The 43,980-nt window shown below is 40.7% G+C and carries 42 protein-coding genes and 2 riboswitches; of the genes, 9 read left to right on the plus strand and 33 right to left on the minus strand.

What is annotated here, in order from left to right:
* Positions 1-48: 48 nt before the first annotated feature.
* Entirely contained in the window at positions 49-930 is an 882-nt protein-coding gene (locus A3O17_RS05305; RefSeq protein ID WP_064207872.1) for an ROK family protein, read from the minus strand.
* Positions 931-1,089: 159 nt separating this feature from the next.
* Here A3O17_RS05305 and A3O17_RS05310 point away from each other — a divergent pair, with 159 nt between their 5' ends.
* Positions 1,090-1,479: a VOC family protein gene (locus A3O17_RS05310; RefSeq protein ID WP_064213135.1), complete on the plus strand. Its 390-nt coding sequence runs from the start codon at positions 1,090-1,092 to the stop codon at positions 1,477-1,479.
* Positions 1,480-1,512: 33 nt separating this feature from the next.
* Here the strand turns inward: A3O17_RS05310 and A3O17_RS05315 are convergent, their stop codons facing one another.
* The 8 genes from A3O17_RS05315 to A3O17_RS05350 form a co-directional block, all read right to left on the minus strand.
* Positions 1,513-2,268 (minus strand): 3-oxoacyl-ACP reductase, encoded by a 756-nt coding sequence (locus A3O17_RS05315; protein WP_064213134.1) that lies wholly within the window; start codon positions 2,266-2,268, stop codon positions 1,513-1,515.
* Entirely contained in the window at positions 2,268-2,492 is a 225-nt protein-coding gene (locus tag A3O17_RS05320; protein ID WP_064213133.1) for a DUF2829 domain-containing protein, read from the minus strand. The genes A3O17_RS05315 and A3O17_RS05320 overlap by 1 nt, the downstream gene beginning before the upstream one ends.
* Before the next feature lie 12 nt (positions 2,493-2,504).
* Positions 2,505-2,999 carry a QueT transporter family protein gene (locus A3O17_RS05325; protein WP_064213132.1) on the minus strand — a complete coding sequence of 165 codons (495 nt, stop codon included), beginning with the start codon at positions 2,997-2,999 and terminating at the stop codon, positions 2,505-2,507.
* 11 nt (positions 3,000-3,010) lie between these two features.
* Positions 3,011-3,055: riboswitch (PreQ1 riboswitch) on the minus strand.
* A 56-nt stretch (positions 3,056-3,111) separates the two neighbouring features.
* Entirely contained in the window at positions 3,112-3,969 is an 858-nt protein-coding gene (locus A3O17_RS05330) for a DegV family protein (RefSeq protein WP_064213131.1), read from the minus strand.
* A 59-nt stretch (positions 3,970-4,028) separates the two neighbouring features.
* Positions 4,029-4,388: a fluoride efflux transporter CrcB gene (gene crcB / locus A3O17_RS05335; RefSeq protein WP_064207876.1), complete on the minus strand. Its 360-nt coding sequence runs from the start codon at positions 4,386-4,388 to the stop codon at positions 4,029-4,031.
* Positions 4,388-4,777 (minus strand): fluoride efflux transporter FluC, encoded by a 390-nt coding sequence (locus tag A3O17_RS05340; protein ID WP_064213130.1) that lies wholly within the window; start codon positions 4,775-4,777, stop codon positions 4,388-4,390. The genes crcB and A3O17_RS05340 overlap by 1 nt, the downstream gene beginning before the upstream one ends.
* A gap of 16 nt (positions 4,778-4,793) precedes the next feature.
* Complete coding sequence (locus A3O17_RS05345) at positions 4,794-5,120, minus strand: thioredoxin family protein (RefSeq protein ID WP_064207878.1); 327 nt, start codon at positions 5,118-5,120, stop codon at positions 4,794-4,796.
* Between the two features lie 94 nt (positions 5,121-5,214).
* The gene (locus tag A3O17_RS05350; protein ID WP_064213129.1) at positions 5,215-7,602 is read right to left on the minus strand and encodes an LPXTG cell wall anchor domain-containing protein; all 2,388 of its coding nucleotides are present in this window, start codon (positions 7,600-7,602) and stop codon (positions 5,215-5,217) included.
* Positions 7,603-7,803: 201 nt separating this feature from the next.
* On the opposite strand from A3O17_RS05350, the gene A3O17_RS07930 reads away from it, so the two are divergent.
* On the plus strand, positions 7,804-7,956 hold the full coding sequence (locus tag A3O17_RS07930; RefSeq protein ID WP_164477235.1) for a hypothetical protein: 153 nt from the start codon (positions 7,804-7,806) through the stop codon (positions 7,954-7,956).
* Positions 7,957-7,993: 37 nt separating this feature from the next.
* Here the strand turns inward: A3O17_RS07930 and A3O17_RS05355 are convergent, their stop codons facing one another.
* The 13 genes from A3O17_RS05355 to rsmG all read right to left on the minus strand — a co-directional run bounded on the left by A3O17_RS05355 (position 7,994) and on the right by rsmG (position 20,884).
* Positions 7,994-8,689: a sortase gene (locus A3O17_RS05355; RefSeq protein ID WP_064208232.1), complete on the minus strand. Its 696-nt coding sequence runs from the start codon at positions 8,687-8,689 to the stop codon at positions 7,994-7,996.
* A gap of 30 nt (positions 8,690-8,719) precedes the next feature.
* The gene (locus A3O17_RS05360; protein WP_064213128.1) at positions 8,720-11,368 is read right to left on the minus strand and encodes a YfhO family protein; all 2,649 of its coding nucleotides are present in this window, start codon (positions 11,366-11,368) and stop codon (positions 8,720-8,722) included.
* 213 nt (positions 11,369-11,581) lie between these two features.
* Entirely contained in the window at positions 11,582-12,907 is a 1,326-nt protein-coding gene (locus A3O17_RS05365) for a C1 family peptidase (RefSeq protein WP_064213127.1), read from the minus strand.
* 108 nt (positions 12,908-13,015) lie between these two features.
* Positions 13,016-13,612 carry a L,D-transpeptidase gene (locus A3O17_RS05370; protein ID WP_404802650.1) on the minus strand — a complete coding sequence of 199 codons (597 nt, stop codon included), beginning with the start codon at positions 13,610-13,612 and terminating at the stop codon, positions 13,016-13,018.
* A 204-nt stretch (positions 13,613-13,816) separates the two neighbouring features.
* A complete protein-coding gene (locus A3O17_RS05375; RefSeq protein ID WP_064208235.1) occupies positions 13,817-14,779 on the minus strand; it encodes a ribose-phosphate diphosphokinase in 963 nt (320 codons plus the stop codon).
* Between the two features lie 172 nt (positions 14,780-14,951).
* Entirely contained in the window at positions 14,952-15,152 is a 201-nt protein-coding gene (locus A3O17_RS05380; protein ID WP_057907160.1) for a helix-turn-helix domain-containing protein, read from the minus strand.
* Between the two features lie 352 nt (positions 15,153-15,504).
* Complete coding sequence (locus tag A3O17_RS05385) at positions 15,505-16,224, minus strand: DUF1129 family protein (RefSeq protein ID WP_064208236.1); 720 nt, start codon at positions 16,222-16,224, stop codon at positions 15,505-15,507.
* 43 nt (positions 16,225-16,267) lie between these two features.
* Positions 16,268-17,377 (minus strand): redox-regulated ATPase YchF, encoded by a 1,110-nt coding sequence (ychF, locus tag A3O17_RS05390; protein WP_057827012.1) that lies wholly within the window; start codon positions 17,375-17,377, stop codon positions 16,268-16,270.
* 14 nt (positions 17,378-17,391) lie between these two features.
* Complete coding sequence (locus A3O17_RS05395) at positions 17,392-17,580, minus strand: DUF951 domain-containing protein (protein WP_057827013.1); 189 nt, start codon at positions 17,578-17,580, stop codon at positions 17,392-17,394.
* Between the two features lie 31 nt (positions 17,581-17,611).
* Positions 17,612-18,484 carry a ParB/RepB/Spo0J family partition protein gene (locus A3O17_RS05400; protein WP_064208237.1) on the minus strand — a complete coding sequence of 291 codons (873 nt, stop codon included), beginning with the start codon at positions 18,482-18,484 and terminating at the stop codon, positions 17,612-17,614.
* Entirely contained in the window at positions 18,474-19,241 is a 768-nt protein-coding gene (locus A3O17_RS05405; RefSeq protein WP_057827015.1) for a ParA family protein, read from the minus strand. Before A3O17_RS05405 ends, A3O17_RS05400 begins: the two co-directional genes overlap by 11 nt.
* 18 nt (positions 19,242-19,259) lie before the next feature.
* Entirely contained in the window at positions 19,260-20,138 is an 879-nt protein-coding gene (noc, locus tag A3O17_RS05410) for a nucleoid occlusion protein (RefSeq protein ID WP_064208238.1), read from the minus strand.
* A 20-nt stretch (positions 20,139-20,158) separates the two neighbouring features.
* A complete protein-coding gene (gene rsmG, locus A3O17_RS05415) occupies positions 20,159-20,884 on the minus strand; it encodes a 16S rRNA (guanine(527)-N(7))-methyltransferase RsmG (protein WP_064208239.1) in 726 nt (241 codons plus the stop codon).
* Between the two features lie 188 nt (positions 20,885-21,072).
* Between rsmG and A3O17_RS05420 the strand changes: the two genes are divergently transcribed.
* The 5 genes from A3O17_RS05420 (at position 21,073) to A3O17_RS05440 (ending at position 25,366) form a co-directional block, all read left to right on the plus strand.
* The gene (locus A3O17_RS05420) at positions 21,073-21,762 is read left to right on the plus strand and encodes an alpha/beta hydrolase family protein (protein WP_064208240.1); all 690 of its coding nucleotides are present in this window, start codon (positions 21,073-21,075) and stop codon (positions 21,760-21,762) included.
* Between the two features lie 426 nt (positions 21,763-22,188).
* Positions 22,189-23,079 carry a metal ABC transporter solute-binding protein, Zn/Mn family gene (locus A3O17_RS05425; RefSeq protein WP_064213126.1) on the plus strand — a complete coding sequence of 297 codons (891 nt, stop codon included), beginning with the start codon at positions 22,189-22,191 and terminating at the stop codon, positions 23,077-23,079.
* Positions 23,080-23,085: 6 nt separating this feature from the next.
* Positions 23,086-23,748: a metal ABC transporter ATP-binding protein gene (locus tag A3O17_RS05430; protein ID WP_064208242.1), complete on the plus strand. Its 663-nt coding sequence runs from the start codon at positions 23,086-23,088 to the stop codon at positions 23,746-23,748.
* Positions 23,748-24,548, plus strand: coding sequence for a metal ABC transporter permease (locus A3O17_RS05435; RefSeq protein ID WP_064213125.1), 801 nt, complete (start codon positions 23,748-23,750; stop codon positions 24,546-24,548). The genes A3O17_RS05430 and A3O17_RS05435 overlap by 1 nt, the downstream gene beginning before the upstream one ends.
* Positions 24,549-24,678: 130 nt before the next feature.
* Positions 24,679-24,770: riboswitch (THF riboswitch) on the plus strand.
* A gap of 53 nt (positions 24,771-24,823) precedes the next feature.
* Positions 24,824-25,366: a folate family ECF transporter S component gene (locus tag A3O17_RS05440; RefSeq protein ID WP_057827022.1), complete on the plus strand. Its 543-nt coding sequence runs from the start codon at positions 24,824-24,826 to the stop codon at positions 25,364-25,366.
* 29 nt (positions 25,367-25,395) lie between these two features.
* Here A3O17_RS05440 and A3O17_RS05445 read toward each other — a convergent pair whose 3' ends face one another.
* Both A3O17_RS05445 and A3O17_RS05450 read right to left on the minus strand, forming a co-directional pair.
* Positions 25,396-26,607 (minus strand): multidrug efflux MFS transporter, encoded by a 1,212-nt coding sequence (locus A3O17_RS05445; protein WP_064213124.1) that lies wholly within the window; start codon positions 26,605-26,607, stop codon positions 25,396-25,398.
* Positions 26,608-26,706: 99 nt separating this feature from the next.
* Complete coding sequence (locus tag A3O17_RS05450) at positions 26,707-27,291, minus strand: uracil-DNA glycosylase family protein (protein WP_064213123.1); 585 nt, start codon at positions 27,289-27,291, stop codon at positions 26,707-26,709.
* Positions 27,292-27,523: 232 nt separating this feature from the next.
* Between A3O17_RS05450 and A3O17_RS05455 the strand changes: the two genes are divergently transcribed.
* On the plus strand, positions 27,524-29,164 hold the full coding sequence (locus A3O17_RS05455; protein WP_064208247.1) for a C40 family peptidase: 1,641 nt from the start codon (positions 27,524-27,526) through the stop codon (positions 29,162-29,164).
* Between the two features lie 614 nt (positions 29,165-29,778).
* Here the strand turns inward: A3O17_RS05455 and A3O17_RS05460 are convergent.
* The 7 genes from A3O17_RS05460 to uidA all read right to left on the minus strand — a co-directional run bounded on the left by A3O17_RS05460 (position 29,779) and on the right by uidA (position 38,717).
* Positions 29,779-31,566, minus strand: coding sequence for an alpha amylase N-terminal ig-like domain-containing protein (locus A3O17_RS05460; RefSeq protein WP_064213122.1), 1,788 nt, complete (start codon positions 31,564-31,566; stop codon positions 29,779-29,781).
* Between the two features lie 17 nt (positions 31,567-31,583).
* On the minus strand, positions 31,584-33,149 hold the full coding sequence (locus A3O17_RS05465) for a bifunctional metallophosphatase/5'-nucleotidase (RefSeq protein WP_064208249.1): 1,566 nt from the start codon (positions 33,147-33,149) through the stop codon (positions 31,584-31,586).
* Positions 33,150-33,400: 251 nt separating this feature from the next.
* Positions 33,401-34,186 carry a phosphonate ABC transporter, permease protein PhnE gene (gene phnE / locus A3O17_RS05470; RefSeq protein WP_064213121.1) on the minus strand — a complete coding sequence of 262 codons (786 nt, stop codon included), beginning with the start codon at positions 34,184-34,186 and terminating at the stop codon, positions 33,401-33,403.
* Positions 34,187-34,975, minus strand: a complete 789-nt coding sequence (phnE, locus tag A3O17_RS05475) for a phosphonate ABC transporter, permease protein PhnE (RefSeq protein ID WP_064213120.1) — start codon at positions 34,973-34,975, stop codon at positions 34,187-34,189.
* Positions 34,968-35,732: a phosphonate ABC transporter ATP-binding protein gene (phnC, locus tag A3O17_RS05480; protein ID WP_057827030.1), complete on the minus strand. Its 765-nt coding sequence runs from the start codon at positions 35,730-35,732 to the stop codon at positions 34,968-34,970. The genes phnE (A3O17_RS05475) and phnC overlap by 8 nt, the downstream gene beginning before the upstream one ends.
* Before the next feature lie 23 nt (positions 35,733-35,755).
* On the minus strand, positions 35,756-36,682 hold the full coding sequence (locus A3O17_RS05485) for a phosphate/phosphite/phosphonate ABC transporter substrate-binding protein (protein WP_064208252.1): 927 nt from the start codon (positions 36,680-36,682) through the stop codon (positions 35,756-35,758).
* A 268-nt stretch (positions 36,683-36,950) separates the two neighbouring features.
* Positions 36,951-38,717 (minus strand): beta-glucuronidase, encoded by a 1,767-nt coding sequence (uidA, locus tag A3O17_RS05490; RefSeq protein ID WP_064213119.1) that lies wholly within the window; start codon positions 38,715-38,717, stop codon positions 36,951-36,953.
* A 200-nt stretch (positions 38,718-38,917) separates the two neighbouring features.
* Here uidA and A3O17_RS05495 point away from each other — a divergent pair, with 200 nt between their 5' ends.
* Positions 38,918-39,898 (plus strand): stealth family protein, encoded by a 981-nt coding sequence (locus tag A3O17_RS05495; RefSeq protein WP_191979381.1) that lies wholly within the window; start codon positions 38,918-38,920, stop codon positions 39,896-39,898.
* A gap of 397 nt (positions 39,899-40,295) precedes the next feature.
* Here the strand turns inward: A3O17_RS05495 and A3O17_RS05500 are convergent, their stop codons facing one another.
* Together A3O17_RS05500 and A3O17_RS07800 are read right to left on the minus strand one after the other, a co-directional pair.
* Positions 40,296-42,956, minus strand: a complete 2,661-nt coding sequence (locus A3O17_RS05500; protein WP_064213117.1) for a YfhO family protein — start codon at positions 42,954-42,956, stop codon at positions 40,296-40,298.
* A 746-nt stretch (positions 42,957-43,702) separates the two neighbouring features.
* On the minus strand, positions 43,703-43,980 hold a 278-nt coding region (locus A3O17_RS07800), incomplete at its 5' end, for a transposase (RefSeq protein ID WP_155729653.1).

The following is a 43,980-nucleotide window of genomic DNA, read 5'->3' on the forward strand; positions in this document are numbered from 1 at the left end:
AACTTTTGTCTTGCACTTCAAAAAATCAGTTCGTTTTTTATTTGTAAGCTATTTATTTGCTTTTTCGGCTTCTTCTTGTGCTAAAAGTAAGCATCCGGTGATTCCAGCATCGTCGCCTAATGCACAGTGAACGATGTATTTATCCAAGTCAGGTGTCTTTAAGTAGCCGTTCATTTGCTTCTTAAATGATTCCCGCATCATTGGGAAGAGTTGTTCTTGCTTTGAAACTCCGCCACCAAAAATAATCATTTCTGGTGAAAGAACAACCGTCAAGTCCATGCAGGCTTGAGCAAGGTAATATGCTTCAATTTCCCAGTCATGGTCATCCTTTGGGATTTCATATGCTTTCACACCGTGGTGCCGGGCTTCAACTGCTGGGCCAGCTGTTAATCCTTCAAGGCAATCCTTGTGATATGGGCAATGACCTTCGTACTTGTCATCCGGGTGACGCCGCATGATCATGTGGCCCATTTCAGGATGACCAAAGCCTTCAAGTAATTTGCCGTTAACGACGCCACCGCCGCCAACGCCAGTTCCGACAGTTAAGTAAACGCAACTGTCTAAGCCCTTAGCTGCCCCGCGCTTTAATTCGCCGTATGCCGCAACGTTAACGTCCGTTGTCCATGCGTATGGAACGTCGAACCGTTTCTTCATTTCGCCAAGGAAATCATAGTTTGCCCAGCCTTCCTTAGGCGTTGTTGTAATGTAACCATATGTATCTGAATTGCGGTTAACATCGATTGGGCCAAATGAACCAACTCCAATTGCATCACATGGGTTTTCTTCAAAAAACTTGAAAACTTCACTCATTGTTTCAGCTGGAACCGTTGTTGGAATTTTAACCCGCTTTAAAACGTTTAAATTTTCATCGCTGACAGCACAAACAAACTTTGTTCCGCCGGCTTCAATTGCACCATATCTCTTTGCCATATGCTTTCTCCTTATTTGTTATATTCACATTTATGATTATAAAACAAAAGCGTTTTAAAATAAACGCTTTCAAAATTATTAACCAATTTTTTAACGAATCAAGTTGCATTGTGTATAATATTATGTGTTTAATTATTTGTTCTAGAAAGGAGCACCCATATGCGTGTTCGGCGTCTTGACCATATCGTTTTAACTGTCAGCAATATTCCGCAAGCAACGCGGTTTTATCACGAAGTCTTCGACATGCCTGTCATTGAAGATCAAACCGATGAAAATGTCACTACATTACGGTGCGGTCATCAGTTGATTCGGCTTCAAAAGAACGACCGGCCAACCGAATTAAAAGCTGATCATCCAACGATTGGAGCGGCTGATTTGTGCATCGTTGTCGGCGATGACATTAATGATGTTGAAAACCACCTTAAAAGTTACTTTGTAAACATCGTTGAAGGTCCTGAAAAGAAGATGGGGTCTGAAGGCGAAATGACTTCAATTTACATTACCGACCCGGATAACAATTTAATTGAAATTGCTTCATATAAAAAATAAAGTGGCTGTTCCTGGAAATCCCAGGCAGTCACTTTATTTTTCTAACCAACCGCCATCGATTGGAACCGCTGTTCCATGAATGTAATCAGCTCGCGGACTTGCCAAAAACATGGTCAATGCAGCCACTTCTTCTGGTTGAGCCCAACGCTTTGCTGGGGTTTGATCAGCAACCCATTTAGCCATCTTGCCATCGTCTTCCTCAAAGTCCTTGGCATTCATTGGGGTTTCAATTGCCCCGGGCGCAATACAATTTGCCCGAATTCCTTTCGCTGCGTAGTCATAATCCAATTGCTTTGTATAACCGATAATTCCAAATTTCGCAGCTGTATATGCTGCTCCGCCACCACCGGCAACCATGCCAGCAATCGATGCCATGTTGACGATCGTTCCATGACCGTTTTCAAGCATCTGTGGTAAGATCAGGTTCGTGATTCTGAAAATACTCTTCAAATTTGTATCAAAAATTTTGTCCCACTGATCTTCGGTCGTCTCTAAAGTCGGGGCATAGCCGTCAAGAATCCCGGCCGTATTGATCAAAATATCAATTTGGTTATTTTCGATAATCGGATTCAACCAGGCCTCAATTTCTTGCGGATCGCTCACATCGCATTTCGTAAAGTTAAAGTTTCCGTGATCATTCAACTCATATACCTGACCGCCATTTTGAATGTCAGCTCCGAAAACCTTGGCCCCGGCATCCAAAAAAGCCTTGGCCTGTTCAAAGCCGATTCCAGATGAAACCCCCGTAATAACAACGACCTTTCCTTCAAATTCCGGATATAAATTCATTAGTCAACCAACTTCCAATCTTCAGCTAAAACATCGCATGAGGTCGGCATAAATTGCGATAATGCCGGTTCTTCCTTTGTCCGAATCATCAAATATGGATTGATTGCTTCACCGTTTAAAGTATCATCGTTAACTACGAAAATGTATTCTTCCGAACCGCCCCAACCTGTCCGAACGGCCTTTTTACCTTTTTTTAATTCTGGTAAAACTTCTTCAAATGTCATCTTGATCCTCCATTACTTTGTTAAATCAATTCGTTTACTTAAAATTCCAAAAATTACTGCACCAATCACCATTGAAATGAATTCACCGACTGCAACCGCTAAGTACGTTGGCCAAAACGGAAGGTGATTTACGAAATGCAATTCTAGCGCAACCGTCCAGGTCATCAACGTACATACAACCACTGCAATTGCGAGCTTACCGGCCGTTGATTTGACCCGCCGGCTTAAAAAATAACTCAAACTTGTCATTAAAAGGGTCCCCAGGGAACCAAAGACAATATCAACAATTCCAAGCGGTGAATTAAGATTGGCGATTGCGCATCCAATCGTTAATGCCCAAATATAACGTTTATTAAAAACGGCAAGGTTATTAAAAATTTCAGATAACCGAATTTGCATTGCGCCATAACTAATTGGCGACAACCCAAGCGTTAACGCTGCGTACAGTGCCGCAACGATGCCGGCCTTAGTTAAACTAACTAAGGACTGTTTTTTTTGATTATTCACAGGTATCAAACCTCTTTCTAGTTTTTTTAAGTGGGATTTTCGCGAACCACTCATGTTTTAGTATAAGAAAAATCAGAAACGATGACAAATTCACCATCCCTGATCCTTAAACTTAACCCCAACTGATGACGATCCCATCCGTTCCGATATGGGCAATCATCGAAAGGTTCATTTCATATAATTTAATTTGGGCAGCCGGAAATGTGCGGTTGATTGCCTTGATCAACCGTGAAATCACTTGATCGTTATGTCGGGTTCGAATTGCGGTGATTGTAATTTGAAGTTGCCCTGCCATTTCTTGATACGCCGGCATGATCATCCGCCGAATCGTCCGGGAAAGTTTGCTATGCTGCAAATAAGCACTTTGAACTTCAAGCTGTCCCTGCGTATTAAAGCGCATCAACGTTTGCGGGCGAAAAATCGTTTTCTGAATCGGAAAGACTCCATTCTTAACGTATCCAGTAGTCGAAATATGCCGCAGATTCTTTAAAATCATCACGGTCCGATAACTATTCCGAACCTCTTTCAAAATCGGTTCAATTGCATTCCAGTCTTTTCCTTGCCCAACCAACTTTGCCGCTAATACCGCTAAATTTCCTTCTGCAACTCCCATTGAATACGAATCAACCAGATGAATGTTGATTTGATCATGGCGTTGTTGATATGAGCGCAAGTTATTTCCTAGGCCGCTAATATCATTATCCAGGTAAACCCAGATAACATCCGTATAACTCTTATCGATCAGTTCATTCAAAAATTCATCAATCGCTGTCACTGACACCTGACCGCACATTAAAAACGAATTCTTTTCACGAAGCATTGCCTTAACCTGTTGTCGATCATAGTCATACTTTTCATAATATCGCTTGCCGTTTAACAATAACGGTAACGACAACGTTTTAATTGCTAATTTATGCTTGATTTGAGGAGCAATAATCGCCGCGCTATCTGTCAGAATCGCAGTTTTCATTTCTTACCATCCAATTCATTAATCCTTCAATTCTAAACATCACTAACTATCTTACCATATTAACCCATCAAATGCTGGCCAAGCATAAACCCGAAAAACGCAAAGCTAATTCCAATCACATAACTTAATATTCCGTATAACAACGCCATTTTATAGTTATGATCGTCCAGTAACGCAAACAATTCCGTATTAAACGTTGAAAAGGTTGTGTAGCCGCCTAAAAAGCCAGTTCCAAGGATTGCATACGGGAATGTCTTGAGTTTGATTCCAACAACGAATCCTAAAACAAGGGCTCCTGAAACATTTAAAAAGAACGTTGCTAATGGAAATGAGCCCTTAACGTGTTTTTTGATCAAATTCGTTAAAAAATACCGAACACATGCCCCGGCGCTTGCGCCTAAACCTAACATCCAAATCATTAAAATTCACCCTTTTCCTTCTTAACAAGCCGGCTTGCTAAAACATAGCCGAGAGTTACCCATAAAAAGCCGCCTAGAATACTAATACTTAAATAAACCATCGCATGAATTAAATGATGGGCGTTCACCAGTTTCATAAAATCAACTGTAAATGAAGAAAAGGTCGTAAATGCCCCAATAAAGCCGGTCCCTAATCCGACATTCAGCCATCCAGCAAGCAAGTCGCGTTCAATTACATAATACGTCAGAAAGGCTAACAAAAAGCATCCTGCCAAATTAGCAACGATTGTTCCACTGCTTTGCCAAATTTTTCCTAAATAATATCTGCTGATTCCGCCAAAAAAGGCAAAAAAAGCAACGCTCAAATAGTTTTTTACCTTGTCGCTCATTTTAAAACTCTTCCTTTTAATTTAGATATTGATCGATTTTTTGACGAAGATAATCTTCAAATGGTTTGAATGGCCGGTATCCCGTAATCTTCTCCTTGGCTTGACCATCAACAAATAAGATTTGGGTCGGAATATTTTGAATTCCAAATTGTTCTGCAAGTTCCCGGAATTGCCCGACATCAACCTTAGCAAACTTAATTTGGTTGCCGAATTGACTTTCAAGCTGTGCAAGAACCGGATCAAGCATCTTGCACGGTTGGCACCAATCGCCCCAAAAATCGAGCAAAACTAATCCGCTAGCTGTTTCTTCAGCAAAGTTTTGATCAGTGATCGTAACTGCCATTTTTCCACTTCCTTAAATCTTATAACATATCCTCTTATTCTACTCTTCTTTGAGAAATATAAAAAGCCAGGAAATCCCGACCTTTTATCGTTTATTATTTATCGCTCTTTTTTCTGAAAGGAATCATTGCTCCCAAACCAGCCAAAATCGCAGCCCCAACTGCTGTTAAAATTCCGCGTTGTTCACCCGTTGCTGGCAACTTCCGGTTATCAGCATTCGCTTTTGAAACATCTGACTGCTTTGCACCTGTTTGTCCCTGAACAGCTGAATCATTTGAATTCTTCGCTGCTGGATCCTCATTTTTAGCAAAGTTCATTGAAGATGATGAACTCTTATTTCCCGGATCAGCAACATTTTTATCCGGATCAGCCGTCTTCTTTGAACTATGTGATCCAGCGTTTGACGAAGCTGATTTTGAGCCTGAGCCCTTTGTTCCAGGATCTACTGGATCTTGAGTTGATGATTTTTTCAAGCTGCTTGATGAATTTTTGCCACTTAATTCGCTGCTTGAAGTCTTTCTCGATGAATCCCCACCATTTGAACTCTTCTTACTGTTTCCATTGCTTGAAACACTTGAGTCTTTCTTACTGCTACTTGAAGCCTTACTTGATGAACTTTCAATGCTTGAGCCCTTTTTGCTACTGCTGTTTGATGACTTCAGCTGACTGCTTGTACTCCTTGAAGTACTTGAATGTTTGCTGCTTGAAGCTTTACTTGATGAGCTCTCAATGCTTGAGTCCTTCTTACCACTGCTTGAAGTACTTGATTGTTTACTGCTTGAAGTCGTGCTTGATGAGCTCTCAACACTTGAACTCTTTTTACTGCTTGATGACTTCATTTGACTGCTTGAAGTACTTGATTGTTTGCTGCTTGAAGCCTTGCTTGATGAGCTTTCAATGTTTGAACTCTTCTTACTACTTGATGACTTCACTTGGCTGCTTGAAGCTTTACTTGATGAGCTCTCAATGCTTGAGTCCTTCTTACCACTGCTTGAAGTACTTGACTGCTTATTGCTTGAAGCCTTACTTAATGAACTTTCAATGCTTGAGCTCTTCTTATTGCTTGAAGTACTTGATTGTTTGCTGCTTGAAGCCTTGCTTGATGAACTTTCAATGTTTGAACTCTTCTTGCTACTTGATGACTTCACTTGGCTGCTTGCACCATTTGAAATACTTGATTGCTTGCTGCTTGAAGTCTTGTTTGATGAACTTTCAACCCTTGAGCTCGACTTCTGGCTTGATGAACTTTCACTACTGCTTGAACTTGACTTCTTACTTGACGAGCTCTTCACACTTGAACTCTTCTTACTACTGCTCGATGATTTTAAACTGCTTTTACTCAATGATGATGAATGTTTACTTGAGCTTGAAGAACTGGTTCCATTCAATGCTGCCTGAGCTTTATCAACTGCTTGTTGCGCACTTGCAACTGCACTTTTCGCATTATCAAGAGCTGTTTTCGCAGCTTGTTGTGCTTTAACTGCAGCAGTATATTGCTGGTAAGTATTTGAAACCTGGGTCTGTAACTTAACAATTTCTTGGTACATTTGCTTGGCATCTGCAGTATTTTTATCTGCTAATTGATAATACTGGTCTTCTAATTGAATCGCCTTATTATCCAAGTCTTGCCATTGCTGACTCAAACTCCGTGCCTTTTGAGTTGCATTATCATAATTTGTTTGCGCTGATTGCAAGTTTTTCTTTGCATCCGCAAGCTTTTGTTGAGCATCTTTCAACTGTTCTTGCGGTGTCAAACTTGAGCTTGAAGATTTTGAGCTCGTTGAGGTACTAACTGACCCTTTTAAGCTTGATTTTGTCGAACTTGAACCCGTACTTGATGAAATCGTACTGTTTGTTGTTGCCGAGCTGCTTGAAGCCTGAACCGCACTGGAACTTCCACTGGTTGCAACGCTTGAACTTCCATTCAAAGCGCTGCTTGAAACCGTACTGCTGGCTTGAGCGGCATCAAATGCTTGCTTAGCTTGATCGTAGGCTTTTTGAGCAGTTGCCAGTTGTTGCTGAGCTGCACTTAAGTTTGTCTTAGCGGTTTGCTGTTGCTGCGCTAATGTTGAATGTTGGGCCTGAACCTTTTTCAATTCAGTTTGCACTTGTTGAATTTGCTTCGCAATTTCAGCGCGTGGATCTGTCGTTCCACTGCTAATACTGCTTGAACTACTATTTAAACTTGCTAATTTGTTATCAAGCTCTTCAAGCTGCTTATCTAATGCTTGCCACTTATCGCTATTATCCTTAACCTGTTGATTAATTGTATTTAATTGACTTTGAGCTGTGTTCACCTTCGTTTGCGCAGCTTGTAAATTAGCCTTTGCTTGATCCAGCTGTCCTTGAAGGGAACTGCCGGACGTTTGGGTTGCTTGCTGATTGACCGCAACCGTCGTCGCATTCACAGCCGGGGCCAAACTTCCTGCTACCAGCATTCCCGTCAAAGTTAATGAACATAAAAGATAATTTCGTTTCTTCAAATTGGTCCTCCCTCGTAATCTTACTCATTATTAATATTAATTATTGTTCGAATTTTAATAACCTATGCTTATCATTTTATCAAAAATCCCCCGTTAACATTGGGAATTTAATTTTTAATAAGACTTATTTATAAACTTTTTAAACTTTACCCGATCTTTTTTAATTATTAATGCTACGATCTTAACTAGGAGGCGAAAAAGATGGAAAACCAAAATGCACCGCTTTGCACGAATGGCATGCAATGTACTGCCGGATGTCCATGTGCTGGTAAGGACGGAATTTGTCATTGTCCGATGATCGATGATCAAAAATGCGCATGCAACGGACACTGCGTCGTTCCAAAATCAAAGTAACAAAAAAGCTATGGCCAAAGCCATAGCTTTTTCATTCTTATTTATCAAACACTTTCAAAGTGCTCTTATTTGCTGGTTGAACCTGTTGTAATTCGCCGCGAACAATGATCCGGGTCTTAACTCCAGGAGTTCCGGATGAGCAGGTTACCAATGTTAATAACTTTTGACCTGGGACATCATTTAGCCATTGAACTTGATCTTCATTAACGATCTTCTTCAACGTAACCTTGTAAGTATAAACGTTCTTTCCGTCTGTCAAATATACCTTGGCCCCAACGCCAATGTTTGCTAATGGTCCAAACAAAATGTTGTTATCTTCCATGTGGTGGCCGGCAAGGCAGTAGTTACCTTCTTCACCCATCGTTTCATTTTGCTTCATCGTTCCAGCCCCACGCATCAAATTGCTTTGAGCTAAACCGTAGAAGACCGGCAAGTGAATGCCGACATCTGGGATTGCAATTTTTCCAATTGATCCCGCTGCATTTGAGGTTGCGGCCTTAGCAACATCTTTTGTATCAACCGGACGAACAGCATCATAATCGAATTGCCCTTTCTTCGGCTTTGAACTGCTGATTGGCTTGTTTAATGCGGTTGTTGAAATGTGGTTAACAACAAATGATTTGATTTGTTCGTTAAAAATCAATGCTAAGCCGCACAATACCAATAAAATAACTAAAATACTTACAAGGGTTTTTCTTACTTTCCCATGTTTTTTACTTCTTGATTCTGCCATCGTGAGTTACCCCTTTCATTTTTACACTTACTATTTCGTCGTTTCAGGTTCTGATTGACGAACGGTTGAATCTTCCTTCTTTTTCAAAACAACTAAAATTCCGATACTTACAACCGATACGATTGCTCCGAGGAACAAGTATGGTGTCCGGTATGTGAACGTAACTTGGTGTTTTCCAGCACTGACAGGAACTGCTAAGAATTCATCAAGAGCTTTCTTCGGTTTAACTGTCTTGCCATCAACCTTAACGTGCCAACCAGTTTGAGCAGGAATCGTTGTCATGATCAATTCATGTTTTGGAACGTCGATTGTTCCGCTAATCTTCGTATTACTGAAGTGATCAAGCTTCAATGGGTGTTCGTTCAAATCATTCATTAATGACTTGTACTTACTCATATCAAGGTGATATAACCCAAAGCTGTCAAGTTGCAAACTATTGTTGGTCAATGTCATCGTCAATGTTTGCTTTTGATCTTTTTGACCGCCGCCAGTAATGTTCAAGATCATTGGTGAGTTAAAGTCCCCGGTTTGGGTCAACTGTTGATCACCAATTGTGAATGAACAATTCAAGTTACCATTATTGGCAAATGCTGGTCCAATCGTTAAGTAGTATGGATCGTTTGTCTTTGGTGTAAATGGCATTTGAATTGTTGCATCCTGATTACCATCGACCTTGGTATACGTATTGTTTCCTTCATCCTTCAAGTTGCTGTAAACGACGCTTAAATCTTTATACGACTTAAAGAGTTTCAGCTTCTTGTTGCCTGCCAAGCCAGCCGCAATCATGTTTTGATTTTGAATTGGTTGGGCAGATTGTAACTTAACATTCAAGATATCCGGACTTGCGGCAAAACCAATTGGCAAGACGTACGGATTCTTATAAATATTGATCGTGTTAGTTCCATTCACTAAATTATCATTACTCAAATCAAGCCGGGTTGAATATGGTGATAAGACATTTGTGTCTGATGTTTGATTCAACATATACTTGATTCCAAGGAATGAGTCTGAGAACAACGTCCCGTTACTGTAACCCGTGTAGTTATCACCGGATGAATCCCCAATTTCGTTCATAAAGTTTGAAGTCTTCGGATCCATCATTGAATTAAATTCATCGGTCCCATAGAAGTTACATTGCATTGGATCGTCTTTTGAACGTTCAAATGTTTTGCCGATTCGATAAAATTCATTCTTCCCTGGCCGAATTCCATCAAGTGCAGTGTTTAAGTTTGAAATAAAGCCGGCAAAATCGCTTTGTTTGACGTAGTCGATTGGATTCAAACTCAAAGCAACGTTTGCTCCCATTTCAACGGTCGTTAATGCCAGTAATGAAAGCTTGAACCACTTCTTCATCGGAACTGAGAATAATACTAAGAATCCGATGATGATCACACTGCTGATCACAATGTTGGTGCTCTTTAAGAAGCCAAACTTCTTAATATTGTAGAAGCTGTATTCAACGATTACTCCTAGAACAATCACACTGAGCATCAACTGCAACCGGGATAGCCGGGTGATCTTCAATAATCCCCGCGCCGCGATTAGAATCATCCAGAAGCAGACAATGTATGAGAACCGGTATGGGTACCATACAGGGAATTGCATTGCGTGCCAGAACAAATCAAGTGGTTGGTAGCAAAGTGAAACAACAAAGAAAGCACTCACAACGATCGTTGCGATTTTTTCTTTCAGTTTGATTTCCTTGCATGTGAAGTAGCAGATAAATCCAATTAAAACTAAAGTCCCAACGAAGATGTTTGGCGTTCCCTTTGGCATTTGGTCAAAGTTGAACCCGCCAACCAAGAACTTCGGTAAGATCTTCCATGGGGAGTAATCAAATTTCCATTGGAATGACTTGGTATTATATTGGGCCTTGGTCTGCATGATGTTAAAGAACGTTGGCAATAAGGCGACGGCTGCCATCCCGGCACCAAGAAGCGACCGGCCAATAAAGCTTCCAATCGTCTTCCACTTTTCCTGGATCTTTTCACTGTTGCGGACATATGTCCATGCAAAGTATAAAACTGCGAAAATGCAGATCATGTAACCCATGTAATAATTTGTAACTAAAATAATTGCTAAAAATACCGGGTAGACCCACATGCTTTTCCGTTCAATCAGATTTTCAATTCCGATGATCATCAGTGGCAAGAAAACCAGTGCATCTAACCACATAATATTTAAGATATTTGCAACTACAAAACCGTTTAAGGCATATGCAATTGAAAATGCTGGAACTAAAAATCCTTTTTGCCACTTTTCTTTAAGAAGCAGCTTGCTGAATGCCCATCCACTGCATCCAACTTTTAAAACGGTAATCAAAAGAATTCCGAATGTGATCCATTTCCCAGGCGTAAAGAGCAAGACTAAGTTAAACGGGCTGAATAAATAGTATGCCCATGTTCCCCACATGCTGCCCCCAATCGCATTTTGGAATGAATAGAAGAATTGACTGAAGTGATGCAACAATGTGTTTCGATAAAATGAATAAAAATCGACATATTGTTGCCCTAAGTCAACCGTCAAAATTGACGAATTTCCAAACGGGAACATCTTTCGGTAAGCAAAGTACCCTAATAAAATCAAAATTGGCAATGCAAACGAGAGCAATTGCAATAGGCGGGTGTTTTTGCTTGAATCCGAAACTTTACGCGAGGATTTCTTTTCTCTTTTTCTCACGTTTAAACTCACCCCATAATAGTTATTTGTTTGATAAAATTTTTTACTTTTTAACTTTATCACTCATCTAATGATTGTACCATAGATTAAATGGTTTCTATTATTCCTAATAATGAATCTTAAAAAAATAATATTTGTTTAACGAAAAATTCTTACTCTCACGATTTAAGAAAAAGAAAGGTTACGACAATCGCCGTAACCTTTCTTTTCAAATTATCTTAATGAATCCCATGCTGGCAAATCAATCTTTGCCTGGCCGTTAACTTGCTTAGCATATTCTGAAATATACTTTTGGTTAATAATGACTTCATAAACGTATTTATCGAACCATTCATCTGACATTACAAAGTAACCTTGGTCGCCAATTTTACTTCCCCATGAATTTTCAACTTTCCACTTGGTTGGTTTGCTATCCACGATATCAACGCCCGTAAACGTCATTGCGTGAGAGACTTCCCCGTTACGTGACATCAAGCGATCTTTTTTGCTTAATTCAAGGTCAACGTTAAACAATTCACCCTGTTTAAAGAATTCAGATGAAAGGTAACCTTTTTGCCGATCAAGATCTTGTAAAACGTCGCATCCAAACCAAACCGTTTCACCATTTTTAAGTGACGCAATCACAGCATCCTTCAATTCTTGTGTGCCCACATTCAAGAATTCAATATGCTTGCCGTTGTAAATGTAGTCTTGGCTTGGCAGACCATATTTTTGATTCATCTCATGATCGGGTGCATCTAATAAGCAAACATAATCGTCAAAATTCCGCTTGCAGTATTTTTCAAAGAAGCTCTTTGGCGTTAAATCGCGATCAATGTGGTACTTCTTATCTTGATCACGATATTCAAAATCAAATTTAACTGGTGGTTGTCCAAAAGCGTAAACGAGCATCCGATAAATATCGCTTAAAGCTTCTTTTTTATATGCTCGTAATTCTTCATCCGATTTACCAGCTGCCTTCATTTCACGAAGATGCATTGCATCCTTACTAAGTTTCAGATTTAATGATGAGTTTAGGTCGCTCGTCTGATCACTTGCGAAGGTTTCCGGCATGACACTTTGCGGAACAACCCCGTATTTATCGATCAATGCCGCTGCATTAGCCCATTGACCACCATCATTATCATTCCAGTTCAAAACATCAAGTAACTCCCGGTCATCACTTGGACGATCAGCCAACCGAATCACTTCTTCAAGGTAGTGGTTGGCCTTTTCCAACCGGTCAAAAAATGAATTATAGTTTTGTGAGAATTGAAAGTCTTTAACATTGTATTTCTTTTCAAATTCATGGCGCATGGTATTTAACGTTGCAAATAACCAGCAACGCCCACTCTTTTTCTGCGCAGTCACTGCTCCAGTTTCAACTTCAATTGAAAATACCCGGTTTAGATCGCGTTTGGCTGCATAGTTGCGGCTGGCTGCGATTACGCCGTTTTCTTGAACCGCCCGGCCAAGTGAAGCCGATGCTGGGGTTTGTTCATAATCTTGATTAAATTTTTGCAGATCTTGATATGTAATATCCTGTTCCGTTGTCATCATGATCCTTCTTTCATCAAAAACTAATTTTAATTTAATTGTATTTTAACATACGTATTCAAAATATCAACATTTAAAAAATAAAAAGTTGAGACTGACGTCCCAACTTTGCTAATCATTTTGAACAACAACTTTTGTTCCAACCTTTAAATTTTGCATCATCCATTTCGCATCCGGAACTGACAGCCGAATACACCCGTGCGAAGCCGGTTGCTTCCCGAGCTTCTCAGCTTCCGGGACATTGTAACTTCCATCTTTCTTTGTTGGGACCGTGTGGAAAAGATAAACCCCGTTATCCTTCCATGAAACCCAGTAATTTGCGCCTTCATTTAATGAATTATTGAAGAAACTTTGGCCCCGTTCCGGTTGAATTTGGTATGTTCCCGTCGGCGTATCACTGACCATCTTTCCGGTATTCGGATCCTTGTGGAAAAGGCCACCGCTGCAATACATCGTGTAAATTACTTTATTTCCCGACATTAAATATGTTCGGTTCTTTAATAACGCCACTTTGATCCAGAAATTTTTAACGTTATTCAGATTGGGATACGGAACCTTTTCTGAAGACTCCTTCCAATTGATTGGCGTGCGCATTACTGATTTTGCAGCCCGTTTCTTTGCGGCTGCGGCTTTTTTCTTCGCAATTTTAGCAGCTCGCGCTTTGGCCTGTTGTTCGATCACGATTTGGTGATAATCAGCAACATGCATACAGTGCCGATAGCCAAAAAGGCCAAGAAGCGTCATTATTAAGATTAAAATATCAATTTTTCGAAATTTAATGTTCGCCAGTTTCTCTTGTCGCCGACGCTTAATCGATTCGCTTCGTTTTTCCATGCTTTCCTTTTATCTCCAGTAGATACAAAGGGTTGAACAGCACTGTAAAACTTTCGCTTTTTCCGTTCAACCCATTGTTTAAATATTATCGTTTTTGTTAAATAATGAATCAACTGATTGATTATGATAAATCAATGAAATTGCCTTTGCAAAAATCGGTGCAACTGATAAGATTCTTAACTGTTCAAACTTCTTCTCTTCAGGCATCTGAATCGTATCGGTTACAACAACCTCTTTAAGCTCTGAATTTTTCAATTCGTTAACTGCATTGCCGGAGAAAATTGCGTGCGTTGCACAACCGTAAACGTCCGTTGCCCCCGCCTGTTTCAATACAGCGGCAGCATCCGCCATTTTCGCACCCGTGTCGATCATATCATCAAAGATAATGCATTGATGACCTTTTACGTCACCGATCACATCCGTATTTTTATCAACGCGTTTCGAATCCCGCTTATCAACAATTGCAATTGGTGCTTTCAGGCATTCTGCCAAATTCCGGGCCAATTTCACACTGCTATGATCCGGAGCAACGACCACAACATCCTTATCAAGGCCGTTCTTCTTGAAGTAATCAGCTTGACTATAGATTGCTAAAAGGTGGTCAACCGGAATATTAAAGAATCCCTGTAATTGACCGGCATGCAAATCAAGGGTAACCACCCGATCAGCCCCCGCCATCGTCAAAAAGTTAGCAATCAATTTTGCGGTGATTGGTTCCCGCGGCCGGGTCTTCCGATCGGCCCGCGCATAACCATAATACGGGATAACACAGTTGATCGTCCCGGCACTAGCCCGGCGTAATGCATCGATCATTACCATTAATTCCATAAAGTTTTCGTTAACTGGATCTGAAATTGATTGAATAACAAAAACATCACATCCACGAACACTCGAATCAATATTGATTTGAATTTCACCGTCGCTGAAATGATGAACGGTTGTATCACTTAATTCAACTCCGAGATCATCGGCAATCTTTTGGGCCAATTCAGGGTTGGAATTTAAGGCAAACAGTTTAATTCCGGCATTATCTTGATTCATTTATGTCTTTCCTCCAGCATTCAGCAATCATTATGTTCTTTCTTAATTCTATGGTATTTCAGACGTTTGTCAAGAACGCTTAGATGACGAAAACATGACAATGCGGTTAAAAATAGGAGGCTGCTCATGTGTGCAACCTCCGCAATCAGTTTTATCAAGACTCGTTCAATTCTTACATTGCATGATTCAACAATTGATCAACTGAGATGTGATACAAATCACTTAAATATACCAGACTTTCCAAATCCGGATAGCTGACATCGCGTTCCCAGTTTGAAACGGTTTGCCGTGAAACGTGTAAAATATCGGCAACCTCTTTTTGGGTAAAGTGATAACTTTCACGCTCTTCTTCTAAATTCTTTCCTAATTCCATAAAATATTCCTCCATTTCTTTCATCAAACTTTAATCTTGAACCTCTTAATAAAACTGTTTCCCCTTTAGTTTTAATTCTAACACACCTCAATTAATTAAAAAAATCTAATCAAGGTATACAAGCGCAAAAAATTTCTGTACCAATTCTGATGATAATATTCAAAAGGAAGGGGTGGCAAAACGTTAAAAACGAGCGTGGCGGAAGCAGAAAAGCGAACGAATCGCGCAGCATAGATTCGGAGGTTTTCGAACTTCACTAGCTTCGCGTCGTAGCTCCGTTTGTTTTGGAACCCGATTATGTGAATATAACAAAAAGGCTGCGACTTTGTGTCACAACCTCTCTCTTTAAACTCTAGAATGAACGAATATTCAATTTCTTCTTTAACAGATACCGTACACCAAAACCAATAAGTGCAAACAGGATATCAGCAAGCGGCGTAAAGGCCGGGTTGACTTGTGGCGGAATCTTGGCAATCAATGCAAAGGCAGCGAACCAAACGATCAATAAGCCTAAGAAGACTCCAATTGCCCGTAAGATTCGGTGCTTGGCCTTCCGGTTATTCATTACCTTGTAGAATCCTGCTAATCCTAAGCCGGCAATTACAGAAGTTGAAACGATCGTTAACCACCCAGCATCTGCCGTTTGCCGTTTTGAAAACAGACCTAAAATTCCGTACATTGCACAGAACATAACGAACATCAATAATCCGTTATCCAAAGCTGATTCCCAGAACTTTGGCGGTTTGTTTTCCAATTCCCGCTTCGGTCCGTTAATAATATCATCTGCTTTTTTAGCAGCCGGACCATATAACTTTGCAGCTGTATAGCCTTGTTTTTGCTTAACTTTTAATTCTTCATAAACTTCATTCAAAGCAGTTGCTTTCTTTTCAGGATCATACCCTTGAGCATTCAACGCCCGGTTTAACTTGATCATGTACTCTGCATTCCGTTTAGTCAAATCCGCGAATTGCTTATTAATTTCGATCATTTTTTCCTGACGTTCTTTTTCACGGGTTTCTGCTTGACGTTGAGCTGCTTCTTGATTTTTTTGCCGAATATCTTCGTCTGCCACAATGGTTCCTCCTTTAACTGAAATCGACTTTTAAACTCTTATTTTAGACATTGAACCGGAATTCAATAATGTCGCCATCTTGAACCACGTAGTCTTTTCCTTCAAGGCGCATTTTACCGGCTTCTTTAACGGCTTGCATGCTACCATATTTATCAAGGTCATCAAACGAAACAGTTTCGGCACGAATAAAGCCCCGTTCAAAGTCTGAGTGAATAATTCCGGCAACTTGCGGAGCCTTCATTCCGTGTCTGAAGGTCCAAGCCCGGGTTTCTTTTCCGCCAGCCGTAAAGAAGGTTTCAAGCCCTAACAACTTGTATGAAGCTCGAATCAACCGGTTCAAGCCAGGTTCTTCAACGCCTTCCATTTCAAGGAATTCCTTCTTTTCGTCATCATCCATTTCGGCAATTTCTTCTTCCGTTCCAGCGGCAACCCCAATAACTTCTGAACCGGGATCGTTTTCAGCTAAGAACTTCTTGATTTCTGGCATGTATTTGTTGCCGTCTGGATCAGCCATATCTTCTTCACCAATATTTGCAACGTAAAGGACCGGCTTTGAAGTTAATAAGAATAAGCCCTTAACGATTTTCTTTTCATCATCGTTAAATTCGATCGAACGAACCGGCTTTCCTTCTTCAAGCACTGGTTTGATCTTTTGCAAAACAGCGAATTCAGCCTGGGCATCCTTATCGCGCCCTGTTTTAGCAACCTTTTCCACCCGGGTATACCGCTTATTGATCGATTCAAGGTCGGCCAATACCAATTCAAGATTGATTGTGTTGATATCATCGATCGGGTCAACTTTTCCTGAAACGTGAGTGATATTATCATCATCAAAGGCCCGAACAACGTGAACGATCGCGTCACATTGACGAATGTTTTCCAGGAATTTATTTCCTAATCCTTCACCCTTGCTGGCCCCCTTAACAATTCCCGCAATATCGGTAAATTCAAAGGTTGTGTGGACGATTTTTTTGGCAGGGATGATTTCATCGATCCGCGCTAACCGTTTATCAGGAACTTCAACCATTCCTACATTGGGATCAATTGTCGCAAATGGATAATTTGCCATTTCTGCTCCTGCTTTTGTAATTGCGTTAAATAGCGTTGACTTTCCAACATTTGGCAAGCCGACAATTCCAGCTGTTAATGCCATTTCATTCACTCTTTCTAATTAGCTTTTTCTAAAATTTTCTTCATTTTGCGTTCAAATTCACGCCGGGGAAGCATTACAATATGGCCGCACCCCGTGCATTCGATCTTGATATCCATTCCCATCCGAATGATTTTCCAGCGGTTAGTTCCGCACGGATGAGCCTTTTTCATTTCAACAATGTCGTTTAAATCATAATCTTTCATTTAAAAGCTCGCCTCATAAATTAATTCATGATTACAACTCAATGTTTAAAACATCCAAGATTCGATTAAAATCTTCCGTTGACAGGTAGTTGATCTCGATTTTACCCTTGCCCGTCTTTTCGTTGGCTTTGATTGCAACCTTCGTTCCAAATTTTTCTTGAAGCCGGTCTTGGCTTTGAAGAAGATACGGTGAAAGTTTCTTTTTCCGGTCCTTTTTGACCTTCTTTTTCCCGTTCATGTCATTGACGATTTGTTCCAATTGACGAACCGTGTAGTTTTCCTTGACCGTCTTCTTTGCAAGTTCAACTAACTTATCTTTATCTTTCAAAGCAAGCAATGTCCGGGCCTGGCCCATTGACAACTTACCGTCCTGAACAAGTGCTTTGACCTCTCGGGGCAGATCCAAGAGACGCAAATAGTTTGCAATATATGGACGGGACTTGCCTAACCGTTCTGATAACTCTGACTGGGTAATTTTCAAGTTTTTCATTAACGTACTGTAAGCCTCAGCCTCTTCAAGCGGGCTTAAATCTTCCCGTTGCAGGTTTTCAAGGACGGCAACTTCCATCATTTGTTCATCGTCAATTGCCCGCACAATTGCTGGAATTGAATCCTTGCCAGCTAATTTTGAAGCCCGAAAACGGCGTTCACCGGCAATGATCTCATAACCCATCACGCTTGATTTGCGCACAATGATTGGTTGGAAGACCCCATTTTTCCGAATTGAATCTGATAAATCTTTTAAATTTTCTTCATCAAAGTTTTTCCGCGGTTGATAAGGATTGGGACGGATCTCATCAAGTTGAAGTTCTTCAACCTTTTCATCTGCTTCTTTCTCTTCGTCAAAATCAGCAAATAAAGCATTGATTCCGCGGCCAAGTCCCTTTTTATTCTTACTTGCCATGAGCTGCCAAGACCTCCTTTGCTAACGCCATGTATTCCTTTGCTCCCCGTGATGATGGATCATAGTCAATGATTGACATTCCATGACTTGGAGCTTCTGAAAGCCGAACGTTGCGGGGAATAATCGTTTGATAAACCTTATCTTTAAAGAACCGTTTAACTTCTTCAACAACTTCGTTTCCAAGGTTGGTCCGGGCATCGAGCATCGTTAATAAGACCCCTTCGATCTTCAAGTTTGGATTGAAGTGCTTTTGCACAAGTTGAATCGTATTTAATAACTGACTTAATCCTTCCAAAGCATAGTATTCGCTTTGAACCGGAATCAAAATCGTATCGCAAGCTGTAAATGCGTTGATCGTCAGCATTCCAAGTGAAGGTGGGCAGTCGATCAAAATATAATCATAGCTGTCCCGAATTGGCACAACTGCATCAGCTAACCGCTTTTCGCGCGCCATCTGAGATGTCAATTCAATTTCAGCACCTGATAATTGAATCGTTGCCGGAACAATATCAAGGTTCTTCCGACTGGTGTGGATAATCACATCCGTCATTGGAACTTCATTTACCAGAACATCATAAACATCAGCTTTAATATCTGCTTTCCGAATTCCAAGTCCGCTTGTTGCGTTTCCTTGGGCATCGGCATCGATCAATAATACTTTCTGGCCTAATTTTGCTAAACAAGCACCAAGGTTAATGCTCGTTGTGGTTTTACCAACCCCGCCTTTTTGGTTGGCAAGTGCAATTACGCGTCCCATCTAATCCACTCTCCTTCACTATTTTCGTTCATTTTTATTTTTTAATGGAATTTCAATTACAATTTTTTGAACGTCATCGGTGGTCTCTTCTTCAACCTGAACGTCGATTCCCGTTTCACGAACCATCTTGACTGACTGTTTGATCGTATTGACTGCCAGTCGAACATCCTTGGCAACCCCTTTAATTTGCGGCCGGTTCTTCGGCTTCATGCGGGGAACAACGATCCGGTTGACCTTCTTTTCAGTTTCCTTAACTGAAAGGTGATTATTCAAAACATCTTTTAAGACCTTGGCCTGTTGTTCGTTATCTAATCGAACCAGCGCCCGCCCGTGCCGTTCTGAGATCTTACGGTTTAAGATTGCTTGCTGAACTGGCCGGCTCAGCTTCAGCAACCGTAACTTATTGGCAATAAATGATTGGCTTTTCCCAAGTTCTTCGGCCAACTGTGCCTGAGTCAAATTGTTCAAATCAAGTAATCGTTGGTATGCTTCAGCCTCTTCGATCGAGGTTAACTCTTCGCGTTGTAAGTTTTCAATCACCGCCATTGAAGCTGCTTCGGTATCCGACATTGTCCGGACAATTGCCGGGACTTTTTCCCACTTTAACGTTTGAATTGCGCGGAAACGCCGTTCACCAGCAATGATTTCATATTTTCCAGGTTCATATTCGCGCAAAATAATTGGCTGAAGTAACCCGTGATCTTTGATCGTATCCGCTAATTCATCGATCTTTTCCTGAGCAAAAATTTGCCGTGGTTGAAAGCGATTGGGAATGATCTGATTGACCGCAATTTCTTCAACCTGGTCTTCTGGACGAGGCTGCTGTTCAACATCTGGCGTTGCGGTTTCAGCATCCTTTTCCTTCTTTTTATTCTTACCCCAAAATAAAAATGCCATAATTTTCCTCCTTTGATTGTCTAAACAATCGGATTCCGTGCAGGAGTACCCGCCTTGCGCGGATATTGCTTTGGCGTTGATTTAACTTTTTCAACGATCAATAAGTGACGTTCATCATGCGTGGCTGGCAATTCAGTTTGAATATCTTGTTTAAACTGCCCGCCAAGAACTTGAATTGCCTTCTGGGCATCAGCTAATTCTTGATCGGCTTTTTGGGCTTTAAGCGCAATAAATTGGCCGCCGACTTTGACCAGTGGCAGACACAATTCTGTTAAAACGGACATGCGGGCCACCGCCCGGGCAGTCACAAAATCATAGCTTTCACGATGCTTACTCTTTTTGCCCGCGAATTCTTCCGCTCGGGCATGGCACAGTTCAACATCGGTCAGCCCCAGCCGGGTAATTAATTCTTGAAGAAACTTAATGCGTTTATTCAATGAATCAACGATCGTCACTTTTAATTGCGGAAAAGCAATTTTCATTGGAATTGATGGAAATCCGGCACCAGCACCTACATCGCAAAGCGTAACTGCTTCCGTCCGAAGAGCTGGAACTTCAATTCCAAGGATCAGCGAATCATAGAAATGTTTTAAATAAACTTCTTTTTTCGCCGTAATTGCTGTTAAGTTTACAACTTTATTAGTATCAACCAGCAACTCGTAATAATCTTCAAACTGTTTTATCTGCTTATCAGAAAGCATGATTCCATGAAGTGCAAGTTCCTGTTTAAATTCTTCTGGTGTCATCGGATTTCCTTTCTCTGTTCTTCGTGAAACACTTAATTTTTCAATGTTTCACACTACTGATAAGTTTAATTTATTTACTCATTAAAAGCAAGGTGAATTCCAGAACCAGACTCTTTCTTTGAGAATTTTTATTCATTTCTTTTTACGCTATACTTATATAGTAGAAATTTATCAAATGAGGAATTTAAATGACTGAATTTTTTAATGAACCAACCACCGAACAGCTTCCGCACTTAAGCTTAAATCATGAATATTTACCGCATCATTTTGTTCACGTTCTTGTTCCCCCAACCGCCAAGTTCAATCCGTTGATTATTTTCATCGGGGACAACCAAGAACAGCTTCACCCCATTCCGCTTTCCCGGTTAAGCGCCCATGGATTCACAATTGCGATGATGGCAGCTGATCAATTAACCGGGGAGCTGCATCATCAGGTGGGCGAAATTAAATCTGCAATTCGCTTTTTGCTTTTGCACGCCGCCCAATTTTCAATCGACACTAACCGGATCTTCATCTGGGGCGAAAAGCGCGGAGCCGATCTAAGCGGAATTACCCTTTTAACTGCTAATGATCCTGAATGGAATGCTGAAGATCCGCGGGTTCTCCCCTTACGTTTCCGGGCTGGCTTTTTATTCGGTGAGACGGATTACGCCAAATTAACCGCAATGATTCCGTCGCATAAACGGCCGGCGTTGTTTATCTATAACGGCGAACTTGATTCATTTGATGAAGCATGCCGGACTCAATTTATCAAGGCCTATCGTCTTCAAAATGAAGTCCAGGATTTTATTTTGAGGAGTACTGCCAGCGGAACCAATGCTTTTTACACCCCGTATATACTGACAATCATTGAAAAACAGATTCAAAAACATTTATAAACAAAAAAGATAAAAAATTTCCCAAAAAGGATTGACACTCAATTAAAACCAAGGTACTATATAAATATTGATGAAAGAGCTTTGTGAGCTTCCATCTCCCCCTAGATTCGGCTCACGTTAATATGAGTTCTGTTCATCATCACTTACTCCTTTTTTCTCTGCACTATACAATGTATAATGCAGAGTTTTTTTATGTCTTCCTGCATCCCATGCGGGTTATTTTTTACTCTTTTTTCACTTCACAAAAAAATCAATAAAAAAATTTAAATCGTAATCCTCTTTTTTCACTTTCTGATAAACCAACAATTTAATTTAAATTCTAAATCGTAATCCCGTTTTGATGGTCTTTTCACGGTTGACACGTCCAGATTGCCCCTTTATTATCTAAAAAGTAATCATTACTAATTTCATTAAAGGAGCTACTGAATGAAGAAATTTTCAAAACTATTTTTATTAGCTGTTGGTGCAATTTTCCTGACCTTTTCTTTAAGTGCCTGCGGAAAGCAATCATCAACTAAGAAAACGTCAGCAGACAAGATCAAGGTCGCTGCAACGACTAACTTTTACGGCAATATCGCCCAAGAAGTTCTTGGCAGTCACGGGACCGTAACCTCGATTATCGACAGCCCCAACGTTGATCCGCACGACTTTACCCCAACAACTGCAACTGCCAAAAAGGTTGCCAAGGCAAACCTCGTAATTGAAAATGGCGTTGGCTATGATACCTGGGTCAATAAACTGCAAGCCCGGAAAATTCTTTCAGTTGGAAAAATCGTTGGTGCCAAAGACGGCGATAACGAACACTTATGGTACAATCCCGATAACATCGAAAAGTATGTTGACGCCCTTGCTGTCCAATACGGTCGGCTTTTGCCTCAAGACGCCGCAGCCTTCAAAAAGAACGCGGCTGCTTATAAAAAGAAATTAAACGTCCTTAACCAAAAAATGAATCAAATCAAAAACGAGAAGCAAAATGCCAACGTCGCAGTCAGTGAACCGGTCTTTAACTACGCCCTTCAAAAAATGGGCTTTAAGGTTACCGACAACCATTTTGCCCTTGCAATCGAAGAAGGATCAGATCCGTCATATACTGATATTCGCGACTTGCAAAACAGTATTAAAGAACACCAAATCGCCTTTTTCGTTTTAAATAAACAGGATGATAGCAAAATCGTTGATAACATTGCTGACCTTTGCCGAAAAGAAAACATTTCGGTTCTCGAAGTTACCGAAACAATGCCAAAAGGCGGGAATTACATCGACTGGTTCAGTAATGAATTAGATCAACTCGCTAAAATCGTTCAAACAAAGAGGTAATCATCTATGCAACCAATCTTAGAAGTTGAAAATTTAGATATTAAAGTCCCTGACCGAACGCTTTTCCGGAACCTGAACTTTGCAATTCCGCGCAATGAATTAACCTGCATCACAGGTGAAAACGGCGTTGGTAAATCAACTTTGATCAAACATTTGATTCAAGATCTCAACCGGAATTCAACGATTCACGCCCAATTTGCAATCCCGCGCGATAAGGTTCAATACGTCCCGCAATTGCGTAACATTGATGATGAATATCCCCTTAATATCCATGACTTTGTTGCCTTAGGATTTAAGCATCGCATTCTTCCATGGAATTCAAGGGCGATGAACCAGCGGCTGCGTGAAATTTTGGATGAAACAAAATTGACCCGCATCCAAGCGCGGCCTTTAGGAAAAGCTTCCGGCGGTGAAAAGCAACGCGCTTACCTTGCCCAGGCATTGTGCGCTGATCCGCAGCTTTTAATTTTGGATGAAGCCACTGCTAACCTGGACCAGTCAGCCAAGCATTTTCTTTTGCAGCTTTTAAAATCGATCATGAAAAATCACGACCTTACTGTTCTCTTCATTACTCATGATCCTGAACTGATCACTGCATATGCTGATAACGAGTTGCACCTTGAAAATCAAACCGCAACGATGACTAAAATGAAGAAAGGAGAAAATTAATGTTTAATTATGCTTTTATGCAATATGCATTCATTGCTGGAATATTTATCGCATTAATTTGTGCTGTCATGGGCGTTTTCGTAATCGCCCGGCAAACCTCATTCTTTGCCCACACCCTTTCTGAAATCGGCTTTTCGGGTGCAAGTTTTGGTGTGTTTGCTGGCATTTCACCGCTTGCAGGAATGCTGCTTTTCACCTGTTGTAGCGCGTTATTTATCGGCTTTTCAGGTGAAAAGGTCAGCCGGCGCGAATCATCGATCAGTGTTTTTTCAGGAATTTTCTTAGGCTTGGGAGTTCTTTTCCTGTCACTTTCTGATAAACAAGCCAACTATGCAACCAGCATTTTGTTTGGGAGCATCGTCGGCATTGACGCTACTAACCTGCGTGATCTCGTTTGTTTGAGCATTTTCTTATTGATCCTGATTTTCTTTACTTTCCGGAAATTAGCTTTCAATTCTTTTGATGCTCAAGGTTCTGAATATAATCAACGGTATAACAAGCTGATTTCGATTCTCTTTCTCATAATGCTTGCGTTGACCGTCAGCATTACGGCGCAAATTATTGGCGCGTTGCTGATTTTCGTTCTGCTTACGATTCCGGCATCCGCATCTAAATACTATGCGCATTCATTATGGAAAATGATTGGCCTGACATTCATCTTCGCAATTACCGGAATTTGGCTCGGATTATATTTAAGTTATTTAACGAACTGGCCGGTCAGTTTCTTTATCACGGTCATTGAAGCATTGATTTATGGCAGTGCGATTTTAAAGCAAAAAATCAGCGATCATCATAATTAATATTTAATCAATATAATTCGATTAATCAAAAGTAAAAACAACGATAGTGTTCACTGATATGTGAACATTATTTTTTTATATCAAAATTTTATATGGAATTTAATTTTCCAAAGTGTTAGAATAGGTCACAACAGGGGTAGGATATATCTCGTAAATGGCCAATGGAACGGAATGTGAACTTTGGCAGAACCGTAATGGGCGATTTATATCCGCATTCACCATAAAATTCATCTGGTGTATGTGTCTCCCCCGTGGATTTTGGGAGGCTTTTTTTGATGAAAAAATTATCTTGGAAGAGTCCGAAACTCGATGTTCGGACCGTTACAATGTCTGCGTTGCTGATTGCGATTCAGATCGTTCTTAACAAAATTTCGATCGGCGATCCCGCCATTTTAAAAATCGGAATTGGTTTTCTTGGAACAGCATTGATCGGTTACCTGACCGGTCCGTGGCTTGGCGGCGTGATCCTCGTTCTTGTTGATATTATTTCCAATACCGTATTCAGTTCCGGCGGGGTCTTCTTTCCCGGATTTACCTTTTCCGCATTTATCAGTGGAATCATCGCCGGTGCATTTCTTTATCACCAGAAAGTTACCTGGCAACGGGTCTTCTTATATGAATTTATTCAAATCTTAATTTCAAACGTTATTTTTACGACTCTGTGGGTTTATATCTTAAGCATGACTTCCCCGCATCACATGGCACTAACCGCTTTGTTGGCTGTGCGGGTTCCTAAAGAAATTATTTCATGGCCAATTCAAGCAGCCGTTGACCTTCTGATTTTAAAGGCCGTGTCGAAAACCCAAATTGCAAAATAAAAAAATGGTTGGCAATCGCCAACCATTTTTTATGCTTTCTTCGCATCAATTTCTTTGGTACTGTGATGAACCCATCCAATATTGATCAAAACCAGGAATGCAGTTGATAAGAACACACCGCCGTAGCCAAACATTCCTGAAACCGTTGAACCAATCAACGGGCCAAAAATGTTTCCCATAAATTGGGCTGACTGGTTATAACTAAATACCCGGCCTGAATATTCATTCGGCGAATACTTCGCCAATAACGTCTGCACTTGTGGAAGCAATGCCGCATCTGAAATTCCAACTAAGAACCGCAGAATTCCTAATTGCCAAACGTTCGTTACAAAGGCTTGTGGGATATAGACTAACATTGCAAAAATCAAGCCGCCACGCAAAATTTTCTGCGTTCCAATCTTATCGCCCCACGTTCCAAATAACGGAGCGGCAAACAAGGTCGCAATCCCCGGCAAAGCGGCAATGATCCCGCTGACCATGTCCACACTATGTCCGCCGTGCAGTAATTGCTGAACATATAAACTAATGACCGGTGAAATCGAATTGTTTCCAGCCTGGATAATCAATGTTGTAACAAACATTCCAATGATCACCTGCGGATATTCAAGCGACTTGAATAATTCGCGCGCTGGAAGCGTCTTTTCCTTTGAAACCGGCGTAAAATTTCGTTCATGTACAAAGAAGAGGGTCAAAACAAACACCGTTGCATATGCCAATCCAGTGAGGAAGAAAGTTACTCGATAACCAAATGCTCCAGCAACTGCTCCCCCAAATAACGGTCCAAGAAGCATTCCGGCCGTTGTCCCGGTCGATAAGGTACTCAATGCTTTCCCGCTGTGTTTACTTGGAACTTGAGAGGCGATCAATGCTGAGGTATTCGCAACATACCCTGCAAAAAATCCTTGAAGTAACCGTAAAAGGGCTAGTTGCCATACATGAGCAACCAATCCCATTGAAGCCATCATGACTCCCATGCCGGCTGCCGAAATCAGCATCACTTTCTTGCGACCGTGCCGATCAGCAAATTTTCCCCAAATCGGGGCCATCCATGATGAAATTAGAAAAGTTGCTGAAAAAACGATTCCGCTCCAAAGATTCAATTGCATCCGATTAAAATGTCCCAATGTCTTAATATATAAGGACATAAACGGCATGATCAATTGGAATCCCATTCCAACGATAAAGTTTCCAAACCAAAGAACCCGCAAGTTCTGTTTCCACTCTGGGATTTTTGCTTTCAAAGTCTCACCTCATTCTAACTATTTGTAAGTAAATTCATAACTTACTATTATACACGCTTTTCAGAAAAAAGCTAATTTTTAAGGCGGACTTTCAGAAAACTATCTCAAGAATTGATCGATCCGATGCTTCAAATCTGGTAAGACTTCTTTTTCAAACCACGGATTACGACTCATCCATAATTGATTCCGCGGTGAAGGGTGAACCAATGGGAAATATTGTGGCAAATAATCCTGGTAATTATGAACAACATCCGTTAGTTTCGCCGAACTTTTAAGGTGTAAATAGTGCTTAGTTGCATAACTTCCAACTAATAGCGTCAATTTTAAATTCGGCATGGCTTCTAACAACCGCGGGTGCCATTTTTCAGCAAAACCTTTCCGCGGTGGAAGGTCGCCTGATTTGCCCTTTCCCGGAAAATAAAAATCCATCGGAAGAACCGCAATTTTACCTGAATGATAAAATTCGTCATGACTAACTCCCATCCAATCGCGAAGCCGATCGCCGCTTTTGTCATTCCACACGATTTGAGTATCTTGAGCGACCCGTCCTGGAGCCTGGCCGACGATCAAAATCCGGGCATCCGCGTCAGCATAATATAACGGATCGATTCCCTTTTTCGTGTATTCTTGATTCATTGGATCTGCTTTAATTTCTTCAAAAATCTTTTGAAACTGATCTTCCATTTTTCTCCTCCTAAAATCCTTAATCACCCTTATTATAGTAAAAAAATAAAGATGTAACAGAACTGTAAATTATGAAGATTATGTTAACGACTCCAAATTGCATTAGACCAGCATTTACATTGTATTAATTTTTTTATATGTACCTTTTGATAATTTGACGCATTATGTAAAGCCCTTTAAAATATAATTTGGGTGTATTTTTAAAGTCTTATAGTTATAGGAGTGAAAATTTTTGAAAAAAACAGCAAAGAAAATCGTCGCAGGAACGGTAGGTGCTGCTGGATTGTTCTTAGCTTCAGCTGCAACTGCTGTTAATGCTGACTCTGTTCACCACGTCGTTAAAAACGACACTGTGTGGTCTTTATCTCAAAAGTTTGGAGTTTCAATTAAATCAATTGAACAATTAAACCACATTGATCAAAACACCAATATGATTTATGTTGGCCAAGATTTACAAATTCCAAATAAGGACGCACAAGCTCCAAAGAACAACACACATACATATACTGTTCAATCTGGAGATTCTCTTTGGGCAATTGCTCAAAAATTTAATACAAGTGTTGACCACTTAAAACAATTAAATGGTTTAACATCAAACTTGATCTATGTTGGTCAAACATTAAAAATTGACGGTCAAGCTGCTGCTCAACCAGCTAAGGCTGCAACGCCTGCTCCGGCTAAGACAGTTACGCAACCAGTTCAACAACAAGTACCAGTTGCTAAGGCTTCAGTTGCTTCAACAACTCAAAAAGCAGCTCCAGTTCAACAAGCTCAACAACCAAGTGTTCAATCAACTGTTAAAAGCACACCAGCTGTTCAAAGCACTGTAAAGCAAGCACCAGTTGCTTCATCAGTTAGCTCTGCAGCTCCAGCTTCATCTGCAACCCAAGCACAACCTGCAACAAGTTCAGTTGCAACTTCAAAGGTTGCTCCTGCAGTTTCAAGTTCATCAGCAACAACTGTTTCAAGCTCACAAGCTCCAGTTTCAAGTTCTGCTTCTTCAGCTTCAGTAAGTTCAAGCAGTGCTTCACAACAAACAGTTGCAAGCAGTTCAAGTTCACAAACTTCAGTTGCTTCATCTGTAAGCTCTGCAGCTCCAGCTTCATCAGTTAGCTCACAAAGCAGTTCAAAGCAAGCCGTAATCGCTGCTAACCACACAACTGCGACAGTTAAGTCAGGTGATTCACTTTACGCAATCGCCCAAGAATACGGGGTATCAGTTGCTTCATTACGTGAAGCCAACCCGAACTTAGGAAATTCATTAACAGTTGGTCAAAGCTTGATTGTTAATAATCCAACTAAGAACCCTGCAGCTGCTTCATCTTCATTACAACAAGCTCAAGCAAGCTCTGCAAGTTCACAACAACAAGCACCTCAAGTACGTGAAGCCGCTGCTCCACAAGCACGAACAGCTAACAACAACCAACAAGCTGCTCAAAACAACAATCAACAACAAAACAACAATAATAACCAAGCTGCTCAAGCAAACTCAAAAGCTCAACAAAGCTCAACAACGCGGACGGGCAGCGGAAACAATGTTGTTTCATATGCTGAATCATTCATTGGAGTTCCATATGTATACGGCGGAACAACTCCAAGCGGTTTCGACTGCTCAGGTTTCGTTCAATATGTATACAACCACTTTGGCGTAAGCTTACCACGGACAACAACGCAACAAGAAAATTACGGTACTCAAATCCCTGTAAGCCAAGCTCAACCAGGCGACTTATACTTCTGGGGTAACAAGGGTTCTGCATACCACGTTGCCATCTGTGTTGGTAATGGTAAATACATTGCCGCTCCAGAACCAGGCCAAAGCGTTTCGATTGGAAGCACTCAATACTTCCAACCATCATTCGCTGTTCGGTTGTAAGATTAAAAAAATAACTATTAAAATAGGCTGTGACTTTCGTCGCAGCCTATTTTTTTGATTTAAATTTTCAAGTTGGATATGTTTTCTCAATCCCATTACTTCTTACAAAAAAACGCCCGCTAGGTTGTCTAGGCCTACCGGACTTCGCTGTATTCGCTAAACGGATAGCAACTCGTTATCGCTTATTAATCCACTTAGTAAACAACGCCACCAAGCACCCCAAACAAGCAATGGTACTACGATATTTTGTAAGATAAATTGCATCATATGACCCCACACCCCTCTCAGAGGCAGTTGCCAATGTTATTGCATTATATCTTCTATATGATAAACTGAGCATGTAAGATAAATTGTATTGAAAATCGTATGACTTCCAACCTAACTGCGCCTGTCTAACCAGTTAGGTTTTTTAATAGATAAAAACGAGGTTGTGACACAAGTCGCAACCTCGTTGCTATATCCGCATAATCGGGTTCCAAAACAAACGAGCTGTGTGGTGACGCGAAGCTAATTCGAAAATCTCCGAATCTTTGCTGCGCGATTCGGTCGTTTTTCTGCTTCCACCACGCTCGTTTTTAACGTTTTGTCACACCTTCAAACGTTATCAATCGAATTTAAACTTTCAAAATCACAAATCCATTTTGAGCAATTTTATTTTCATCTTCCATTAAGTTCTGGCTCAAAACAACTTCGGAATTTTGCGGAATAACGACCTTCACGCTTCCATATCCAAAATTAAACAAACAGAATAATTTTTGACCGTCATATTCACGGGTCAGCGTAAAGTACCGGTATTTATTACTTAACTGGCCCCATTCAAGGGTGCCATCATTTAATAGATCAGCATATTCCCGCCGCATCGCGATCGCATTTTTCATAAATTGCAGCATTGACGAGGATTGCTCTTCATCCTTCCACTTCATCGGTGCAAGGTTCGTTGGAACGTCCTCACCAGTTACTCCAACTTCAGTGCCATACATGAACGACGGAATTCCGATTTGCATAAAAGTAAATGCGATGATTGCCCGTGCCAGATCTTCTTCGCCGTTACACTCACTGATCAACCGCGGAGTTACAAAACTTTCGACCTCGTTGATCAGCGTTTGGTTCGTATAAACGGTATTCTTCATTAACGCATCGTTAATTCGCGAAATCATCTCCGTAACGTTTAACTGATGGGTAACGAAGAAATCGTGCATGATCGTATAAAAGTCGACGTTATTCGCACTATCAATGTAGTCCTTGGCTAAATCACCGTTTGGTAAATATTGATATTGGCCCATCACAACAAAATCAGCCTTGATACTGTGCATTTGCTGGGTCATTAAATTCAAAAATGTTTGGTCGATCTCGTCAGCATTCAAAATTTCCCAGCCGTCAATATCAAACGTCTCGATCCAATACCGGGCAGTCTCCAGCAAATACTGCTGAACCGTCGGGCTTTGCAAGTTTAATTTCGGCATATGGATATTGCCGTCAATCGTTAAGTAATACTTATCCGGATCTTCATTTTCACTTGGAATCTGGACCGGGAATTGTCGCACCTTAAACCAGCTTGCAAACCGTGATTGTGCTCCGAGCCGTTGAACGTCTTGCCACTGAAGCGACATGTCACTCATCCGGTCAAGCGGCAACTGTACCATTACGCGCATTCCATGCTGATGAGCCTTTTGGACAAACTCGCGGAAAAGTTCCTTTGAACCAAACATGTAGCTCAAATCATAAAAATCGACCGGGTCGTTTTTCTGATTCGAATATGATGCAAAGATCGGTGAAAGCTTAATGCCGTTGATCCCGAGTTCATCAAGGTAATCAAGATGATCAATCACCCCTTGCAAATCACCGCCATAAAAGTTTGTCGCCGTTGATTTATCAAGATCCCACCGGGCTTTTTCAAGCGGTTCATTGTTTTCGTCGCCGTCAGCAAACCGATCAAGCATAATTTGATACCATACCGTATGCTTCGTCCATTCAGGATTTGAATGCATTAAAAACATATTTTGATAATATGGGGTGTTAAACGGGGTTGCCTTTTCCAAAAAATCAGCCATGTAAAGACGGACGTTAACCGCATCATAAAGCAGTTCACCATCATGATCGCCAATCAAATGGAAAAGATATTGGGTCCGTTCCCGAACCTTAACCGGAATCGTGATCTCCCAGTAATCATACAAATCCGTCTTTAAGGTACATTGCATTGCTTCCACGTTCGGCCGGATGATTTCCATATCTTCACTGTCAGCTGCCAGTTTTTGCTGTTTAATGCGATCCAGTCTTCCGTAAATGATTTCGACCTGATGCACATCGGCATGTTTCGTTCGAAGCCGAATCCGAAACTGGTTTTTGCCCGCCAAGTAAGCCATTTCGCTTTCCGGGCGGTGATAAATTGCCGCCTTTTCCATAAACTAATTCCTCGCTTTTATTTCATAATAATTTTTAAGTTTGTTGGTTGAACTGCCTTGATTTCAGGATGTTTTTGCAAGTATGCGATGATCATCCGCGGCATTTCGTTTTCAACCTGTTTGACCATTTTATCCATACTATACATTGGATAATCACCGCCACCAACAGCCCGGTACTGGTTGATCGCAACGTTTAATTCATCGGTATCTTGGACATCTTTGTCGTGATACTTCAATTCAGTTACCCGATGGCCTTGCGGTTGCCGTAAATCAAAGGTGTAATCAATTCCTGAATAGTAGTCGTAGTTATATAACTGCATCTTCGGATATGAAAAGTCCTTTGAAACGCTAAGCTTGCCATCCTCACCAACTTCAAAGAATGATGCACAGCGTTCCAACGCCGCCTTAAGATCCTTTCCAGTGATCTTTTCAACAACTAAAGTATTCGGGTAAACATAACTGTTCATGACATTTCGAATCGTAACTTCATGGCCTAATCCGGTAACTTCATCGTTAAACAAAGCCGTCCCGGCAATGTCAGCGCCCGTGGCATCCATTTCAACTTTATTGACCAGGTCAAGGTAAGTGTGACCGTGTAACCGGGCTTGCATCGGATCATGGATCTCCATATCCCCGTCGATCGTCGTCAATGTTTGATCAAGCCAATCTTCGACATCGTTACGCCAATCAGCCGTTAAGGCATTCATCCACATTTCTTCATCCGCATCGGCCGTATCGATCAATTCGGCCTTGGAACCGATGACCTGCTTTTGATCATTCAATTCAAGCGTAATGCAGCCAACCTTTTCGCCGCGGAATCCTGGTTGAGTCGTTGGGATTCCATTAACGACTTCCGCAATTTGGCGGTGTTGGTGTCCGGTAACTAACGCATCGATTCCTGGAACTTCTGTCAATAATTGATAACCTTCATTTTCGCCGGTCAAACTTTCAGTTGGTTCGCCAGTTGCTAAGTCACGTTCAAATCCGCCATGATATGCAACGACAACGATGTCAGCCTTTTTCCGCAGTTCAGGAACGTATTTTTGCGCAGCCTTTAATGCCGGTTCAAATTTCCAGCCTTTAATATGATCGGGTTGTTCCCAATGCGGAATGTATTGCGTTGTTAGTCCTAAAATCCCAATCTTAACCCCGTTCTTTTCAATGATTTTATAAGGAGCATCGATAATATGGTAATCTGGCCCTTCTTGCATGTTGGCATTTAAAATTGGATAATTCCGGTCTGCAAGCGTTGGGTTCAAATAATCCGGGCCATAATTAAACTCATGGTTGCCTAAAATTCCAACGTCTGCTTGAAGGTGATTGACCATTTTAACCAAGTCAAGGTTATAGTGCTTTTCATCGCAAGTTTGATATGCATAATCCGTCATCGGCGAGCCCTCAACAAAGTCCCCGTCTTCAACGTATAATACGATATCACCGTCTTGTTCTGCTTGGCGCCGAATCTTTTCGATAACTGCACCTGCCTTTAAGTAACCTAATCCATGATAGTCATTCCGACTTGTAAAATTCGTGGGATAAATATATCCGTGAACATCACTTGTTGATACGATCTTAATTTTCATGACGACACTCCTTCTCAAATTTTACTTATAATCTAATTTTACCCTTTTCGATCATTAAAAATAAAGTAAAGACATTAAAAAAATGAAGGTGTGACAAAACGTTCAAAACGAGCGTGGTGGAAGTAGAAAAACGAACGAATCGCACAGCATGGATTCGGAGGTTTGCGTCCTTCCACGTAGCTCGTTTGTTTTGGAACCCGATTATGCAGATATAACAAAAAGGTTGCGCCTAACATCGCAACCTTCCATTTTTAACCCAGTTTTCTTCTCAAAGTTCCTGAGATCCAATCGATCACCGTAACCGTCACAACGATTCCTAAAAGGATGATGCCGACCCGGCTCCATGTCCGGGTTTGAATTGCGAACAACAATGGCGTCCCAATTCCGCCAGCGCCAACCATCCCTAAGATTGAGGCTGACCGAACCGCAATTTCAAACCGGTACAAAGTATATGACAAGAATTGCGGCATAATATCCGGCAACGTTGCTAAGAAAAGCGCATCACTTTTCGTTCCGCCAACGGATAAAATTGCTTCTTCAGCCCCGTGATCCATGTTTTCCAACGATTCACTAAAGAGCTTTCCCAGCATCCCGATCGAGTGGATTGAAACGGCTAAAACGCCGGCAAAAGCCCCTGGGCCAACCGCCTTAATGAACATGATCGCAAGCACGATTTCAGGAAAAGTTCGGATAAATACCAGAATAAACTTTCCGATTTTTGACCACACTTGAAGATGCTTTGATGACCGAGCAGCTAAGAAGGCGAACGGTACACTCAAGAACGCTGAAACAAACGTCCCCAGAAAGGCAATTGCCAACGTTTGAATGATCAGCGATACCAAGTCTTCACCGCTGCCATTATAAACATAATGCCAATCTGGATGGCAAATTCCATTAAAAATTGATTTTGTAACTTCAACTGCTGATGATTGGATTCCGGACAAATTCATTCCAAGAATGGCCCACACATATACCGCAATGATTAAAATCACCCAGAATATCCAACCATATTTTCTATTTTTCGATGCTTTAACCATTTAATCCAATTTCTCCCGTAAATAATTACTTAATCCATCAATTACCAGAACAACAATTAACGTTGCCAGGATAATGACCGCCGTTTGACTGTAATCAAAGGAATCCAGTGACTGCTGCAACAGCATTCCGATTCCGCCGGCGCCCAAATATCCTAAAACCGTTGATGCCCGCACGTTGATTTCAAACGTATAAAGAAAATAACTGATAAAGTTTTCAATTACCTGGGGCAAAACGGCAAACACGATAATCTGGAAATAATTGGCTCCGGCTGCCCGTAAGGCTTCGAGCTGGCCATTGTCAATCGTTTCAATCGATTCATAAAATAGTTTGGAAATCATCCCGAATGAGAAGATCGCCAATGTCCAAACCCCTGCGCTTGGTCCGATTCCAACGATTGCAACCATGATGGCTGCCAATAACAAATCCGGCAACGTCCGAACAAGGTTCAAGATAAAGCGAATTATTCCGCGGATCACTGGATTTTTAACCAGGTTACGCGCTGCAACGACTGAAAACGGCACTGCAACCAACGTCCCAATCGTTGTCCCGACGATCGCCATCTGCAACGTTTGGATTACGGGTTGAATCACGATTTGAACATATTTCCAATCCGGGTGCGCCATCTTCCCGATCAAACTGAAGAATTGACCAATATTACTGAAAAATTCTCCCCAATTAACTCCCGTTAACGCCGCTGAACCGCAAAGCAGGACGATAAACAAGACTGACCATGCAACGAACTTAAGATGGAACCGCTGCGCAAACGTTCTTTTCGGTACTTCATTCATTTTGCTTTGCCGCTCCTTCATAAATTGAATCAAAGTCTGCTTCTTGAACTTCTTCAATTGGTTTATCGTAAACTAACTGTCCTGCCCGCAAACCGACAATTCGATCAGCATATTGCATTGCCAGCGGAACCGAGTGTAAGTTAACAATTACCGTAATTCCAAGTTTCCGGTTAAGTTCCTTTAACTCATCCATTACCGCCTTCGTTGTTAAGGGATCAAGCGAAGCAATCGGTTCGTCGGCCAACATGATTTTCGGATCCTGCATCAATGCCCGTGCAATAGCGACCCGTTGTTGCTGACCGCCAGAAAGTTCATCCGCGCGGGAGTAGATCTTATCAGCCATTTTGACCTGTTTCAAAGCATCGACAGCCTTTTGCTTGTCTTCCTTTGAAAACAGCCCCAGAACGGACTTCAACGTTGAGTAGTAACCAACTCTTCCGGACAAAACGTTGCGTTGAACGGATGACCGTTTTACCAAATTAAAGTTTTGGAAGATCATCCCGATTTTCCGCCGTAATTTCCGAAGTTCCTTGCCCTTATAGTGAATGATCGACTTCCCCTCGATCAAAATATCGCCGTCCGTAACGTCGTGCATCCGGTTGATCGTCCGCAACAACGTACTCTTGCCGGCCCCTGATAACCCAACAACGACCACAAATTCACCTTTTTTAATTGTTAAATTAATGTTTTTCAGGCCAACAGTTCCACTGTCATATACCTTGCTGACATTTCGAATATCAATTAACGGTTCTTCCATAAAAAATGTTCAACCTTTCCCAATTACTGATTGATCTTTTGAACGATCTTGTCGTACTTCCGAACAGTATTAAAGTCGCTGTCCTTTGCTGGAACATATCCTTCGTGTTGGTAAACACTTGAAATGATTGCGTGTCCCTTCTTTGACTTCGCAATGTTTTGGAAGGCCTTGATCAATTTCTTTTGGAATGCCGGGCTCATGTCGCCACGAACTGAAATTGTATCGTTTGGAATCTTTGGGGTCGTGTAAATCGGAACAACCTTTTGCATAACGTCTGGAGCGTCCTTCTTTACAAGGTTCCGTGCGCCTTGGAAAATGAAGGCGGCATCGGTGTTGCCGTTATAAACCGACATTACGGCTTGGTCGTAACCTTTAACTTGGACCGTTTGGATGTGGTCCTTGTTAATGTTGATTCCGTGTTCTTCCATGCAGGCAACCGGGAATACCCATCCTGAACTTGAAGTTGTATCTTGAACCGCGATCTTCTTACCCTTCAAATCCTTAAGGTTCTTGATTCCGCTGCCTTTCCGAACAACGATTTGACCACGATAGTAATTTACAAGTTGATTCGTTTGTTGATCATCCGGTTCCTTGTAACCAAACCGTTCAGCTTGTAAAAGAACCTTCACGCCATATTGTTTGTGGGCTTGAACGTAAGCATCAGGCGGTAAGAAACCAACATCAACCTTCTTCGAACCCATGGCTTCAACGATCGTATTGTAGTTTGTTGACACGGTAACCGTTACTGGAATGTGTAATTGTTGTTCCAATAACTTAGCGAGCGGTTTGACCCGCGCCGACATCTTTTGGGCATTTGATGACGGAACGAATTCCACCGTTAAATGCTTCGGAGTATAGTCACCGTCAGCGTGAACGCTTGAAGCGGCGGTCATCGTTATTAATCCTAAAATTGCAAGAAGTGAAAGCAAAACTTTCTTGATCTTCTTCATTAAAATCCCTCTTTTCTCAATTTCGTCAGTTTTATTATATTAAAACACAAATTATAAAAGCAATAGTATTTTGCATAGTTCGTTTTTAGCTGATAAAATTCTTCAAAATCGAGAATTTTTCTTTTACATTTTTTAGGAAATCCCTGATTAATCGTTGCCAAAATATTAATTTTTTATAAAATTACGGATAATTATTGCGGCTTTTATGAGAAAAAGACGAGGTTGCGTCTTCAATCACAACCTCGTCTTTAAATTTTCGATCTCTAAACTATTTATTTTCCCAGCGTTTCTTTAAATCATATACGATTTGTTTTGGCTGGCGGTCACGGGTAAAGACCCCCTTCTTGTTTCCATCGACCCGAATCAATCCGGCCGGAGTCGCAAAGTCTGCAAAATTCCATAACAACTCGCCGCAAACAAAATCGCATTGATCAAAAACATCAAAGTTCATCTGATAATAATCATGCTGGTATTCTTCCGAATACGGCTCCCGGTTAATTGAATGCATTCCGCTTAACGTATCAGCCCCAAATTCTGTAAAGAGGATCGGTTTATTCGGAAACTTTTGGTGCCATTTTTGAAGTTCAGTCATCAAGTCTGATTTTGCTTGGGCTAAATCATTAAAATCAACATACCAGCCGTAGTACCGGTTCAATGCGATCACATCGAACAGATTGCCTGTCAAATCAACATCGACCGTTGCGGACATAATTTTAGGTGCCACCAATGGAAGATGCTGCCAATCTAATTGCCGAGTGTAGTCCGTTATTTCCTTAAAGTATTCGTGAGCGCCCTCTTGCTGGCTTGCCGGTTCATTGGCAACCGACCACATAATGACTGATGGGTGGTTCTGATCACGCGTGATCGTTTCCTGGATAACCTGCTTATGGGCATCCATTGTTTGCATTGTTTTCCAGGTATTGGCTGCTTTCTGCCCCATCATTGAAACTGAGAAACCAGCATACAATCCAACCGCCGGGACTTCATCGATCACTAAGAAGCCGTCGCGATCTGCGAGCTGCATTTCCTCTTCAGAGTATGGGTAATGCGATGTCCGGAAAGCATTCGCATGCATCCATTTCATTGTTTGATGGTCATGGTTGATCACCGCCCGGTTCATTCCTTTACCAATGATTGGAAAGTCTTCATGCCGTCCAAATCCCTTAAGGTAAACTGGTTGATCGTTAATGTATACACCCGCATCTTTGACTTCAACTTTTCGAACCCCAAATTCTTGGGTATACGTATCGATCACTTCGTCTTCAACCAATAAGCTGATTTTTAGACGGTACAAGTAAGCATTCATCGGTTGCCACAAATGCGTATCGCTGATCACCATTTTTTGAATTTCGTTCAATGAGTTCCCCTGGACCCGTTCAATTCGGTTTCCATCTTCATCCAAAATTTCGGCAACCACCTGATCAAAATCCCCGGTAATCTTCACTTCCGGGTTAACCGTTGTCTGCTTTAAATCCGTATCATACTTAACAACAAGCTCGTCAATGTGGGCCGTCCGCGATGTCGTATAAAGTTTAACAGGACGGTGGATTCCGGCATAATTAAAGAAATCAAAGTTCGGGTCCACATGGTAATTCCCATTTTCTTCTGTAAGCTTTCCAACCGGGATCGTCTTATTGCTTAATAGGTTCGAAACCCGGACTTTAAGATCGTTTTCGCCAAGATGAATATGCCCATCAAGCTCAATTTCAAATGGCGTAAACCCGCCTTGATGATAACCAACCTGCTTGCCATTCACATACACCGTTGCTTCGTGAGTAACCGAGCCAAACCGCAAGACATTGCGTTGTGCCAGTTGCATTTTTGAAACATTAAACGTTGTTTGATACCAAAAATAGCCATCATGATTGCGAATTTGCTGATCAATTACCTGATCATTAAACGATGCCGGCACAGCCATCGCAAACGGGTTCGGCAACGGTTGTGCAGGATCAATTTGCTGATCTTCAACCTTAAAATTCCAAAAGCCATCAAGACTGGTTACCATCCGACATTCATTTGATTCTGGATAAAGCATTCAAAAACCTTCTTTATTAATAAGATACTTTTATTGTAAAATAAAACGATTTCAAAGTTAATTTTTTAAATGCAAAATTCTTTTTAATATAATAAGAAGAAACTGTGAAACACCTTGAATTTCAGTCTTCGGATTTTGTATCATACAGTGGACAAAGGGGTTATACGGAGTAACTAACTATTTGATAAAGGATGATTTACGTGAAAAACGGGCCAATTGATCTTGTCATCCCTTGGGTTAACGGAGAGGATCCCCAATGGCAGCAAAAAGCAGCCCCTTATCTTTCAGTTAAGGATTTTAACGGCGAACGCTTCCGTGATTGGGGAATTTTAAAATATTTGTTTCGCAGTATTGACCGGTATCTTCCATGGGTCAATCAAATTTATCTTGTTACTGATAATCAAATTCCTAACTGGCTGAATTTAAATAATTCACACGTTCAAGTGATTGATCACCATGAAATAATTGATGATCAATTCTTGCCGACATTTAATTCAAATGCCATCTTGATGAATGCTTATAAGATTCCCAATCTTAGCGAACATTTTATGATTATTGAGGATGATATGTTGTTTACCCGGCCTGCAAAGCCGGAAGACTTTTTTGTTAACGGACGGCCGCGGGATTTTCTGATTGAATCGCCAATCTCCCCCAACGAGGATTTTGCGTATATTTTGATGAACACAATGATGCTTATTAACCGGCAATTCGACAAACGCAAGGTGCTTAAGCAATTGCGAAACAAATACCTTAATCTTCATTATGGAATTGAAATCGTTCGTTCATTGGGAAGCTGCTTTTATCGGCACTTCACTGGCTTTTACAACCGGCACTGTGTCCAACCATATTTGAAATCTGAGTTTAAAAACGTTGTTGAAAATGTCTTTCCAACTGAATGCCACGAAACGATCACGCACCGCGTTCGGGGAAATCACGATATTTCTGAATGGATCGTCCGGTACTATAACTTGGTAACGGGAAATTTCATTCCATCCTCACCGCACCGCTACCGGTACTTCGAAATCGGGCAGTTTGAAGATATTCGCAAAGCAGTGAATGATGAGAAATACTTTTCCATTTGCATGAACGACCGTGACATTCACCATTTCAATCAGAATATTCACCAGTTACGATCGATCCTGAATGAAAAGTTTGATCAAAAATCTTCATTTGAAAAATAAAACCATTTTTAAGTACTGATAAGAATTAATTTTCTATCAGTACTTTTATTTACATTCAAGAATACTTTTAGCGTTAAACACCCGCAATTCAATTTTAAGTAAAAAAAAATAAATGTTTCCCCCGACTATCGGATAACATTTAAAACCGACATAGTGCCATAATAAAAACGTAATATAATTAAATATATTAGTCGAGTCGAATTTATTATGATAACACACAATAGACACTCTAGTTGCCTATAAAGAGTCTTAACTCTTCACCTAGATACTATCATGTTGGATTTTTTTAGTAAAGCAGAAAATGACAGCTTTTACGTTACTATTTCATTATCTGCCTCCAAATAATAATTTGATTTCTATAAATAAAAACGCTGTGATTCAAATCACAGCGTTTCTTTTATTTCTTCTTTTCATACCGCCAGCACAACACTAAAATTGCCCAGGTAATCAAAGTTACAATGATTCCAAGGGTTAATAGTGGTGGCCAGAACGATAAGGTTACATGGTGCCGTCCCGGAGTCATTGGAATTGCTAAGAACGTTCCAAAGGCTTCCCGCGGTTTAACCTTTTGCCCATCAACCTTGGCGCTCCATCCTTTGTTAAATGGAATCGTCGTCATCATGACATCTTTACTATGTGGAATATCAATGTCGCCTCGTAATTGCAACCGGCCATTATGGGTTAGTTTCCATTGATTGTTCATCACAGAATAAATTGTCTTTTCAAATGCTGAAAGGTTAAATTTGTAAACCTCAAGATCGTTTAAATCGATCGTCTTACCGTTATTGGGGTTAATATCGATCGTAATGTCTTGTCCAGGGGTGTTGGCTGAAACGTTAAACAACGTTGGTTGCGAGCCGTTTCCCATTCCTGGCATGTTATTTCCATTGATTGTGATCGACGAGTTCCAAACAATTCCAGTTGTTAACTGAATGTAGTATGGTTCAGCTCCGACATTTTTCAGCTGAATTTCATAGGTTGATGGTTGGTTTGGATCAGTAGTGATCAAATTACCATTAGCCCCACCATCTAATGTACAGTTAGTCATCTTAGTATGATAGCCAACCTTATCGAAGTACTGCCGATGAGTTCCCGCAATTGTGTTCAACAAATAGCTCTGGTTATCCGCCGTAAAATCACTCGATGGGAAGTTATTCTTCGATGACAAAACATCCTTTGTTGCTGCAAATCCAACCGATAATGCTAACGGGTTCTGATAAATCGTTACCCCATTGATTCGTTTGACCGGACCATAGAACGAAATATCCGGCCGGTATGAAGTTGCCGGTGTAACCCAGTTGTTATTTTTAACTAAGTTATCAAACTGATCAGTTGGTGCAAGGAAGTACTTAGCCCCCATGATCGAGTCGGTCAGCAACGTTCCTTCCGTGTAGTTTTCCTTTCCAAGGTAGTTCGGCTGTCCCATTGAATTCATGAAACTTGTAACTGCCGCATTTTGCGTTGAAGTAAATCCTGAGAGTCCACGATACCCAGCATTCAACGAATCATTTTCACTGCGTTGGAAAGTCTTGCCGATTCGGTAGAACGTATGTCCATTATCTTGATTATTGATCCACGCAATATCACGGTCGAGGTTGGCTACAAAGTCCGTGTAGCTAACTTCGCTAGCGCCCGGAATATTCTTGATCGTTTGATACCCGTTCATCCCGCATTCAGCCGCAATTAGAACAAGCATTAAGCCTGAAGCCAACATCTGCAAGTTAAACTTCTTGATTTGCTTGTTCCAGCCCATTAACATCCAGGTCATAATTCCAAAAATTACGATCCAGAAAATCAAGGTGGCGATCGCATTCGGGACCGTTAAGAAGTTGAACTTCTTCCGATTAATAAAGATAATGATCCAGCAAATTACCGGAATGATAAACGTAATTGCTAGTTGATAAATTTTCGGTTTCCCGATCTTCGCAAATCCCCGCAAAGCAAGCAGGATCATCCACGTACTTACTAAGTAACTAAAACGGTATGGATAATATACCGGATATTGGAAAGCATGCCAAACGAGATCAAGCGGTTGCCAACACATCGCAAAGAACATAAAGACGCAGACTAACCCGGCCGTGATCTTTTCTCTCCACGGAATCTTCTTTGCTAAGAAGTATAAAATAAAACCACCGATAATCAAGGCACCAACAAACAGATTTGGAAAACCGTTTTGAATTTGGTTATCATTGATCGTCCCAATCATGAATTTACTGAGCATTTTCCATGGTTGGTATTCAATCACTGATTGAATCGTTTGTTGGGTATAGACCCCTTTACTCTTCGTAATATCAAAATACGTTGGTAAAAGCAGAAAGGCAACCGCCCCGGCTGCTAAAAGCGAACTGATACTGAACCGGGCTGCTTTCTTCCCGAACGTTTTCCAGTTTTGCCACTTACGAACAGCTGTCCAAATGAAATACAAAACTACAAAAATGCAGACCATGTATCCCATATAGAAGTTAATAAATAGCGTTAATGCTAGGAAAATCGTATAGTAAAATGACCGATCTTCATCAAAAATCTTTTCAATTCCGTATAAGATAAACGGCAAAAGAACTAAGACATCAAGCCACATGATGTTAAATTCATTGGCAAGGATCCAGCCCATCAAAGCATAGCAAACCGTTGCGGCCGGAATCCATTTTTGCTCGGTCCAATGCATCTTTTCTAAGCAATACCCAAGCGCTAAGCCGGCACAACCATACTTAATCAGCGTCATTATCATTATTCCAACCGGCAGCATACTCTTCGGGAAGAATAACAGAATCAAGTTAAATGGACTTAATAAGTAATAGGCCCACAATCCTAATGTTTCGCCACCGATTCCATTTGTAAATGAATACAATAACTGGCTTGGATGATGCAACAATGTATCCTTGTAAAACGCAAAGAAGTCAACGTATTGTTCCCCCATGTCATACGTTAACAACGAAAGCTTTCCAAAAGGATACACATGCAATATTGCATAAATAATCGCCATAATGATCAAAGGTAATCCGAAGTACAAAGCCCGGCGAATAATCATTTCGCACTTTTCTTTACTTATTTTCTTCATCGAAATACCTCTTTTCTACTAATTTCATTCTGATCCTTACTCCTTACCTAATTTACATAACGTTTTAAGTATAAAACAATCTGTTACACCTGCCAAACAGTGCAATTAATTTTAATTAACCCTTTAAATTCTTGAAAGATGATTCAATTATCAATTTATTTTGATTTCTTCACGAATTATTCACAGATTGTTCTGATATAATCGAACGTAATTATCGCCGCTTTACTTTTATTTGATTCCTAATTCGGGTCTTTCTTTAAAATAATTGCCGTAATTTCAACATTTATCACGATAAATCGGCCACAACCAAATTATTATTAAATTTTATAAAATATTTTTAAAATATGAATTATATTTTGTTAATTAATAATTTAATTCGCATAAATATGCTGATTTGTTCAATGAAAGCCGTTTCTATATTAACGAATCAAACTTGATGCGCTAAGGGTTTTCACCAACAAAAATTCAAGAACTCAATATTCGGATATAAAAAATGATCCGGCTTGAATTCCGGATCATCTACTCTTGATAAAATTGATTAATTGCCCTAAAGAGTATATCATTACAAGCATAGGGTTTGATAAATACTCTAACCTTATCCCTATAACTAACTTACTCACTGTGCTCCAAGCTTCAACTTCAACTACCAGCTTGGGGCTCTTTATTTATTCTACCAGATATCCCAAAATATCTAAATAAATTTTAACAATTCTTAAAACAATAAAAAGAGGCTGTGACATAAGTATTCAATAAACAGCTTCAGTTATAAAAATAGCGAAATGCAATTTAAAAAATTGGATTTCGCTATTTTTTTCTTTTGAATTAAATTGATATTCATAAAATTGGCCAATCTTATTGGTCAATTTTTTCATATTCCATGCCATAATAACCAATGACATTTGCCGATTTACCTTCGGCAATCCTCTTACAGTAAATCGTGTGAAACGCAAACTAGCCTTCAACGTTCCAAAGACAGGCTCAACATCAAATTTTCTTTGATAATAAAGAGCCTTTCCTTCAGAAA

This window comes from Ligilactobacillus aviarius, assembly GCF_001654615.1.
GTDB classification, from domain to species: Bacteria; Bacillota; Bacilli; order Lactobacillales; family Lactobacillaceae; genus Ligilactobacillus; species Ligilactobacillus aviarius_B.

Excerpts from the sequence above, each read along its gene's own strand:
- A3O17_RS05305 (WP_064207872.1), bottom strand. The coding sequence starts at position 930 with ATGGCAAAGAGATATGGTGCAATTGAAGCCGGCGGAACAAAGTTTGTT.
- A3O17_RS05310 (WP_064213135.1), top strand. The coding sequence starts at position 1,090 with ATGCGTGTTCGGCGTCTTGACCATATCGTTTTAACTGTCAGCAATATT.
- A3O17_RS05315 (WP_064213134.1), bottom strand. The coding sequence starts at position 2,268 with ATGAATTTATATCCGGAATTTGAAGGAAAGGTCGTTGTTATTACGGGG.
- A3O17_RS05320 (WP_064213133.1), bottom strand. The coding sequence starts at position 2,492 with ATGACATTTGAAGAAGTTTTACCAGAATTAAAAAAAGGTAAAAAGGCC.
- A3O17_RS05330 (WP_064213131.1), bottom strand. The coding sequence starts at position 3,969 with ATGAAAACTGCGATTCTGACAGATAGCGCGGCGATTATTGCTCCTCAA.
- crcB (WP_064207876.1), bottom strand. The coding sequence starts at position 4,388 with ATGATTTGGATGTTAGGTTTAGGCGCAAGCGCCGGGGCATGTGTTCGG.
- A3O17_RS05340 (WP_064213130.1), bottom strand. The coding sequence starts at position 4,777 with ATGAGCGACAAGGTAAAAAACTATTTGAGCGTTGCTTTTTTTGCCTTT.
- A3O17_RS05345 (WP_064207878.1), bottom strand. The coding sequence starts at position 5,120 with ATGGCAGTTACGATCACTGATCAAAACTTTGCTGAAGAAACAGCTAGC.
- A3O17_RS07930 (WP_164477235.1), top strand. The coding sequence starts at position 7,804 with ATGGAAAACCAAAATGCACCGCTTTGCACGAATGGCATGCAATGTACT.
- A3O17_RS05355 (WP_064208232.1), bottom strand. The coding sequence starts at position 8,689 with ATGGCAGAATCAAGAAGTAAAAAACATGGGAAAGTAAGAAAAACCCTT.
- A3O17_RS05365 (WP_064213127.1), bottom strand. The coding sequence starts at position 12,907 with ATGATGACAACGGAACAGGATATTACATATCAAGATCTGCAAAAATTT.
- A3O17_RS05370 (WP_404802650.1), bottom strand. The coding sequence starts at position 13,612 with ATGCATGTTGCTGATTATCACCAAATCGTGATCGAACAACAGGCCAAA.
- A3O17_RS05375 (WP_064208235.1), bottom strand. The coding sequence starts at position 14,779 with ATGAATCAAGATAATGCCGGAATTAAACTGTTTGCCTTAAATTCCAAC.
- A3O17_RS05380 (WP_057907160.1), bottom strand. The coding sequence starts at position 15,152 with ATGGAATTAGGAAAGAATTTAGAAGAAGAGCGTGAAAGTTATCACTTT.
- ychF (WP_057827012.1), bottom strand. The coding sequence starts at position 17,377 with ATGGCATTAACAGCTGGAATTGTCGGCTTGCCAAATGTTGGAAAGTCA.
- A3O17_RS05395 (WP_057827013.1), bottom strand. The coding sequence starts at position 17,580 with ATGAAAGATTATGATTTAAACGACATTGTTGAAATGAAAAAGGCTCAT.
- A3O17_RS05400 (WP_064208237.1), bottom strand. The coding sequence starts at position 18,484 with ATGGCAAGTAAGAATAAAAAGGGACTTGGCCGCGGAATCAATGCTTTA.
- A3O17_RS05405 (WP_057827015.1), bottom strand. The coding sequence starts at position 19,241 with ATGGGACGCGTAATTGCACTTGCCAACCAAAAAGGCGGGGTTGGTAAA.
- noc (WP_064208238.1), bottom strand. The coding sequence starts at position 20,138 with ATGGCATTTTTATTTTGGGGTAAGAATAAAAAGAAGGAAAAGGATGCT.
- rsmG (WP_064208239.1), bottom strand. The coding sequence starts at position 20,884 with ATGACACCAGAAGAATTTAAACAGGAACTTGCACTTCATGGAATCATG.
- A3O17_RS05420 (WP_064208240.1), top strand. The coding sequence starts at position 21,073 with ATGACTGAATTTTTTAATGAACCAACCACCGAACAGCTTCCGCACTTA.
- A3O17_RS05425 (WP_064213126.1), top strand. The coding sequence starts at position 22,189 with ATGAAGAAATTTTCAAAACTATTTTTATTAGCTGTTGGTGCAATTTTC.
- A3O17_RS05430 (WP_064208242.1), top strand. The coding sequence starts at position 23,086 with ATGCAACCAATCTTAGAAGTTGAAAATTTAGATATTAAAGTCCCTGAC.
- A3O17_RS05435 (WP_064213125.1), top strand. The coding sequence starts at position 23,748 with ATGTTTAATTATGCTTTTATGCAATATGCATTCATTGCTGGAATATTT.
- A3O17_RS05440 (WP_057827022.1), top strand. The coding sequence starts at position 24,824 with ATGAAAAAATTATCTTGGAAGAGTCCGAAACTCGATGTTCGGACCGTT.
- A3O17_RS05450 (WP_064213123.1), bottom strand. The coding sequence starts at position 27,291 with ATGGAAGATCAGTTTCAAAAGATTTTTGAAGAAATTAAAGCAGATCCA.
- A3O17_RS05460 (WP_064213122.1), bottom strand. The coding sequence starts at position 31,566 with ATGGAAAAGGCGGCAATTTATCACCGCCCGGAAAGCGAAATGGCTTAC.
- A3O17_RS05465 (WP_064208249.1), bottom strand. The coding sequence starts at position 33,149 with ATGAAAATTAAGATCGTATCAACAAGTGATGTTCACGGATATATTTAT.
- phnE (WP_064213121.1), bottom strand. The coding sequence starts at position 34,186 with ATGGTTAAAGCATCGAAAAATAGAAAATATGGTTGGATATTCTGGGTG.
- phnE (WP_064213120.1), bottom strand. The coding sequence starts at position 34,975 with ATGAATGAAGTACCGAAAAGAACGTTTGCGCAGCGGTTCCATCTTAAG.
- phnC (WP_057827030.1), bottom strand. The coding sequence starts at position 35,732 with ATGGAAGAACCGTTAATTGATATTCGAAATGTCAGCAAGGTATATGAC.
- A3O17_RS05485 (WP_064208252.1), bottom strand. The coding sequence starts at position 36,682 with ATGAAGAAGATCAAGAAAGTTTTGCTTTCACTTCTTGCAATTTTAGGA.
- uidA (WP_064213119.1), bottom strand. The coding sequence starts at position 38,717 with ATGCTTTATCCAGAATCAAATGAATGTCGGATGGTAACCAGTCTTGAT.
- A3O17_RS05500 (WP_064213117.1), bottom strand. The coding sequence starts at position 42,956 with ATGAAGAAAATAAGTAAAGAAAAGTGCGAAATGATTATTCGCCGGGCT.